This is a genomic window from Micromonospora sp. NPDC048040 (assembly GCF_055587185.1).
Genome location: NZ_JBVJGT010000029.1, coordinates 1 through 56,277, shown reverse-complemented (window position 1 = coordinate 56,277; position 56,277 = coordinate 1). Strand labels below are relative to the sequence as shown.

Sequence of the window (56,277 nt, the reverse complement as noted above, 5' to 3'; positions counted from 1 at the left end):
ATCCGCATCGCCGCCGACGCCGAGGCCCCGGAGGTGTGGGACTGCCCGCGGTGCGGCCTCCCCGCCGGGCGGGACGCGCAGAACCCGCCGGGCCGGGCCCGGCCGGAGCCCTACAAGACCCACCTGGCGTACGTGAAGGAGCGGCGCAGCGCGGAGGAGGGGGAGGCCATCCTGGCCGAGGCCCTCGCCGACCTGCGCCGCCGCCGTACCGCCGCGCAGTGAGGAAGGGGCCCTCGCCGGCAGGGCCCCTTCCGCACCCGAGTCAGCGCAGGCTGCGCAGGCGGGCCGGCACGTCGGCCGCCGCCGCCCGGTCCAGCAGCCAGAGCGTACGACCCGTGCCCTGCACCCCGGCCGCCGGCAGTTGCACCGGCCCCGCCCCGGCCAGCGCCATGCCGACCGCCCGGGACTTGTCGGCGCCGCTGGCCACCAACCAGACCTCCTCGGCGGTGTTGATCGCCGGGAGGGTCAGGGTGGTACGCACCGGCGGGGGCTTCGGGCTGCCCCGGACGGCGCTGACCGGCCGGGTGTCGTGGTGCACCGGGTGCTCCGGGAACACCGACGCCACGTGCCCGTCCTCGCCGACGCCGAGCATCAGCACGTCGAAGTGGGGGAGCGCGGCGTGGCCGGGACGCGCCGCCCGGGCCAGCTCCTCGGCGTAGCGGGCGGCCGCCTCCTCCGGATCCGGCCCGGCCGGCCCGTCGGAGGCGGGCATCGGGTGGACCCGGGCCGGGTCCAGCGGCACCACGTCCAGCAGGGCCGCCCGGGCCTGCGTCTCGTTGCGCTCCGGGTCGCCGGCGGGCAGGAACCGCTCGTCGCCCCACCAGACGTCCACCCGGGACCAGTCCACGGCGTCGCGGGCCGGCAGCGCCGCCACCGCCCGGTGTACCGCCGCGGCTATCCGCCCGCCGGTCAGCACCACCGACGCCTGGCCCCGCTCGGCCTGCGCGTCGAGCAGCTTGACCAGCAGCCGGGCGGCCACCGCCTGGGCCAGCAGGTCGGCGTCGGCGTGGACGGCGACACTCGCCTCACTCATCTGATGTGCCTTCGTTTCTCCGGCCGTCGCGCGGTCGGTGTTCCTCGTGCGCCCGGCAGTCGGGCGCTCAGTGCTGGGCGCTCGTTCCCGCGTGCGCGGTCACCCCCGCCTCGGCCCGCTGCGCGGTGGCCGGGTCCTTCCAGACGTGCACCCGCTGCGCCGGGCGCTGATCCAGGCCGGTCAGGCCGGCCGTGGTGCCCAGCGCTTCCGCGTACACCTGGTCGGCGTCGAGCCGGCGCAGCTCCTCGGCCAGCTCGTCGCCGAGCGGCCGGCGGACGAGCGGCAGGTGCCGGTCCTCCTGACCGGTACGCCGGAACGTCGCCACGCTGTCCTCCCGGGTCAGCGTCAGCTCGTCGCCGTTGGCGCAGCGCAGCTGCACCTCCCGCATGCGGGGGAACTCGTCGGTGCGCTGCCACACCGGGTCGATGCCGAGCCGGGCGGCCAGCCAGCCCCGCATCAGCGCGGCGGTGGGGTCGGAGGCCGGGGCGACCACGGTCGCCTCGGTCACCCGTGCCTGGGTGGTGTCGAACGCCCCGGCCACCAGCGTGCGCCACGGGGTGATCCGGGTCCACGCCAGGTCGGTGTCGCCCGGCGCGTAGTCCCGGGCCCGCTGGCGCAGCGCCTCGACCGGGTCGGCGGCCTGCGCCGCGTCGGTGATCCGCCGGTCGGCCACGACGCCGAGGAAGTCGGTGGCGATCTCGGCCGGCGGCTCGCCGTGCCACCACGTCACCACCGGCACGTCCGGCACCAGCAGCGGCATCACCACCGACTCGGCGTGCAGGGCGAGCCGCCCGTACATCCGGGTGACCACCGCCTCGCAGGGGCCGAGCCGACCGCCGACGACGATCTCCGCGTCGAGGCGGTTACGCTCCCGCTCGACGTCGGAGCGGACCACCACCACCAGCCGGCAGGGGTGGGCGGCGGCCGCTATCGTGGCCGCCGCCTCCGCCTCGCGTACCCGCTTCTCGTCCACCACCACGATCAGGGTGAGCGCCATGCCGCTGGCCACCCCGCCGGCACTGCGCCGTTCGGCGGCGAGCGCCTTGACCACCTCGTTGCCGGTGGTGTCCCACAGGCCGATCACTGGAGCCTCCTGGTTGACTCGCTGGGCTTGCTCACGCTCTGCGCCAGGCCCGGCCCTCGCGGGCCAGCATCTCGTCGGCGGCGCGGGGCCCCCACTCACCGGCCCGGTACGGCTCCGGCTTCGTGCCCGCCCACGCGTGCTCCAGCGGGTCCACCACCTGCCAGCTCTGCTCGACCTCGGCGGCGTCCGGGAAGAGGGTGCGGTCACCGATGAGCACGTCCAGCACCAGCCGCTCGTACGCCTCGGGGCTGGACTCGGTGAACGCCTCGCCGTACTGGAAGTCCATCGCGATGTCGCGGACCTCCATCGTGGTGCCGGGCACCTTCGAGCCGAACTTGAGCACCACGCCCTCGTCGGGCTGCACCCGGATGACGAGCTGGTTGTTGCCCAGCGACTCCATGTCGGCGGCGTTGAACGGCAGGTGCGGCGCCTTCTTGAACATGATGGCGACCTCGGTGACGCGGCGCGGCAGCCGCTTGCCGGCCCGGATGTAGAACGGCACCTCCGCCCAGCGGCGGTTCTGGATGCCGAGCCGGACCGCCACGTACGTCTCGGTGGTCGAGTCCTCCGGGACGCCCTTCTCCTCCAGGTAGCCGACCGCGCGCTGGCCGCCCACCCAGCCGGGCAGGTACTGGCCGCGGACGGTGCCCTCCGCGATGTCCTTCGGCAGGGTGATCGCCCGCAGCACCTTGAGCTTCTCGGTGCGGATCTCGTCCGCGTCGAAGCTCGTCGGCTCCTCCATCGCCACCAGCGCCAGCAGCTGGAGCAGGTGGTTCTGGAGCACGTCCCGGGCCGCGCCGGCCGAATCGTAGAAGCCGGCGCGGGTGCCGATGCCGACGTCCTCGGCCATGGTGATCTGCACCGAGTCGACGTACTTGGAGTTCCACAGCGGCTCGAACAGGTTGTTGGCGAACCGCAGGGCGAGGATGTTCTGGACGGTCTCCTTGCCCAGGTAGTGGTCGATGCGGAAGACGTCCTTGCGGGTGAAGACGTCGTCGACCAGGTCGTTGAGCGCCTTCGCCGAGGGCAGGTCGTGCCCGAACGGCTTCTCCACCACCACCCGGCGCCAGCCGCCGGACTTGGCGTTGTCAGCCATCCCCGTGCGGGCCAGCTGCTTGAGCACCACGGGGAACGCCGCCGGGGGGATGGAGAAGTAGAAGGCGGCGTTGCCCGGGATGCCGTGCGTCTGGCGCAGCTCGTCGAGGGTGGCGGCGAGGTGGTCGAACGCGGCGTCGTCGTCGAACGAGCCGCCCACGAACTTGATGTTGCCGACCAGCCGTGCCCACACCTCCTCCCGCCAGGGGGTGCGGGCGTGCTTCTTGGCGGCCTCGTGGGCCAGCGACTCGAAGTCGCCGTCGCCCCAGTCGCGACGGGCGAAACCCAGGACGACGAAGCCCGGGGGCAGCAGCCCCCGGTTCGCCAGGTCGTACACCGCCGGCAGGAGTTTCTTGCGGGCCAGGTCGCCGGTGACGCCGAAGATCACCAGGGCGCACGGCTCCGGGATCCTCGGCAGCCGGCGGTCCTGCGGGTCGCGTAGCGGGTTCACGCCGCCTCCTCGCTCCGCATCGTCCATGGTCCTCATCGTCACGCCCGCAGCGCCCCGACCGCATCGAGCAGCTGGGCCACGCCCGCGGACCGGTCGGTCAGGTGCAGCCGCACCAGGGGGCGCTCCCGCCCGGCCAGGGCCTGCCGGTCGCCGGCGGCCTGCGCCGCCTGCAGCTCCCCGAAGGTGTACGGCTTGCCGGGCACCGGCAGGTCGTCGGCGACCGCGCCGGTGAGCTGGAGGTAGCTGCCGACCTGCGGGCCGCCCTTGTGGTACTGGCCGGTGGAGTGCAGGAACCGCGGCCCCCAGCCGAAGGTGACCGGCCGCCCGGAGGCCCCGGCCAGCAGCGGCCGCAGCCGGGCCGCGTCGGCGTCGGCGAACCGGTCGAGGTACGCCATCACCGCGAGGTAACCGTCGCCGCCCAGCCCGTCGACCAGCCAGCGGAGCACGCCGGCCAGGTCGCCCGGGGCGCCCTGCGGCGCGTACACCTCGATCGCGCCCGAGGTGAACGAAGGGCTCTCCGCCGGCGGACCCGAGGCGAGGATCTTGTTGGTGTTGTCCTTGGACTCGGTGACGTTGGGCTGGTTGAACGGGTCGATGCCGAGCACCACACCGGCGATCGCGGTGGCGTACTCCCAGGCCAGGAACTGCGCGCCGAGCGGGCCGTTGACCGCCACGTCCGGGCCGGTGCCGCCGCCCGGGACGGCGCCGGTGGCCAGCGCGCCGCCGTAGGTCACGGTGAGCACGTCGGCGCCGCCGGCGCCGGGGCTCTCCGGGGACTCCACGACGACCGGGAGGATGCCGATGCCGGACTTGCCGGTGGACTCGGCGATCAGCTGCTCCGCCCAGTCGCCGAGGCCGTCGATGCCGGTGCCGTCGGAGATCAGGGCGACCTTGTCCCGGCCCATGGTGGCCGCCGCCCCGAGGGCGGCGCCCAGGGCCAGGCCCGGGTTGTCCCGGTCGCCGCCCAGCGACCGGGACAGCGCGTCCGCCTCGTCGAGCAGTTCGGCCACCTCGACGCCGGCCAGCGCCGACGGGACCAGCCCGAACGCGGTCAGCGCCGAGTAGCGGCCGCCCACGTTCGGGTCGGCCAGCACGGTGAAGGCGCCCATCTCGGCGGCGGTGGCCTCCAGCGGCGAACCGGGGTCGGTGACGATGACGAAGTGCCGGCCGGCCTCCGCCTCGGTCATCCCGGCGTCCAGGAACGCCTGCCAGTAGGCCCGGCGGTGGCTGTCGGTCTCCACCGTCGAGCCCGACTTGCTGGCCACCACGACCACGGTGCGCTCCAGCCGGTCGGCCAGCGCCGCCCGGACCTGCCCCGGGTCGGTGGTGTCGAGCACGGTCAGCTGCTTGCCGAGGGTGCGCGCGATGACCTCCGGGGCCAGCGACGAGCCGCCCATGCCGGCGAGCACCACGTGGTCCAGGTCGGCCAGCTCCGCCTTCAGCTCGGCGAGCTGGGGGAGCAGCTCGCGGCTGCGCCGGTGGGTGTCCACCCAGCCGAGGCGGATCTTCGCCTCGGCCTCGGCGTCCGGGCCCCACAGGGTCGGGTCCTTCTCCGCCAGCCTGCCCGGCACGCCGGCCTTGACCAGCGCGTCCCGAGTCGAGGCCGGGGCCGACTTGTCCACCGTGTCGGCCCCGTGCACGGCGAGCCCGGCGGCCGTCTCGACCGGCCCGGCGAGCAGGTCGCTCACGCCGCCACCTCGCTCCGCTCGGCGGCGGCGCGCGGCGCCACGCTGCGGTGCCTGATGGTCTGCTCGCTCACGCGTTGCCTCCCGCCTGCTGCGCGGCCCGCGCGTTGCCCTTCGCGGCGTCGCCCGGGTGGCTGGTGCCCTTGCCCGCGGCGGCCAGCGACTTGCGTACGCCGTCGAGCAGCTCCAGCCAGCTGGCCTCGAACTTCTCCACGCCCTCGCGCTCGAGGGTGGCGATCACGTCGGCCATGTCGACCCCGACCGACGCCAGGTCGGCGAAGACCTTGCGGGCCTCGTCGTACGAGCCGGTGATGGTGTCGGGGTGGGTCTCGCCGTGGTCGGCGTACGCGTGGATGACCGGTTCCGGCATGGTGTTGACGGTGCCGGGCGCGATCAGCTCCTCCACGTAGATGACGTCCCGGTAGTCCGGGTTCTTGGTGGAGGTGGACGCCCACAGCGGCCGCTGCGGGTGTGCGCCGGCGTCGGCGAGGGCCTGCCAGCGGTCGGAGGAGAAGACCGTGCCGTAGCGCTCGTACGCCAGCTTGGCGTTGGCGATGGCGGCCTTGCCGCGCAGCGCCTTGGCCTCGGCGGAGCCGATCTTCTCCAGCCGCTTGTCGACCTCGGTGTCGACGCGGGAGACGAAGAACGACGCCACGGACCCGATCTTGGACAGGTCGTGGCCGTTCGCCTTCGCCTGCTCCAGGCCGGCCAGGAACGCGTCCATCACCTGGGAGTAGCGGTCCAGCCCGAAGATCAGCGTGACGTTGACGCTGATCCCCTGGGCCAGGGTGGCGGTGATCGCCGGCAGGCCCGCCTCGGTGGCCGGGATCTTGATGAAGAGGTTGGGGCGGTCGATCAGCCACCACAGCGCCCCGGCCTCGGCGACGGTCTTCTCGGTCTCGTGGGCCAGCCGCGGGTCCACCTCGATGGAGACCCGGCCGTCCACCCCCGCGGTCGCGTCGTACGCCGGCCGCATCACGTCACAGGCCCACCGCACGTCGTACGTGGTGAGCATGCGGACGGCCTCCTCGACGTCCACCCCACGGATGGCGAGGTCCTTCAGTTGCCAGTCGTACTCGTCCGCGTCGCTCAGCGCCTTCGCGAAGATGGTCGGGTTGGAGGTCACCCCGACCAGGTGCTTCTCGCGGCGCAACTGGTCCAGCCCGCCGGAGCTGAGTCGCGTCCGGGAGAGATCGTCGAGCCAGATCGCCACACCCGCGGCGCTGAGCTCGCCCAGCCTGTCCTTCGTCATGCCGTCCACGCTCCCCTCAGTTGCCGGTCGTGAAACCGGTGATGTCGCCCACCCGGGTGAGCGCCGCGTGCGCGGCGGCCACGATCCGGTCGGGGGTGAACCCGAACTGCTCGAAGAGCATGGAGTGCGGGGCGCTGGCGCCGTAGTGCTCCAGGCTGACGCTCTCGCCGCAGTCGCCGACGAGGTGCCGCCAGGACATGGCGATGCCCGCCTCCACGCTCACCCGTGCCTTTACCCCGCGTGGCAGCACCGACTCCCGGTACGCCTCGTCCTGCTCGGCGAACCACTCCTGGCAGGGCATCGAGACGACCCGGGTGGGGGTGCCGTCGGCCTCCAGCCGCTCCCGCGCGGTCAGGCAGAGCTGCACCTCGGAACCGGTGCCGACGAGGATCACCTGCGGCTTGCCGGTGGACGCCTCGGCGAGTACGTAGCCGCCCTTCGCCACGCCCTCGGCGCCGGCCAGCGTCGACCGGTCGAAGGTCGGCAGCGCCTGGCGGCTGAGCGCCAGCGCGGTCGGCCGGTCGGTGTGCTCCAGCGCGCACCGCCAGGCCCAGGCGGTCTCGTTGGCGTCGGCCGGGCGGACCACGTCCAGGCCGGGGATGGCGCGCAGCGCGGTCAGGTGCTCGACCGGCTGGTGGGTGGGGCCGTCCTCGCCGAGGCCGATCGAGTCGTGCGTCCAGACGTAGACCACCGGCAGCTTCATCAGCGCGGCGAGCCGCACGGAGGGGCGCATGTAGTCGCTGAACACCAGGAAGGTGCCGCCGTACGGGCGGGTGCCGCCGTGCAGGGCGATGCCGTTGAGGATCGCGCCCATGGCGTGCTCGCGGATGCCGAAGTGCAGCGTGCGGCCGTACTCGTGGCCCGGGAACTCCTTGGTGGCCCAGGCGGCCGGGATGAAGGACGGCTCGCCCTTCATGGTGGTGTTGTTGCTCTCGGCCAGGTCGGCCGAGCCGCCCCACAGCTCGGGCAGCACCGGGGCGAGCGCCGCCAGGACCTTGCCGGAGGCGGCCCGGGTGGCGATGCCCTTGGCGTCGGCCGGGAACTCGGGCAGGGCCTCGGCCCAGCCGTCCGGCAGCGCCCGGCCGGCCATCCGGTCGTAGAGCGCCCGGCGCTCCGGGTTGGCCTTCGACCAGCCGTCGAACGCCGCGGTCCACTCCTGCTGGGCGCGGGCGCCCCGCTCCATCACCAGGCGGGCGTGCGCGAGCACCTTCTCGTCGACCTCGAAGGACTGCGCCGGGTCGAAGCCGAGGATCTGCTTGGTGGCGGCCACCTCGTCGCCGCCGAGCGCGGAGCCGTGGATCTTGCCGGTGTTCTTCTTGTTGGGCGCGGGCCAGCCGATGATGGTGCGCAGCGCGATGAAGGAGGGGCGGCCGGTCTCGGCCTTCGCCGCCAGCAGCGCCCGGTGCAGGGCCTCCACGTCCTCGTGGTAGTCGCCCTGGTCGGCGTCGCCGGTGCGCCAGTCGACCGTCTGCACGTGCCAGCCGTACGCCTCGTAGCGGGCCGCGACGTCCTCGCTCATGGCGATCCGGGTGTCGTCCTCGATCGAGATCTCGTTGTCGTCGTAGATCACCGTGAGGTTGCCGAGCTGCTGGTGCCCGGCGAGCGCGCTGGCCTCGTGGCTGATGCCCTCCTCGATGTCGCCGTCGGAGGCGATGCACCAGATGTCGTGGTCGAAGACCGAGGCGCCCGGCTCGCCCTCCGGGTCGAACAGGCCACGCTCGCGGCGGGCCGCCATCGCCATGCCGACCGCGTTGCCGAGGCCCTGGCCGAGCGGGCCGGTGGTGGTCTCGACGCCCGGGGTGTGGCCGTGCTCGGGGTGGCCCGGGGTGAGCGAGCCCCACTGCCGCAGCGACTTGAGGTCGTCGAGGCTGAGCGGGTAGCCGGCGAGGAAGAGCTGGATGTAGAGGGTGAGGCTGGAGTGGCCCGCCGAGAGCACGAAGCGGTCCCGGCCGGGCCAGTTCGGGTCGGCCGGGTTGTGCCGCATGACCCGGTTGAAGAGCAGGTAGGCAGCGGGCGCGAGGCTCATCGCGGTGCCCGGGTGGCCGTTGCCGGATTTCTCCACGGCGTCCATGGCCAGCACGCGGACGGTGTCGACGGCCCGGCGGTCGAGGTCGGACCAGTTCAGTGCGGGGTGCTCGGGTCGGTTGGCAGCCACGATGGTTGTGCTCCTCGGCAGATGGGCGGAACCCTCAGCGATGACCCTATCGAGCGGTCCTAAACGTCCGCCCGGGGATCTCTGCATGCAGGTCCGTGCGCGTCCGGGAGGATCGGTGGTTCGATCGGCGGTGTGACGGCCCGCACCGTTGTCGGGTCGCCCGGGCAGCCAAAACGACAGCGCGTAGTCTGTGGTGCGGTGTGTGGCCCGAGCCGGGTCCGACCGATCCGACCCCCCCTGCCGACGCCGGAAGGTGGCAATCCGTGAGCATGATCACCGAGCGCCCCGTCAGCAACTCTGCCGGGCAGCCGCCGGTGCGCGCGGCGGCGGAGGCCCCGGCGGCCGGTCGCCGCGACGTCCGCGCGGTGCTCTCGGCGTACGTGACGCTGACCAAGCCGCGGATCGTGGAGCTGCTCCTGGTCACCACCGTGCCGGCGATGATGCTCGCGGACGGCGGCATGCCGTCGCTCTGGCTGATGGCCGTGGTGCTGGTCGGCGGCTCGCTCGCCGCGGGCGCGGCCAGCGTCATCAACTGCTACATCGACCGGGACATCGACGAGTTGATGCGGCGCACCAAGCGCCGCCCGCTGCCGGCGCACACCGTGTCGCCGCGCAACGCGCTGATCTTCGGGCTGGTGCTGGCGGTGGTGTCGGTCGCGCTGATGGCGGCGTTCACCAACCTGCTGGCGGCCGGCCTCACCCTGGCCGCGATCGCCTACTACGACCTCGTCTACACCCTCTGGCTCAAGCGCACCACGACGGCGAACACGTTCTGGGGCGGCGCCTGCGGGGCGGCGCCGGTGCTGATCGGCTGGGCGGCGGTGACCGGGTCGCTGGCGCCCGCCGCGTGGGCGCTGTTCGCGGTGGTCTTCTTCTGGCAGATGCCGCACTTCTACCCGCTGGCGATGAAGTACAAGGACGACTACGCCCGGGCCGGCATCCCGATGCTGCCGGTGGTGGCCTCCGCCCGTCGGGTCAACGCCGAGATCATCATTTTCGCGTGGCTCACCGTGGCCTCCTCGCTGGCGGTGTGGCCGCTGGGGATGAGCGCGATCTACGGCGTGCCCACCCTGGTGGTCGGCGGCATCTTCCTGGTGGAGGCGCACCGGCTGGCCCGGTCGGTCTCGCGGGGCCAGGCCGTCAAGCCGATGCGGCTGTTCCACTGGTCGACGACCTACCTGACGATCCTCTTCGCCGCCGTCGCGCTCGACGCGCTGATCTGACCCCGGGCGGTCACCGCGCGCCCCGACCGGCGAGTGCGTGCGCTGGCGGCGCGCCGGGTGCGGGGAGCACCGTGCGGGAAAATCAGCATCGTGTATGCCTTGTCCGGGTTTCTTGTTACATCCGTGACAGCGTGGGCATCGTCCGAACGGTTCGGCATGCCCCAGGCAGGCCCGATTTGCGGCGGAGCTTTGCGGTGGTAAGTCCGGATAAAATCGGGCGATTCACCTGTGGTCTTCCTTAAACCTCGTGGTAATTGGCATCACAAAAGCTTCATGGTTCTCGCCCGGCCGGATGGAAGTCTGCTTACGCTTCGCGTCATGGCAGATGGTTCCGATACGACGCTGACGGCCGATCAGACCGCCGAACAGGCCCCCCAGGGCCTGGTCGCGGGCATCAAGTCGTTCGCCGCCGGACACGGCGGGGCGAAGGCGGTCATCGAGTACGTCGGCAAGCGCGGCGCACGCATCGTCCTCGTGGGCGAGGACGGGGTGTGGGGCGACCAGTTCGCGGACGACACCGTCGTCGCGCGGCAGGCCTGCGCGAAGGCGGGCGTCACCGTCGAGAACGCCTGGGAGCGTGAACTCATGGACCAGATGCGCCCGAGCAACGACCTCTGGCGGTCGATGGCCCGGCGCTCGATGGCCCGTTGACATAAATTGACCACCCACCACCAGTCGACCCGGGGGGAACCCCGGGTCGCTCTCATCACCTGTGCCGAACTGCCCACCCTCGAGGCCGACGACCGGCTGGTGCTCGACCCGCTCGCGCGCCGCGGCGTGACCGCCGAACCGGTGGTCTGGGACGACCCCACCGCCGACTGGGCCGGCTACGACCTGGCCGTGCTCCGCTCGCCGTGGGACTACATGCCCCGCCGCGACGAGTTCGTCGCCTGGGCGGCCGCCGTCCCCGCCCTGGCCAACCCGGCCGACGTGGTCCGCTGGAACACCGACAAGCGGTACCTCGCCGAGCTCTCCGCCGCGGGCGTGCCGACCGTCCCCACGACCTGGGTGGAGCCGGGAGAGAGCTGGCAGCCGCCCGCCGACTCCGGCGAGTACGTGCTCAAACCGTCGATCAGCGCGGGCAGCCAGGACACCGGCCGGTACGACCTGGCCGATCCGGAGCACCGGGAACTGGCCGTCGCGCACGTGCGGCGGCTCGCGGCGGCCGGCCGCGTGACCATGGTCCAGCCGTACCTGGCCGCCGTCGACACCGCCGGTGAGACGGCGCTGCTTTTCCTGGCCGGCCCGGACGGCCTGGCGTACAGTCACGCGATCCGCAAGGGCCCCATGCTCACCGGGCCGGACCTGGGCGTGGAGGGGCTCTACAAGCCCGAGGAGATCACGCCACGGACGGCCACCCCGGAGCAGCTGGCGGTGGCGGAACAAGCCCTCGCGGCGGTGCCCGGCGGGCCGGAGCGGCTGCTCTACGCCCGGGTCGACCTGATCCCCGGCCCGGACGGCGCCTCGATCCTGGTCGAGTTGGAGCTCACCGAGCCGTCGCTGTTCCTCGGGTACGCCGAGGGCGCCGCCGACCGCCTGGCCGGCGCGATCCTGACCCACCTGGGCCGCCCGCCACGCTGACCCGACGCCGGGCGGTCGCCACCGTGCGGACCGCCCGGTGCCCGGGCCGCCAGGGTCCGCACCGTGCGGCTCGTCCCGCCCGCCGTCGGCGGACGTCGCCGTCGGTCGCCGCCTGACGCCCGTCAGGCGGCGACGGGGACGGCGTCCTCGGCGGGGGAGGGGTCCGGGGCCGGCGCGACGGGACGGCGTTCGCGGGTGGCCCACTGGACCGAGAGGGTGGCCAGCAGCACCAGGCAGGAGCCGAGCATGTGCGCGCCGACCAGCAGCGCAGGCAGGTTGGTGAAGTACTGCACGAAGCCGATCAGGCCCTGACCCAGCTCCACCGCGACCAGCACCAGGGCGGCCCGTGCGGCCCGTGCCGCGCCGACCGCGCGGAACGCGAAGACCAGCGCCACGGAGAGGCCGATCAGCAGGAAGACGCTGTCGGCGTGCACCTGGGAGATCGCCTCCGGGTCGAGGCCGTTGCGGGCCGCGCCGTGGTCGCCCGCGTGCGGGCCGCTGCCGGTCACCCAGGTGCCGATCACCAGCACCGCCGCGCTGGCCACGGTGGTGATCACCGCCAGGGTCCGCAGCGGCGCCGGCACCACGGCCACCGCCGGGCCGGCCGGGTCCTTGATCCGCCGCCACAGCGCGTACGCGGCCGCGATCACGAGCATCGAGGCGAGGAAGTGCAGGCCCACCACCCACGGGTTGAGGTCGGTGAGCACGGTGATGCCGCCGACGACCGCCTGGGCCGGGATGCCGAAGAGCACGGCGACCGCGAGGGGGAGCAGTTCGCGGCGGCGGGGGCGTTGCAGCAGCACGGCCACCAGCACCGCCAGCGCGATGACGCCGACCGCGAAGGTGAGCAGGCGGTTGCCGAACTCGATCGCCCCGTTGATGCCCATCTCGGCGGTTGCCACGTACGACTCGTCCGTGCACCGGGGCCAGGTGGGGCAGCCGAGGCCGGACTGGGTGAGCCGGACCGCCCCGCCGGTGACGACGATGCCCACGTTCGCGATGATCGAGGCGAGCGCGAGGCGGCGCAGCAGGGCGGTGGAGACCGGGAACCGGACGGATGGAGTCACGGCGCAAATCCTACGCACCGTAGTGATCGAGGTTCGTGCGGCTCCGCCGGCGCGGTGGTTCGGATCACCGGGACCCGGGTTTGCGGCCCCCCGACGAATTACGTAACGTGGGCGTTGTGAAAAACGCGGCGGCGCTCTCCGGGCACCAGCCGGCGGCCGCCCCGGCCGCCGGTCAGCCCGTGTCCGCCAGCGACCTTTCCACCCGGGACCGGGTCACCCACCTGTTGCTGGAGCGGGGGGCGACCACCGCCGCGCAGCTCGGCTCGGCGCTCGGGCTCAGCCCGGCCGCGATCCGGCGGCACCTCGACGCGATGCTCGCCGACGGTGACGTGGTCGCCCGCGACCAGACGGTCCGCGGTCACCGGGGCCGGGGCCGCCCGGCGAAGGTGTTCCTGCTGACCGACGCGGCCCGGGGCCGCTGCGGCACCCACCACTACGACAACATGGCCACCGCCGCGCTGCGCTGGATCGCGCGCAACGGCGGCGCCGAGGCGGTCGAGGCGTTCGCCGCCGACCAGGTCGCCGCCCTGGAGGCCCGCTGCCGGGCCGCCATGGAGGACGCCGGCGACGACCCCCTCGCGCGGGCCGAGGCGCTCGCCGGGGCCCTGACCGCCGAGGGCTACGCTGCCAACGCGTCCACGATCGCCTCCGGCGGCCAGCTCTGTCAGCACCACTGCCCGGTGGCGCACGTGGCCGCCGAGTTCCCCCAGCTGTGCGAGGCCGAGACCGCGGTGATCTCCCGCCTGGTCGGCACCCACGTGCAGCGCCTGGCCACCATCGCGCACGGCGACGGGGTGTGCACCACGCACATTCCCGCCCAGCCGGGGCGCGCCCAGTCCGGTAAGACCGTCACCACTGTGAGGACAGATAGATGACCGAGCAGATCGTCCAGCCCCTGACCCAGGAAGAGCAGCTCGCCGCCCTGGGTCGATACGAGTACGGCTGGGCCGACCCCGACGTCGCCGGGGCGGTCGCCCAGCGCGGCCTCAACGAGGCGGTGGTGCGGGACATCTCGGCCAAGAAGAACGAGCCGGCCTGGATGCTCGACCTGCGGCTGAAGGGCCTGCGGCTGTTCGACCGCAAGCCCATGCCGGCCTGGGGCGCCGACCTCACCGGGATCGACTTCGACAACATCAAGTACTTCGTCCGGTCCACCGAGAAGCAGGCCACCAGCTGGGAGGACCTGCCCGAGGACATCAAGAACACCTACGACAAGCTGGGCATCCCCGAGGCGGAGAAGCAGCGGCTGATCGCGGGCGTCGCGGCGCAGTACGAGTCCGAGGTCGTCTACCACAAGATCCGTGAGGACCTGGAGGAGCAGGGTGTCGTCTTCCTCGACACCGACACCGCCCTCAAAGAGCACGAGGACCTGTTCAAGGAGTACTTCGGCACGGTCATCCCGGTCGGCGACAACAAGTTCGCCGCGCTGAACACCTCCGTCTGGTCCGGCGGCTCGTTCATCTACGTGCCGAAGGGCGTGCACGTGGAGATCCCGCTGCAGGCCTACTTCCGGATCAACACGGAGAACATGGGCCAGTTCGAGCGGACGCTGATCATCGTCGACGAGGGTGCGTACGTGCACTACGTCGAGGGCTGCACCGCGCCGATCTACTCCTCGGACTCGCTGCACAGCGCCGTGGTGGAGATCATCGTCAAGAAGAACGCCCGGTGCCGCTACACGACCATCCAGAACTGGTCGAACAACGTCTACAACCTGGTCACCAAGCGCGCCGTGTGCCACGAGGGCGCGACCATGGAGTGGATCGACGGCAACATCGGCTCCAAGGTCACCATGAAGTACCCGGCGGTCTACATGACCGGCGAGCACGCCAAGGGCGAGGTGCTCTCGGTGGCCATGGCCGGCGAGGGCCAGCACCAGGACGCCGGCGCCAAGATGGTGCACGCCGCGCCGCACACCTCCTCCACCATCGTCTCCAAGTCGATCGCCCGGGGCGGCGGCCGCACCTCGTACCGCGGCCTGGTGCAGGTGCTGGAGGGCTCGACCAACAGCCGCAGCACGGTCAAGTGCGACGCGCTGCTCGTCGACACCATCTCCCGCTCCGACACCTACCCGTACGTCGACATTCGTGAGGACGACGTGTCGATGGGGCACGAGGCCACCGTCTCCAAGGTCAGCGAGGACCAGCTCTTCTACCTGATGAGCCGGGGCCTGAGCGAGGACGAGGCGATGGCGATGATCGTGCGCGGCTTCATCGAGCCGATCGCCAAGGAACTCCCGATGGAGTACGCCCTGGAGCTCAACCGCCTGATCGAGCTGCAGATGGAGGGCGCGGTCGGCTGACGCCGACCGGTGACCCGTCGGGATCGCGCGAAGCCCGACCCGCTGGCCGAGTCGCGCGAACCCGGGCCCACCCTCCGATCAATGACACCGTCGTCGCGAAACAGACCAAGGAAGAGATGACTACCCAGGCTTCCGCGCCGCCCAGCACCAAGTCGCAGGCGCTCCGCTCGTACGACGTCGCCGACTTCCCGGCCCTCACGGGCCTGGAGGAGGAGTGGCGCTTCACCCCGCTCAAGCGGCTGCGCGGGCTGGTGGGCGGGGCGCAGGCCGCCACCGGCACGGTCCGCCACGAGTACGGCGACCTGCCCGAGGGCGTGACCGTCGAGCGGATCGGCTCCGACGACCCCCGGGTGGGCAGCGTGCTCACCCCCGTCGACCGGGTCAGCGCGCTGGCCTACGGCGGGGCCGGGCAGGCGCTGCTGGTCCAGGTCGCCCGCGACGCCGTGGTCGCCGACCCGGTGACCCTGCGGGTGGTCGGCGACGGCGCCGAGGGTGTCGCCTTCGGGCACACCTTCGTCGAGGTCGGCCGGTTCGCCGAGGTGACCCTGGTGCTGGAGCACGCCGGTTCGGCGACGCTGGCCGACAACGTCGAGGTGGCGGTGGCCGACGGGGCGAAGCTGACCCTGGTCACCGTCGCCGACTGGGCCGACGACGCCGTCCAGGCCCAGCACCTGAAGGTGAAGCTGGGTCGGGACGCCAGGGTGGTCCACGTCCAGGTCTCCCTCGGTGGCGACCTGGTCCGGCAGTACACCTCGGTGGAGTACACCGACCGGGGCGGCGAGGCCGAGCTGTACGGCCTCTACTTCGCCGACTCCGGGCAGCACCTGGAGCACCGCCAGCTGGTCGACCACAGCGTGCCGGACTGCCGCAGCTACGTCGGCTACCGGGGCGCCCTGCAGGGCGAGAGCGCGCGTACCGTCTGGGTGGGCGACGTGCTGATCCGTGCCGAGGCGACCGGCACCGAAACGTACGAGATCAACCGGAACCTGCTGCTGACCGACGGCGCGCGGGCGGACTCCGTACCCAACCTGGAGATCGAGACCGGCGAGATCGCCGGCGCCGGCCACGCGAGCGCGACCGGCCGCTTCGACGACGAGCAGCTGTTCTACCTGATGGCCCGGGGCATCCCGGAGGCCGAGGCGCGGCGCCTGGTGGTCCGCGGCTTCTTCGCCGAGCTGATCAACAAGATCCCGGTCGAGGAGCTGCGCGAGCGGCTCGGCGACGCGATCGAGGCCCGGCTGAGCAAGGCCGGCGCCTGATGATCAAGATCTGCTCGACCGAGGACGTGCCGAAGGGCACCGCGATCGCCGCGGACGTCGACGGCACGCAGATCGCGATCGTGCACGGCGAGGACGACGCCTTCTACGCCGTCTACGACGAGTGCTCGCACGCCGCGGTCGCCCTCTCCGAGGGGGAGGTCTCCGGCTGCACGCTGGAATGTTGGCTGCACGGTTCCCGTTTCGACCTGAGGACCGGCGAGCCGACCGGGCTGCCCGCCACCGAACCCGTTCCCGTCTATCCCGTCGAAGTCCGCGACGGCGACATCTACGTCAGCCTCACGCCGAGCAATGGAGTGACCCGATAATGAGCACCCTGGAGATCCGCGACCTGAAGGTGTCGGTCAAGCTGCCCGAGGGTGAGCTCAAGCCGATCCTGGCCGGTGTCGACCTGACCGTCCGCTCGGGCGAGACCCACGCGATCATGGGGCCGAACGGCTCCGGCAAGTCCACCCTGGCCTACTCGATCGCCGGCCACCCCAAGTACGAGATCACCGGCGGCTCGGTGACCCTCGACGGCGAGGACGTGCTGGCCATGTCCGTCGACGAGCGGGCCCGCGCCGGCCTCTTCCTGGCCATGCAGTACCCGGTCGAGGTGCCCGGCGTCTCGGTGGCGAACTTCCTGCGTACCGCCAAGACCGCCATCGACGGCGAGGCGCCGAAGCTGCGCACCTGGGGCGGCGAGCTGCGCGGGGCCATGGAGCGCCTCCAGATGGACCCGGCGTTCGCCCAGCGCAACGTCAACGAGGGCTTCTCCGGCGGTGAGAAGAAGCGGCACGAGATCGTGCAGCTGGAGCTGCTCAAGCCGAAGATGGCCATCCTCGACGAGACCGACTCCGGCCTCGACGTCGACGCGCTGCGCGTGGTCAGCGAGGGCGTGAACCGGGTCCGCGACACCGGCGACACCGGCCTGCTGCTGATCACCCACTACACCCGGATCCTGCGCTACATCAAGCCGGACTTCGTGCACGTGTTCGTGGCCGGCCGGATCGTCGAGCAGGGCGGCCCGGAGCTGGCCGACAAGCTCGAGGAAGAGGGCTACGAGCGGTACGTCGCCGGGGCCGGTTCGGCGCGGGCCTGATTCCTCTCGGAGAATGGGTGGGCCGGTCGACATGACTACCATCGCGATCCCGCCGGGGATGCCGCAGTACGACGACGTGCCGCGTTACGACGTGGCGAAGGTGCGCGCCGACTTCCCGATCCTCGACCGGGAGGTCAACGGGCACCGGCTGGTCTATCTCGACAGCGCCAACACCTCGCACAAGCCGCGGCAGGTGCTCGACGTGCTCGCCGAGCACTACGCGATGCACAACGCCAACGTCTCCCGCTCGGTGCACACGCTGGGCACGGAGGCCACCGAGGCGTACGAGGGCGCCCGGGCGAAGGTCGCCGCGTTCGTCAACGCGCCGAGCCCGGACGAGGTGGTGTTCACCAAGAACTCCACCGAGGCGATCAACATCGTCGCGTACGCCTTCTCCAACGCCTCGCTGCGGCCCGACGCCGACCCGCGGTTCCGGCTCGGCCCCGGTGACGAGGTGGTGATCTCCGAGATGGAGCACCACTCGAACATCGTCCCGTGGCAGCTGCTCTGCGAGCGGACCGGCGCGACGCTGCGCTGGTTCCCGGTCACCGACCAGGGGCGCCTGGACGAGTCGGGGCTGGCGGACCTGGTCACCGAGCGGACGAAGATCGTCTCGCTGGTGCACATGTCCAACATCCTCGGCACCGTCAACGCCACCGCGCGGATCACCGAGCGGGTCCGCGAGGTGGGGGCGCTGCTGCTGCTCGACTGCTCCCAGTCGGTGCCGCACATGCCGATGGACGTGGTCGACTACGACGCCGACTTCGTCGTGTTCACCGGGCACAAGATGTGCGGCCCGACCGGCATCGGGGTGCTCTGGGGCCGGGCCGAGCTGCTGGCGGCGATGCCGCCGGTGCTCGGCGGAGGGTCGATGATCGAGACGGTGTCGATGGCGCGCTCGACGTTCGCGGCGCCGCCGGCCCGGTTCGAGGCGGGCACCCCGCCGATCGCCGAGGCGGTCGCGCTCGGCGCTGCCGTCGACTACCTCACGGGCATCGGGATGCGGGCCATCCAGTGGCACGAGAAGGAGCTGACGGCGTACGCGCTGGACGCCCTCGCCACGGTGCGCGGCCTGCGGATCTTCGGGCCGACCGTGCCGGTGGGCCGGGGCGGCACCATCTCGTTCGCCCTCGGCGACATCCACCCGCACGACGTCGGGCAGGTGCTCGACTCGCTCGGCGTGCAGGTGCGGGTGGGCCACCACTGTGCCCGGCCGGTGTGCACCCGGTTCGGCGTGCCGGCCATGACGCGGGCGTCGTTCTACCTCTACACCACCACCGAGGAGATCGACGCCCTGGTGGCGGGCCTGGAGCAGGCGCGGAAGGTGTTCGAGTGAGCGGCGACGCAGGAGCCCGCGGATCGACGGGAGTTCAGCCTGATGCAGCTTGAATCTCTTTACCAGGAGATCATCCTGGACCACTACAAGCACCCGCACGGCCGTGGCCTGCGCGACGCGGGCGACCCGGGCGCCCGGGTCGCCGAGGCGCACCACGTCAACCCGACCTGCGGCGACGAGGTCACGGTCCGGGTGGCGACCGACGGCGACGTGCTGCACGACGTCTCGTACGACGGCATGGGCTGCTCGATCAGCCAGGCGTCGGCGAGCGTGTTGCACGAGCTGCTGGTCGGGCGGGGCGCGGGTGAGGCGTTCCAGGTGCACGAGGCGTTCGTGGAGTTGATGTCCGGCCGTGGTCAGGTCACGCCGGACGAGGACGTGCTCGGTGACGGGGTCGCGTTCGCGGGCGTCGCCCGCTACCCCGCCCGGGTGAAGTGCGCGCTGTTGCCATGGATGGCGTTCAAGGACGCCGCGGCACGCGCCGGCGTGGGCGTGAGCCCTTCGGAGGTTAAGGCATGAGTAGCGAGGACACCGCCACCGCGGCGACGCCGGCGGCCGAGGGCACGGCGGCGCCGGCCGCGGACGCCACCGCGCCGGCCGCGGGTGACGGCGGCAAGGCCGCGGGTGCCCGGGCCGCCGTCGCCGACATCGAGGAGGCGATGAAGGACGTCGTCGACCCCGAGCTGGGCATCAACGTGGTCGACCTCGGCCTGGTGTACGGGGTGCACGTCGGCGACGACAACGTCGCCACGCTGGACATGACGCTGACGTCGGCGGCCTGCCCGCTGACCGACGTGATCGAGGACCAGGCCCGCCAGGCGCTGACCACCGGCCCCGGCGGCGGCCTGGTCGACGACATCCGGATCAACTGGGTGTGGCTCCCGCCGTGGGGCCCCGACAAGATCACCGACGAGGGGCGCGACCAGCTCCGCTCCCTCGGCTTCAACGTCTGACCCGGCCCAGCGTCGGTCCCCGTCGAGCGCGCCGCCCCTCCCGGGCGGCGCGCTCGACGCGTTCCTGTCGACGGACGACGGCAGCCAGCCCGCCGACGACGGCGAGGGCGTCGCCCAGCCGCGGACGGCCCCGGGCGTGCGGGGACGCATTCTCTTCCACCCTGCCGCGTTCGGGCGGAGCCGACACCACGGTGCGATCCGCGTGCCATCCTCTATCGATAGTTGTCACCATCTATCTGAAGGAGACGGCACATGCGATCTCGGTTGCTCTCCATCGCGTCCGCGCTGGCGCTCGTCACGGGTGGCTCGGCGTTGGCGTTGCTGCCCGCCAGCCCGGCCAGCGCGCACTGCAGCGGGCACGGCACCCACCCGGATCTGTACAGCGGGGGCGCCATCTCGTTCGGGAACGGGACCAACATCCGGGCCTATCCACACATCGACTGCGGCAGTCGCGGGCTCGGCTACCCGAGTCAGGGGATCGACGTCCACTGCGCCACCTACACCAACGCGCTCTGGATCTACCTCCGTAACACCACCACCGGAGTCAACGGGTGGTCCCGGTTGGACGCCCTCAACGTCTCGGAGCCCACCACCATCGCCGACTGCTCGAACACGGTCGCGGCGCACCGGCTGGCCTGACGCCCACGGCCGGCGTTCGTCGCAGCCGGCCACGCGCCGGGAAATGGGTGGCGGCGGGTGGGGTGGGTAAGCAGGATCGGGGCGTGATCGAGACGTACCCGGTGCTGAGCCTCCCCGTTGCCGCGGCCACCGCCGGGCGGCGACAGCGGACGGTGCCCGGTCGCGTCTCGGCCCGCCGCCCGCCGTCGTGACCGGCGCGTTCCTGGCCGGTCTGATCGCCGGCTACGGCGTCGCCGTCCCGGTCGGTGCGATCGCGATCCTCATCCTCGGGCTCAGCGCCCGCACGTCGTTCCGGGTCGGCGCCGCCGCAGCGCTCGGAGTGGCCGCCGCGGACGGGCTCTACGCCGCCGCGGCGGCCCTCGGCGGGGCCGCGGTCGCCGGCCTGCTCGCCCCGGTCGCCGGGCCAATGCGGCTGGTCGCCGCGGTCGTGCTGCTCGCCCTCGCCGGCCACGGCGCCTGGCGTGCCCTGCGCCCCCGCACCGCGCCGGCGGTCCCCGCCGAGGCCCGCCGGGGCCTGGACACCCCGGCCCGGGCCTTCGCCGGCGTGCTCGCGCTGACCCTGTTCAATCCGGCGACGGTGGTCTACTTCGCCGCCCTCGTCCTCGGGCGGCAGGGTGGCGCGGACCCGGGCGCGGCCGAGGCGCTGCTCTTCGTGGCGGGGGCCTTCGTCGCCTCGGCCAGCTGGCAGTTGCTGATCGCCGGTGGGGGCACCCTCGTCGGCCGGGCGTTGGCCGGGCCACGCGGTCGGCGCGTCACGGCGTTGGTCTCCAGCGTCCTCATCGCGGCCCTGGCGATCGCCATGGTGCTGCCCCGATGAAGGCCGCGGACGACGGCGCCCCGGGTCAGGCGGCGTAGCCGGGGGACATGGCCGCCGCCAGGCGCAGGTGGACGGCGGCGCGCCGGGCGTCCCCCTGTCGCTGCAGGGTGCGCCCGAGCAGCAACTGCACGTACGAGTCGTCCGGCGCCGCCGCCGCGAGCGGCTCCAGCATCCGCAGGGCCCGGGTGAGCTGGGCGGAGTGGAAGTATGCCCGGGCGGCGAGCAGCCTGGTGCCGCGGTCGTCGCCGTAAGCGTCGAGCAGGGGCTGGAGCAGGGTGAGGGCACCCAGGGGATCGCCCAGGTCCAGCAGCGCCTCGGCGTGGCGGAGGCGTTCGACCTCCTCGGGGAGTTGTCGGGGGCTGACCCGTGCGGCCCCGGACAGGAAGTCGTGGATCACCTCCGGGGGCTGAGCGCCCCGCAGTGCCATCCCGTTCGCGACGAACGTCGGTGACGTCGCCACGCCCGCGGCCCTGCCCCGCAGGACCAGCTCCCGGACGACGGCCTCGCCGCCGCCGTCGGCCAGCAGCGCGCCTCCCTCGGGGAAGCCCGCCGTCCGGGCCACCTCGGCCAGCACCTCCGGGCGGCTGATGTCCCGCGCCTCGACGAAGTGCGCGCGCATCACCTCTTCCGCCACCGCGTCCTGCAGTCGCGCGCCGGCGGAGTGGGCGAGGGCGATCAGGCGGTGGGCGTCGTGGCTGTTGGCCCGCCAGCCGGCGCCCCAGCGCGGACCGATCCCCTCGGCCTGCGCGAGCTGGGAGACGCGTTCCCGGTTCTCGCCGGGCGTCAGGTCCGGTGCGCACCGCTGGAGTGCGGCGTCCACCATCGGGTCACGCAGCACGTCCGCCAGCGGCTCGGCCGGGACGGGGGCGGAGGGGTCGATCCGGAACGGCCGCCAGACGACCTCGACCGGTTCGCCCTCCCAGGACGCCAGCGCCCGTTCCAGGCGCCGCTTGGCGATGTACGCCCACGCGCAGACGACGTCTGCCCACACCTCGATCCGCATACCCCGCACGCTACACGACACGTGTCGCGTAAGCGACGGCTGTCGTATAGTGACCCGATGAACTCCTCCGACCCGCGGGCGCGACGGACACGAGCCCGACTCCGGGCCGCCGTCCTGGAACTGGCCGCCGAGCGGGAGCTGGGCGACATCACGATCGCCGAGGTCGCCAAGCGGGCCGGGGTCAACCGCGCGACCACGTACCTCCACTTTCCCGACCTGGACGCGCTCGTCACAGACGCGATGGAGGAGGCGATCGCCCAGGTGGCGCGCGCCGCGGCGCTCTGCCCGCTGGACGCTCCGCGCGACGAGGCGCCGCAGCCGCTGCGCGACCTCTTCGACACCGTCGCCGCCAACGCGGTCCTCTACCGTCGGATGCTGTCCCCGCACGGCAGCGCCCGCTTCGCTGCGGGCCTGCGGGACCGGCTGGCCGCGGAACTGCGGAGGAGTTTCGAGGTGCGGGCGCGTCCCCCCGGCGTCAACGACGTGCCGGTGGACGTCCACGCCGCCTACCTCGCCGGCGCCCTCACGGGCGTCATCGCAGACTGGACCACGGCGCGGGCCCCGGCCGGAGCGGCCGAGACCGCGCTGGCCACGTGGCGGCTGCTCCGTGGCTGAACCCATCCGCGTCTCGACGCGACCAGCACAGGGGAGGTTGCCGTGGTCGGCAGGCCGGCAGTAGGTGGCGGTCGGTGGGTCGAGGTGGCCCCGGGCCGCGTCGCCCGCTGGGTCGAGGGCTTCGCCGACCGGCACGGCGCGCCCACCACCACCGTCCAGCCGCACGGCTTGCTGCTCGCCGCCCCGGACGGCGCGACCGCCGAGCTGCACAACCCGCCCGGCGCGCCGGCCACCCCGGACGTGCCCGGTTTCGTGGCCGCCGCGGCCACGCCTCGCCGGATCGGCCTGCTGCTGGTCCGCAAGGGCGCGGTGGCGGTGGGCGTCGCGGCGGGCGAGGAGCTGACGGTGTCGAAGGTGGACACCCGGTACGTGCAGGGCCGCACCGCCGCCGGGGGGTGGTCCCAGCAGCGCTTCGCCCGGCGGCGCGACAACCAGGCGAAGGCGGCGCTGGGCGACGCGACCGAGCTGGCCGTACGGCTGCTGTTGCCGGAGGCGTCGTCGCTGAGCGCGCTGGTCTGCGGCGGCGACCGGCGGGCGGTGGACACCGTGCTGGCCGACCGGCGGCTCGCCCCGCTGGCGGCGCTGCGCGCGGAGCGGCTGCTGGACGTGCCCGAGCCCCGGCACGCCGTGCTGGTCGGCGCGATCGCGGCGGCCCGCGCGGTCCGGATCCTGGTCCGCGACCGTCTCGGAGAATCTCTGTGATCCCGCTTTCCGCTTCGTAGGTCCGTGCCCCCGCCGAGCCGGGGTCTCCCGGGTGGACGGCTGGCGCCGGTGCGGACCTGTCCCATATCGGTCGGCGTCGAGCAATGGTGGACGCACTAGGCTGGGCGCGATGGTCGGGAAGGAGCCGGGATGGCGGAGACGGCCGCGGCCGACGTCGTCGTGGTCGGTGGCGGGGGCGGTGCTCCCGGCGACGAACTGGTCGTGGAGAGCCTGGGCCACCGGATCCGGCGGCTGCGCGTCGCCCAGGGCCTGACCCAGCAACAGGTCGTCGGCTCCCGTTACACCCGCGCGTTCCTGGGCGCCGTGGAGTCGGGCGTCCGGGTGCCCAGCCCCGAGGCGCTGGCCTACTTCGCGGACCGGCTCGGGCTGCCGGTGGACGACCTGCGGTACGGCCGGCCGGCCGACGCCGCCACCCGGCTCGCCGCCGAGCAGGCGTCGGCCCGGCGGGACCTCTCCGCCGGCCGGTTGGACGCCGCCGAGCGGGCGCTGACCGGGATCCGCCGTCGGGCGGACCACTACCGACTGCCCGAACTGGCTGGCTGGGCCGCGTACCACCTGGCGGAGGCGCAACTGCACCGCGGGTCGACCGAGGACGCCGCCGCCCGGTACGACGAGTTGGCGGCGACGCTCCCCGACGGGTGCCCGGCGCTGCGCGCGGCGGTGCTGGCCCGGCAGGCGTACTGCCTGCTGGTCACGGGGGACGCGCCGCGGGCGGTGGCGATCCTGGAGGGCGGCCTGCGGGCCCTGCGGGCGGCGCCGCCGGTGGACGCCGACGCCGAGCTGCGGTTGACCAACGCCCTGATGTACACGTTCCTCGAACTGAGCTGGCGGGACCGGGCGCGGCGGCTGGAGCGGGAGGCGGCTGCCCTGCTCGACCGGGTGACCAACCAGGAGTGGGTGGCGCAGTTCCACGCCGTCGCCGGGCAGCTGCGCCGCGACGGCGAGCTGGACGAGGCGGACCGGCACCTGCGGGAGGCCGGCCGCCGTTACGCCGAGCTGGGGCTCACCCGGGAGATCGCCCTGTGTCACTGGGCCCGTGGCTACGTGTTGCTGCGGGCCGGGCGGCCGGGGGAGGCGGGGCCGGAGTTGCGGCGGGCCCGGGAGATGCTGGGCGGCGTCGGCGCGGTGCTCGACCACGCCGGGGCGACGCTGGAGCTGGCCGAGGCGCGCCGCCGGGAGGGCGTCCTGGACGAGGCGGGTGCGCTGGCCGAGGAGGCCGCCCGTACGGCGGCGGCCTGCGACCACCGGGAGATCATGGCCGAGGCCGACCGGGTGCGTGGGCTGGTGCGGGCCGCGCAGGGCGACCACGACCAGGCGCGGCGGCTGCTGCTGCGGGCCGTCGACCGGTACGAGCGGGCCGGCCTGATGGGGGACGTGGTGATCACCTGCCGCCATCTCGCCGAGCTGTTGCTGGCCGGGGCGGAGCGCGACGCGGCGACCGCGGTGCTGCGTCGTGGCCTGCGTGCGGCGGAGCGCCTGTCGTGAGCCCGCCGGAGCCTGTCGTGGCGGGCGACCCGGTGGGGGAGCTGGGCGCACGTCTCCAGCGGCTGCGGACGGCACGAGGGCTCACCCAGCGTGCCCTGGCCGAGCCCCGGTACACCGCGGCCTACGTGTCCGCCGTGGAGGGTGGTCGCCGGATGCCCTCCGCCGATGCCGTCGCCCACTTCGCCGAGCGGCTCGGGGTGACTCCGGCGGACCTGGCCACCGGCCGCTCGCCGGCCGAGGTGGTGCGCCTGCGGCTCCGGCTGGTCGGGGCGGACCTGGCCGGGTCCACCGACGAGAGGGCTGCCGTCTGCCGGGAGGTGGCGGCGGTCGCCGCCGACCTGGACGAGCCGGTGCTGGCCGCCCGGGCCCGGCTCGGTCTGGCCGGCGTCGCGCTGTTCCGCGACGATCCCGACGCCGCGTCGGCCGAGGTGGACCGGGCGGAGGCGCTGCTGGCGGGGGCGCCGCCGCACGTCCGGGCCGAGGCGGCGGCCAGGCGCGCCGCGGTGCTGCGCCACACCGGTGATCCCCGGTACGCCGGCTTCCTGCTCGCCGAGGCGCGGGACGCGCTGGTGCGGGACGGGTGGCCGGATCCGTCGACCCTGCTGACCCTGTACGCGGAACTGGTGCTCTGCCACGTGGCACTGGGCGACGAGGAGGCGGCGGCGGAGGCCGCCGGACAGGCCCTGGCCCTGGCGGTGCTGCCCGCGCCGGCGCGGGTCGCGGGGATGCACCTGACGGTCGCGGACGCGTTGCTCGCCTCGGGACGGACGGCGGAGGCCGACGTCGCCGCGGAGCAGGCCCGCCAGGCGGCCCGGCAGGTCGCCATGGGGGTGCAGTTGGCGTGCTGCCACCGGGCCCGGGGGCAGGGGCGCCGGGCGGCCGGCGACCTGGCGGCTGCCCTCGCCGACCTGGCGACCGCGCACACGGCGTTGACGGTCGCCGGGCAGCGGGCGCTGGCCCGGGAGGTCGGGGTGGAGTTGGCCGAGGTCCACCACGCGCTGGGCCAGCCGGAGCGCGCGGCGGCGCTGCTGTGCGACGCCGTCGATCCGGCCGGCGACGCGGTGGTGGCGGCGCGCGCCGACCGGGTGCGCGGCCTGCTGCGGGCCGATGCCGGGGAGCAGGTTGACGCCGAGCGGCACCTGCGGGCGGCGGCCGCCGGCTATCGGGCGGCCGGGCGGCGCCGGGAGTTGGCCGCGGTGGTTCTGCTGCTGGCGGACCTGCTGGAGCAGTGGGGGCGGCCCGGGGACGCCCTCGACCTGCTCCGCGACGGGCTGCACCAGGTGGAGCAGCTCGGTGAGCGGGTGGCCGCGTTCCGCGCCACGGCCTGATCCTCGGCGACGACCAGTGTGGCGGGCCGCGCCTGTGGGCCGGTTCGCCGGGCGTCGGCCCGCGCCCTGGTGTCGGACCGGGGCGCGGGCCGGTTCGCCGGGGCCGCCGGCTCGTGCCCGGGGCGCCGGCCCGGGGCGGCCGGCCGCCCACCCCGGTCCACGAGCGGCCGGGCCGCCGGTGCGTCCGCGGTCCCGCGTCAGTCCCGGGCCCAGAGCGCCGGGGTGTGCGGCGGCTCCCAGCCGGGCTGGGCGGTGTGTGCCTGGAGGCAGCGGTACGCGATGCCGCCGTAGGTCACCCGGGCGCCGGCCGGGTACGCGGTGCCGGGTGCCCAGGTCCCGCCGGGTGCGCTGCCGGTCGGGGTGGGGGTGGGGGCCGAGGTCACGTTGAGGACGAAGTCGAAGCTGGCCTCGCGGCCGCCGTCCACCGTCCGCACCGTCATCAGCAGGGCGGGGTCGAAGATCGGGTCGGTGTTGTTGCGGGGGTCGCCGGGGAAGTACAGCTGGGTGGTGAGCACCGGCCGGTTCGGCGCCTGCGCCTTGACGTGGATGTGCCGGGTCCGTCCCGGATAGAGCCCCGGCAGGATCGTGCTGAGGCGGTACGCGCCCGAGGCGTCGGTGAACTGGTGCCCGCGCAGCCGGTATCCGGTGTTGTCGTAGCCGCCGTTGGCGTCCGCCTGCCAGAAGTCCAGCAGCACGTCGGGAACCGGCCGGCAGTCCAGCCCGAAGACGTGGCCGGTGACGGTGAGCCGGGTGCCGATCGTGCCGGCCTCGACGAGCGAGGTACGCCGTGGTGAGTTCGGCTTGAAGTAGGGGCCCTCCATCTGATCCGGCGTCAGGTCGTCGCCGTCGTCGCAGTAGGGCGTGAGGGGCGGCGCCGACCCCGTGGCGGCCGCCTCCGCGCCCACGGCCTGCGCGATTCCGGCGGCGAGGAACGGGGCGGGCAGGGCCAGTGCCGCCGCCCTCAACACGCTCTTGCGTGTCACACCGCTGCGGGGACGGGGGGCGCGTGGCTCTTTGTCGCTGGCTGCACTGTTCATCAGAGTTGCGGCGTGGAACCCGGCCGTTCAGGGCCGGGAGGAAACGCCGCTCCCTCCCCTCGATGATCGTGTAACTCTCCTCGCCGACGGTGGACTCGCGGATCGTCCAGGGGGTCGGCGGCTGTCGACCCGACGCTATTGACAGGTGTCAGGGTGCGTCGATGTGCGGGAGAGCGTGGTCGTGGTGTTTTCCGCCGTGCCGGCGGAACGCGCCGGGGGAGTCGCCGACCTCGCGGCGGAAGAACCGGCAGAAGTAGGCGGGGTCGGCGAAGCGGAGCCGGTCGGCGATCGCGGCCACGGTGAGGTCGGTCCGGGCGAGCAGTCGTTTCGCCTCCAGCACCCGGGCTCGGCGGATCAGCCGGGCGGGGGTGGTGCCGGTGGCCAGGGGCACCGCGTCGTTGAGGTGGCGCACCGACACCCCGATCCGGCGGGCGTATGCGCGGGGTGGCTCGCCGACGAGGTCCGGCTCGGCGAGCAGTTCCTCGAAGCGGCGGGCGATCGCGGCGGCCCGGCGGTTGCGGGTGGTGGGCTCGGGGAGCGGGTCGGGGGTCGGGCCCGTGGGGCGGGACCGGAGCACTTCGGTGAGCAGGAGGTGCAGGTAGGCCCGCAGGGTGCCACCGCGCTCCGGTCCGCCCCGGCGGTACTCGGCGGTCGCCCAGCGCAGCAGGGTGGCGATCCGCTGGGCCTGGGCGGCGTCGCGGGGGCGCCAGGAGCGGTGGCGCGAGCGGTGCAGCGCGGCGCGGTCTGCCGGGAAGGTGAGCAGGAACTCGGCCGCGCAGAGCAGCACGTGCCCGCGCAGGTCACGCTGGTCCTGCCAGTGGTGCACCTGGCCGGGCGTGACGACGAACAGGTGCGGCGGCCGGACGGGATGGGCGTCGAGGTCGATGACGTGCGAGGCACGGCCGTGGGTCACGTACACCAGCTCGTAGAAGGTGTGCCGGTGCGGAAAGTCGGCGCGGGACAGCGGCCCGATCTCGTCGAAGGTGCCGACGGCGAACGGCACGTCGTCCGGGGCGGGTGCCGCCAGGTCGTGCCGGGGCAGCGCCGACGGTGGACCGGCGGCGGCCGGTCGTGATCGGACGGACGGAGCCCGGCGGGCGGGCGGGTCGGGCGGGCGCGACGGGGACACAGGCAGCTCCCTGTGTTGACAAGGGTCGGATCTGATCGATCGACACCTGTATTGACGGCGTCGGATGTCTAACCTACGGTAATGGCAACAGAGTTAACAACAATTGTTGTCTCTCCAGTAGCGCACCGGCAGGGCGGCTGCCACGCGGCACTGCGTGCCTGCTCGCACCCGGTCGCTGCGACCCTCCACATCGTCCTGACCCCGAGGAGACCCCCATGCTCCGACGAACAGCCACCGTGGCGGCAACTACCCTGAGTGCCGTCGCGCTGGTGCTCACCGTGGCCCTGGCCGCCCAGGCCAGCGCCGATCCCGACCGCGTGCCCGCCGCCCCGGTCGACGCTCCCGACGGCGTGGCCCCCGAGATGTTCGCCGCCCTGCAACGGGACCTGCGGCTCACCCCGGCCCAGGCCCGTGCCCGTCTCGACGTCGACGACCGGGCCGCTCGGGTCCAGCAGGTGCTGCGCGCCACCCTCGGCGCCCGCTACGGCGGCACCTGGGTCACGGAGCCGGGCGCCACGGTGTCGGTCGGCGTCATCAGTGCCGCCGACGCCGACGCGGTCCGTGGCCTCGGCGCGGTCCCGGTCCCGGTGAGGCACACCGAGCGTGCCCTGGACGGGGCGGTCGACCGGCTCAACCGCAGGGCCACCGCCGCGCCGCCCGCCGTCGTCGGCTGGTACGCCGATCTTCCCGGCAACGCCGTCGTGGTGCTCGCCCGGGACGGCGCGGTGCCCGCGGCCCGGTCCTTCGCCGCCGCCGCCGGGGTGCCGGCCGGGGTGCTGCGGGTGCAGGCCAGCACGGAGGACCCGAAGCCGTACGCCGACGTGATCGGCGGCAACGCCTACTACACCGGCAGCAGCCGGTGCTCGATCGGGTTCTCGGTGAACGGAGGTTTCGTCACCGCCGGACACTGCGGCCGGGCCGGGGCCCGCACCTCGCAACCGGGCGGCACCGTGCGCGGCTCCACGTTCCCCGGCCGGGACTACGCCTGGGTGCAGGTGGACGCCGGGAACACCCCGCGCGGGCTGGTGAACGACTACCGGGGCGGGACGGTGGCGGTGGCGGGCAGCGTCGAGGCCGCCGTGGGGGCGGCGGTCTGCCGGTCCGGTTCCACCACCGGGTGGCGCTGCGGCACCATCCAGCAGAAGAACGCCTCGGTGACCTACCCGGAGGGCACGGTGACCGGGCTCACCCGGAGCAACGCCTGCGCCGAGCCGGGCGACTCCGGTGGTTCGTGGCTCTCCGGCAGCCAGGCCCAGGGAGTCACCTCGGGCGGCTCCGGCAACTGCAGCACCGGCGGGACGATGTACTTCCAGCCGGTCAACGCGATCCTGACGGCGTACGGGCTGACGCTGGTCACCACCGGCGGCCCCGAGCCGACCCCCACGCCCACCTCGACCGGCACCCCGCCCGGCGGGACGACCTGGCAGGCGGGCGCCGCGTACGCCGCCGGCGCGACGGTGAGCTACGCCGGGGTGTCCTACCGCTGCCTGCAGGGGCACACGGCGCAGCCGGGTTGGGAGCCGCCCAACGTGCCGGCGCTCTGGCAGCGGGTCTGAACACCGCTGCCACGCCGCACACGGTACGGGCCCGGTCTCCGCAACGACCGGGCCCGTACCACGCCTGTCCGGGGGAGGCGGTCGGCCGCCCCGCCCGCTGACCTCACACCGCCCCGCTGAAGGTGTCGCAGGACTTCGGGTCGCCGGTCTCGTAACCGCGGCTGAACCATTGCCTGCGCTGCTCGGACGAGCCGTGGGTGAACTCGTCGGGGTTCACCGGCCGGTTCGCCCGCTCGGAGATGGCGTCGTCGCCGATCTTCTCGGCGGTGTCGACGGCCTGCCGGATGTCCTGCTCGCTGATGCTGGTGAAGATCTTCTGGCCACTGGCGTCGGCGGTGCCGGTGGCGTTCTTCGCCCAGGCGCCGGCGTAGCAGTCGGCCTGCAGTTCCAGCCTGACCGAGAGCGCGTTGGCGTTGTCCGGGTCGCGCTGCTGCTGGCGGCGCATCTGGGCCTCGGTGCCGAGCAGGTCCTGCACGTGGTGGCCGTACTCGTGGGCGAGCACGTACGGCTGGGCGAATTCGCCGGAGGCCCCGAGCTGCTGGGCGAGCACCCGGTAGAAGGTGAGGTCGATGTAGACCAGGTCGTCGGCGGGGCAGTAGAACGGGCCGACGCCGGAGTCGGCCTGCCCGCAGGCGGTGTTGACGCCCTGGCTGAAGAACACCGTCCGGGACGGGCGGTACTGCTCGCCGAACGCCTCGGGCAGCGCCTTCTGCCAGTACGCCTGGATGGAGTTGACGTAGAGCGCGTTGCGGCAGTCGAGCTGCTGGAGCGCGTCGTCGGCCGAGCACTTCTGCTCCAGTGACGTGTTGTCGCCCTGCGGGTCCCCGCCGCCGTTGGTGGCGGCGTTCAGGCCGAAGCCGCCACCGACGAGGGCCACCAGCACGGCGATGACGAGGCCGACGATGCCGCCCCGGCCGCCGCCGATCGGGATGGGTATGCCGCCCAGCCCGCCGCCCCCGCCGGATCCTCGCCGGTCGTCCACCTGGCTGGTGTCGATCCGTGCGTTCTCGTTCAGCTCCATGTCTACCCCGATCACCGTTTTGGTCCGTTTTGGTGGTTGCGGTACCGGACCGGGTCCGGACGGCGTTTCGGTACCCGATGATCTTGGTCGGTAATCCGGCGGGGCGCTCGGGCGACGCCCGGTACACTTGCCACGTGCTGCTCTGCGAAGGCTGAACCGCCCCGCGCCGACGGGCCTCGTGCCCGCCGGCGCTTTCGCGTGCCCTGAGTCAGCCCTTCCAGACCCCGAGAGCGAGTCCTCCGACATGATCACTGCCACCGGCCTGGAGCTTCGTGCCGGCGCCCGGATCCTGCTGTCCGACACCACGCTGCGGGTGCAGCCGGGTGACCGGATCGGCCTGGTCGGCCGCAACGGCGCCGGCAAGACCACCACGCTCAAGGTGCTCGCCGGTGAGGGTCAGCCCTACGCCGGGCAGATCGAGCGGCGCAGCGCCATCGGCTACCTCCCGCAGGACCCGCGGACCGGCGACCTGGAGGTCACCGGCCGCGACCGGGTGCTCTCCGCCCGGGGCCTGGACGTGCTGATGGCCCAGATGAAGGAGATCGAGGCCAAGCTCGCCGACGGCGCCGACGACCGGCTGGTCCGCCGCTACGGCGCGCTGGAGGACCAGTTCGCCTCCCTCGGCGGGTACGCCGCCGAGGCCGAGGCCGCCCGGATCTGCGCCAACCTCGGGCTGCCGGACCGGGCGCTCGCCCAGACCATCGGCACCCTCTCCGGCGGCCAGCGCCGCCGCATCGAGCTGGCCCGGATCCTGTTCCGGGACGCCGGCGAGAACGGCGGCGGCATCCTGCTGCTCGACGAGCCGACCAACCACCTCGACGCCGACTCGATCACCTGGCTGCGCGGCTTCCTCGCCAACCACAAGGGCGGCCTGATCGTGATCTCCCACGACGGCTCGCTGCTGGAGTCGGTGGTCAACAAGGTCTGGTTCCTCGACGCCACCCGCTCCGTCGTCGACGTCTACAACCTCGGCTGGAAGGCGTACCTGGAGGCCCGCGAGACCGACGAGCGGCGCCGCCGCCGGGAGCGGGCCAACGCCGAGAAGAAGGCCGGCGCGCTGATGGCGCAGGCCGACAAGATGCGGGCCAAGGCCACCAAGACCGTCGCCGCGCAGAACATGGCCCGGCGGGCCGAGAAGCTGATCGCCGGCCTGGAGGAGGTACGCGTCGCCGACAAGGTGGCGAAGGTGCGCTTCCCGAGCCCGGCCCCGTGCGGCAAGACCCCGCTCACCGCGACCGGCCTGTCGAAGTCGTACGGCTCGCTGGAGATCTTCACCGACGTGAACGTGGCGGTGGACCGGGGCTCCCGGGTGGCCATCCTGGGCCTCAACGGCGCCGGCAAGACCACCCTGCTGCGGATGCTCGGCGGCCTGCTGGAGCCGGACACCGGCGAGGTGCACGCCGGCCACGGCCTGCGGCTCGGCTACTACGCGCAGGAGCACGAGACGCTCGACGTGGACCGCACGGTCCTGGAGCACATGCGCAGCGCCGCCATCGAGCAGACCGACACCGACCTGCGGAAGATCCTCGGCGCGTTCCTGTTCTCCGGCGACGACGTGGACAAGCCGGCCGGAGTGCTCTCCGGCGGCGAGAAGACCCGGCTGGCGCTGGCCACCCTGGTCTGCTCCGGGGCGAACGTGCTGCTGCTCGACGAGCCGACGAACAACCTCGACCCGGTCAGCCGCGAGCAGGTGCTCGACGCCATCGCCCGCTACCCGGGCGCGATCGTGCTGGTCACCCACGACCCCGGCGCGGTCATGGCGCTCAAGCCGGACCGCGCCATCCTGCTCCCCGACGGCGACGAGGACGCCTGGAGCGACGACCTGCTCGAACTCGTCGAGCTGGCTTGACCCGTCCGGCCCGGTCAGCGCACCAGGCCGAGCAGGTGGGGGAGCACGCCCGAGGTGGCCAGGATGACCACGCCGATGGCGACGAACACGGCCGGGACGAGCCAGTGGCCGGCGCGGCCGACGGCCCGCACCACCCGCGGGTGGCCCCCCAGCCAGGCTCCCGCCGCGCACCACAGCGCGACGAGCACCACGAAGACCAGCAGGAACACCACGCTGTCGGCCGGCCCGAGGGCGCGGAACACCGGCACGTAGACGGCGATGTTGTCCGCGCCGTTGGCGATCGTCACCGCGGCCACCCCCAGCGTGGAGCCCACCACCGTCGGGGCCTCGTCGGCTTCCCGGTCGAGCAGCGCGCGCACGCCGAGGGCGATCGGCAGCAGCCCGAGCAGCCCGGTCCACGGATCGGGCACCACCAGCAGCCCGGCCGCGACCACCGTGCTGGCCAGGGCGAGCGCGCCGATGCCCAGGTACTGCCCGGCCACGATCTGCCAGGTGCGGGGGCGGCCGGTGCCGCGGGCGGCGACGAAGAACAGCGTCAGGACGACGATGTCGTCGATGTTGGTGGCGGCGAAGACCACCGCCGCGCCGGCGGCAGTGTCGAGGAGGTCCGTCACGTCACGCAGGGTACGGAGTGAGTGCCGTCGGCGCCGCGCGGGCACGGTGCGGTCGACCCCGGCCCCGTCGGGAGGATCACTCTATCGGGAAGATGACAACGCATAGCGTGTCGGTTGGCGAAGAGTTGATATCTGGCGCATGATCGTTCGAGGCGGTCTAATAGGTGGGACCGTATCCGAACCGCACAGTCTGGGACGTGAGGACACAGCATGGCAGCCACTGGCACAGCCACCAGCACTGAGAAGGGTCGCCGGATCGTCGGAGCCGAGCGTCAGACGCTCGCCAAGGACCTGGTAAAGCGGTACACCTCGGGTGAGAGCATCCGCGCGCTCGCGGCCTCGACCGGCCGTTCCTACGGGTTCATCCACCGGGTGCTCACCGAGTCCGGGGTGCAGCTGCGGCAGCGCGGCGGCGCCCGGCGCCGCAAGAAGGCGTGACCCGCCCCCCAGCGTCGTCCACCAGCGCCGCGCCCCGGGTCGTCCGGTGACCGCCGAGGCGACCGGGGTTCGGCTGGAATACGAAGGGCCGGTCGCGACGGTCACGTTGTGTCGGCCCGACGTGCTCAACGCCCAGACCCCGGCGATGTGGCGCGCGATGAGCGACTTCGCGCGCGATCTGCCCGGCGACGTCCGCGTCGTGGTCGTCCGTGGCGAGGGGCGGGCGTTCTCCGCCGGCCTCGACCTGACGGTGGCCGGCGCCTCCGGGCCGGGCTCGTTCACCGAGCTCGCCACCCTGCCCGAGCAGGAGTGCGCGGACCGCATCGCGGAGTTGCAGGGCGGCTTCACCTGGTTGCACCGGCCCGACATCGTCTCCGTCGCCGCCGTGCAGGGCCACGCGATCGGCGCCGGCTTCCAGCTGGCGCTCGCCTGTGACCTGCGGGTGCTCGCCGAGGACGCGAAGTTCTCCATGGCCGAGGTGACGCTCGGCCTGGTGCCGGACCTCGCCGGCACCAAGCGCCTGGTCGACCTCGTCGGCTACTCCCGCGCGCTGGAGATCTGCGCCACCGGCCGGCGGATGGACGCCGCCGAGGCGGACCGGATCGGCCTGGCCACCCTGGTCGTGCCGAACGCCGACCTCGACGCCGCGGTGCGCGACCTGACCGCGGGTCTGCTGGCCAACAACCGGGACGCCGTGGTGGAGATCAAGGCGCTGCTGGCCGGCGCCGCCGGCCGGTCCGCCGCGGAGCAGCAGCGGGCCGAGCGCGAGGCGCAGACGCGTCGGCTGCGCGATCTCGCCGGGCGGGGAGAATAGTAAGGACCGTTCGGGAAGATCCGGGTTACGGCCGAGGTTGTCAGAGTCGTCGGGAGAATCGACCTGACGGTGCGGTCGACCCGACGACCCGGAGGTGAACGTGTCCAACCCGATGTCCGGCGGCGGCATGGCCGGTTGGAGCATGCTCCGGTCGATGCGCAGCCGCGACGAGATCTCCACGCACCGGCTCAAGCGCGGCGTGGCCAGCCGGATCGTGGCGTTCGCGCGGCCCTACCGCCGCGACATCGTCGTCTTCCTGGTGACCGTGGTGCTGGCCGCGATCATCGGGGTCGCCACCCCGGTGCTCGCCGGCGACGTGATCGACGCGATCAGCCGGGGCGGCTCGGGGGCCGGCGACCTGGTGGTGCGGCTGGCCCTGGTCATCGCCGCGCTCGCCGTGGCCGACGCGCTGCTCTCCCTGGCCCAGCGGTGGTATTCGGCCCGCATCGGCGAGGGCATCATCCTCGACCTGCGCACCCGGGTCTACGACCACGTCCAGCGGATGCCGCTGCAGTTCTTCACCCGCACCCAGACCGGCGCCCTGGTCAGCCGGCTCAACAACGACGTGCTCGGCGCCCAGCGGGCGTTCACGTCGACGCTGTCCGGCGTGGTCAGCAACGTCATCCAGCTGGTGCTCACCGCCGCCGTGATGTTCACCCTCTCCTGGCAGATCACCGTGCTGTCGCTGGTGCTGCTGCCGGTCTTCATCATCCCGGCCCGCCGGGTCGGCAAGCGGCTCGCCGAGATCACCCGGGAGTCCTACAACCTCGACGCGAAGATGAACGCGACGATGACCGAGCGCTTCGGCGTCTCGGGGGCGCTGCTGGTGAAGCTCTTCGGCCGGCCCGAGGTGGAGGCGCGCCGGTTCGCCGGGCGGGCCGAGCGGGTCCGCGACATCGGCATCCAGTCCGCGATGTACTCGCGGACGTTCTTCGTCGCGATGCTGCTCGTCGCCTCGTTGGCCCAGGCGCTCACCTACGGCCTCGGTGGCTGGCTCGCGGTCACCGGCAACGTCAGCGCCGGCACCGTGGTCACCCTCGCGTTGCTGCTCACCCGCCTCTACGGCCCGCTGACCGCGCTGTCCAACGTCCGGGTGGACGTGATGAGCGCGCTGGTCTCCTTCGACCGGGTCTTCGAGGTGCTCGACCTGAAGCCGGCCATCGAGGAGAAGCCCGACGCGGTCGCGGTGCCCCGGGGCAGCGGCCGGGTCGAGTTCCGCGACGTGCGGTTCCGCTACCCCAGCGCCGCGGAGATCTCGCTGGCCTCGCTGGAGGAGGTCGCCGCGCTGGACCGTACGGTCAACGAGCCGGTGCTCAAGGGCGTCTCGTTCGCCGTCGAGCCGGGGCAGATGGTGGCGCTGGTCGGGCCCTCCGGCGCCGGCAAGTCGACGCTGTCCATGCTGATCTCCCGGGTCTACGACGTCACCGACGGGCAGGTGCTGGTCGGCGGGGTCGACGTCCGCGACGCCACCTTCGGCTCGCTGCGCGACGAGATCGGCGTGGTGACCCAGGATTCGCACCTGTTCCACGAGACCATCGCCGAGAACCTGCGCTACGCCAAGCCGGACGCCACCGACGACGAGATCTGGGCGGCGCTGGCCGGCGCGCAGGTCGCCGACCTGGTGCGGTCCCTGCCGGACGGGCTGGACACCACCGTCGGCGAGCGCGGCTACCGCTTCTCCGGCGGCGAGAAGCAGCGCATCGCCATCGCCCGGCTGCTGCTCAAGGCTCCGTCGATCGTGATCCTCGACGAGGCGACCGCGCACCTCGACTCGGAGAGTGAGGCGGCGGTGCAGCGGGCGCTGTCGGTGGCGCTGACCGGGCGTACGGCGCTGGTGATCGCGCACCGGCTCTCCACCGTCCGCGACGCCGACCAGATCCTGGTCCTCGACGAGGGTCGGATCGTCGAGCGGGGCCGGCACGAGGAGTTGGTCGCCGTGGGTGGGCTCTACGCCGAGCTCTACCGCACCCAGTTCGCGGTCGCCGACTCGCCGACCCCGTACGTGGACGCGACCGGCCCCGAGCCGGTGAGTCTGCCGCTGCGGTCCTACGTCGCCGACGAGGCGATGCCGCCGGCCGCGGCCAACTGACGCCTCAGCCGGTGGCGACGACCGCCGCCCGTAGCTCGCCGAACGCCGCGCCGAGGGTCTCGGGGGTGAAGTGCGCGTTCAGGCCGCTGGGGTTGGGCAGCACCCAGAGCCGGGCGCCGGCGATCGGCTCCGGCTGCGGGCCGAACGTCGCCTTCGGCCGGGCGAACCCGATCCGGTACGCGGTCACCCCGACCACGGCGACCCACCGGGGGCCGTACCGCTCGACCTTGCCGGTGAGGATCTCCGCCCCCTCGACCAGTTCGGCGGCGGTCAGCTCGTCGGCCCGGGCGCTGGCCCGCGCGACGATGTTGGTGATGCCCAGCCCGAGGCCGGGCAGCTCGTCCTGCTCGGCGGGGTGCAGCAACCGGGGCGTGAAGCCGCCCCGGTGCAGCGCCGGCCAGAACCGGTTGCCGGGCCGCGCGAAGTGCCACCCGGTCGCGGCCGACCACAGGCCCGGGTTGATCCCGACGAAGAGCACGTCCAGCCCGGGCGTGACGAGGTCGGGGATGGTGCGGTCCGCCGCTGCGGCGAGTTCCTCCCGCGTGGGCCGCGGATACCGGTGCGCGGCGTCCCCGGGGGCGGGTGTCGGTTCGGGTCGGCCAGCCCGTCCGGTGCCCCCGGCCCCGACCGGTCCGCCGGGGGACGGAACCATTACAGGCTCCGCAGGGCGCCACCGTCGACCGGCACGGTGACCCCGGTGAGGTAGCTCGCGGCGGGGGAGAGCACGAACGCGGCCACCCGGCCGAACTCCGCCGGCGCGCCGATGCGGCGCAGCGGGATGCCCGCCTCGGCCTCCGCGCGGGCCCGCTCGGGGTCGCCCGTGGCGGCGAACAGTTCGACGTTGCGGTCCGTCATGATCCGCCCGGGCAGCAGGCCGACCATCCGTACGCCCCGGGGCCCGTACTCGTCGGCGACGTCCTTGGCCATCCCGACCAGGCCGGGCCGCAGGCCGTTGGAGATGCCCAGGCCGGGCACCGGCGAACGTGCCGAGGTCGACAGGACCAGCCCGATCGCGCCGCCGTCGCCCTCGCCCAGGGCGGCGGCGACCGTACGCACCGTGCGGACGGTGCCCAGGAAGACCGTTTCGAAGGATCGGCGCCACTGCTCGTCGGTGACCGACGCGGCGCTGCCCGGTGGCGGCCCGCCCACCGAGATCAGCGCCCCGTCGAGGCGCCCGAAGTGCTCGCGGGCCGCCCCCACCAGCCGCTGCGGTGTCTCCGGGTCGGCCAGGTCGGCGGTCAGGCCGACGGCCCGCTCCGGCCCGCCGAGGCGCTGGGCGGCGGCAGCCACCGCGTCGGCGTCCCGGGCGGAGAGCACCACGCGGGCGCCGTCGGCGACGAGGCACTCCGCGGTCGCGTAGCCCAGGCCGCGGGAGGCACCGGTCAGTACGTACACCCGGTCGGTCAGTCCGAGATCCATGCCGTCGATCCTGCCGTACCCGGGCGGATGCGCCAGCCGGGGGCGGTGGGCCGGGTCAGCGGCGGGCGGGGCGCAGCAGGCGTACCCGACCGGCGAGCTGGACCGCGACGGCTCCGCCGGCGCGCCCCCAGCCCGGCAGGCGGCGGGGCTGCGGCGGCCCGTGCCCGTCGTAGCGGTCGGTGGCCTCCCGGGCGGCCAACTCCTCCGCGCCCAGCGGCGGCAGCGAGCCCCGGTCGCGCAGGTCACGGGCCAGGTCCCAGCCGTCGCGCAGGGAGCCGGCGGTCGGCCGCCCCGCCGCCCACCGGGCGAAGGTCGCCGGCCAGTCCGTGCCGAGGCCGGCCGCGAGCAGCGGCCAGTGCCGGGCCACGTCCCCGGCCCGCTTGCGCAGCAGGGCGGCCCGGGCGGCGGCGAGCGCGGCCGGGTCGAAGCCGGGTGGGGGCGGGCCGTCGGCGACCAGCGCCGCCACCAGTTCCGCCTGCCGGGCGGCCAGGTCGCCGTTCACGTGACCGCCGGGAACCTGGAGGCGGCGGCGAGGGCGTCCAGCTCGGCGCGGAGCGTGGCCGCGGGCGGATAGTGGCCGTCGCGTTCCAGCAGCAGCGCCGGCGGCCGGTGCCGGGCGCACAGCTCGCGCAGCAGGTCGAGCACCGCCGGGGGCACCGGGTCGGTGTGGGTGTCGTGGTAGAAGCCGCCGTGGTCGGCGCCGCCCGCCACGTGCAGGTAGGCGATCCGGTCCAGCGGCAGCCGGTCGAGCAGCGCGACCGGGTCGCCGCCCCGGTTGCGGGCGTTGGCGTACACGTTGGCGACGTCGAGCAGCAGGAACGCGCCGGTGCGGTCCAGGATCTCGGTCAGGAAGTCGGCCTCGTCGAGCTCGTCGTCGGGCCAGTCGAACAGGGCGGCGATCGGCTCCAGCGCGATCGGCGCCGGCAGCTCGGCCTGCGCGCGGGCGACGTTGGCGCAGACCGCGTCGACCGCCTCCCGGCTGCGCGGCAGCGGCAGCAGGTGGCCGGCCTCTACGCCGCCGGCCCGGACGAACGCGATGTGCTCGCTGACCAGTGGCGCCTCGACCAGCTCCGCCACCGCGGCCAGGTGGGCGAGCCGGGCCGGGTCGACCGGCTCCGCGCCGCCGAGGGAGAGCCGGACGCCGTGCGGCACGACGGTCACGCCGCGTTCGCGCAGCTCGGCGAGCCCGGCGGGCAGCGGCCCGGTCGCGGTGACGCCCTCCGCGACCACCTCCACGAAGCGCAGCCCGGGCAGGTCGGCGACGAAACCGGCGATCTCCGGTCGCCAGCCGATGCCCACCCCGCGCGGGCCGGTCATCCCCCGCACCCGCCTCCGCAGCCGCCCCCGCAGCCGCCGCCCCCGCCGCCGCCGCACGAGCTGCCGCCACCGCAGCCGGAGGAGCCTCCACCGCCGCTCGCCGCCTGCCGCTGGATCTCGGCCTGCTCGGCGAAGCCGGGGTCCATCGCCCACAGTGACGCGGCGCCGAACAACGCCACCCCCATCGCGGCGCCCGCCGCGCCGTAGGTGGCGTAGGCGGGGGTGGACGCGGGCGCGAGGTAGGTGTGCTGCTGTCGCAGGCCGCGCAGCGCCCGGGTGGCGGCGCGGGTCCGCCACGGCACCCGGTGCAACAGGACGGACACCACGACCAGCGGGATCTGGCTCAGCACGAGCCAACCCACCGGACGGTCGTTCTGCAGGCCCGCGATGATCCGGAACACGCCGACCGCCAGCAGGAGGGTGAGCGGGAACGACCACAGGCGCAGCGCCGTCCGGCGCGCCTGCGTCAGCGCGAGCCCGCGCTGCTCCAGGCTGGTCCGGAGCTGGTCGAGCGCCCGGCGTACCCACTCGTCGCGGCGCAGCTCGCGGGTGGTCGCGTTCCGGCCGGCCGCGAGGTGGATCGCCTGGTCCAGCGGCGTGGTCCCGGCCGGCATGGGGCCGCCGGTGGTCAGCCGCCGGTCCGGTCGTACGCCGATCGCCCCGCTGCCCCGCAGCCCGCCGAGCGAGGCCCAGACCGCCAACTGCTCCCCGCCGTTGAGGTAGGCGACCTGTTGCGGGCCGAGCTGGCCGACGTCGCCGGCCGGCGGGCCGGCGAGGACGCGGACGCGGTGGACGATGGCGCCGACGACGACCACGGCGGCGGCGAGGAGGTAGACCCGGAGGAAGACGGGACCGGGAATGCCCCAGGTGTCACCCGGTGCGGCGAGGACAGACATCTGCTGCTCCTGTCGTGCGAGGGGATCGCGGCCCCATTGTGGGGCAGTCCCGCCACGGCGGATCGGCCGCGAGGGGCGAGTTACCGGACCGATACGTAAACAGTGGAGGCTCCGGACGCCGTGGGGGAGGCGAGCCGCGCGGGCGCCGGACGCCCCGGGAGGCGACCCCGCGCCAGCGCCGTGCCCGGGTGGCCGGTCAGCGGCGGCGGACCGCCTCCTCGACCAGGTCGAGCACCGGGTCGAGGTCGCCGGCGGGGCGTCCCATCGCGAGGTGCAGCACCAGGCCGTCGTAGGCCAGTTCGAGGAACTGGGCCAGCACGTCGATCGGCACGTCCTCGCGGAGCACGCCCGCCTCCCGCTGCCGGGACAGCCGTTCGCGGGTCGCCTCGGCAACCGCCGCCGATCGTTCCGCCCACCGCTTGGCGAACGCCGGGTCGGTCCGCAGCCGCCGGGAGACCTCCAGCTGGCTGCCGAGCCAGCCGGTGGTGTCGGGGGAGACCGCGCCGGCCAGCAGGTCGCGCATCACCTGGACCAGGCCGTTGCGGGCGACCGTCTCCACCATGGCGGCGGCGTCGTCCTCGGCGACCGCGAGGAAGAGCGAGTCCTTGTCGCGGAAGTGGTGGAAGATCGCACCCCGGGACAGCCGGGTGGCCTCTTCGAGTCGACGCACGGTGGCGCCCTCGTAGCCGTGCCGCGCGAAACACGCCCGCGCGGCGGCGAGGATCTCCTGCCGGCGAGCGTCGAGCTGGTCCTGACTTACCCTGGGCACGGGTCGATCGTGTCAGGTGACCCCAGGTAACGCAAACCGTACGTACGGCTTGTTGTGGCAGGCGAATGATCATCGGGCCTTCGGCGGCCCCACTAGGATCGGCGCGTGATGCCACTCCCCACCGCCGTCGCGGTCCCCGCCGCCCCGCTGACCGTCGCGGCCGTGCAGGCCGAACCCGTTCCCGGAGACGTGGCCGGCAACGCGGCCAGCGCCGCCCGCCTGGTGCGCCGGGCGACGGAGCGGGGCGCCCGGGTGACCGTGCTGCCGGAGCTCTTCCTGCCCGCGTACCACCCGCCGACGCTCGCGGCCGACCCGGCCGGCACCGACGTCGCGGCCGACGCCACGGCGACCGTCGCCGACCCCCGGCTGGACCCGCTGCGCGAGGCCGCCCGCGACGGCGGCGCCGCCGTGGTGGTCGGCGCCGCGGTCCGGCACCCGGACGGGCGGCGGACCATCTCGTCCCTGGTCGTCGACCGGGCCGGCGTGGTCCGCGTCGGGTACGACAAGCAGCAGCTCTGGAGCGGCGAACGCGAGCTGTTCAGCCCCGGTGACCGGGGCGCCACCCTGCTCGTCGACGACTGGCGGCTCGGGCTCGGCATCTGCTACGACGGCTGCTTCCCGGAGCACGGCCGCGCCGCCGCGGCCGACGGGGCGCACGGCTACCTGTGCCCGAGCGGCTACCTGGCCGGCTCCGAGCACCGCCGCGACCTCTACTACGCCGCCCGGGCGCTGGACAACACGATGTACGTGGTGTTCGCCAACGCCGTCGGCGGCGCGGACCCGTGGCGGTTCAACGGTGGCGCCGCGGTCTACGACCCGGAGGGCCGGCCGCTGGCGCGCGGCGCGGACACCGGCGAGGCCGTGCTGGTCGTCGCGCTGGCGCCGGAGGCTCTCGCCGCCACCCGGGCGGCCCACTCCATGCTGCTCGACCGCCTTCCCGACCAGGGACGCGCCCGTTCGTCGCTGCCGGTCTGACGGAGCGGGTCGGGACGGCTCGGGTAATTCGGTTGACCCGGCGCCGCCGGGCCGTGAACATGGTCGGCACATCGTGCACCCGGGCGTGCGCCCGGTCGAGGAGAGGGGGTCGGTCATGGCCGTCTTCGCAGGTCACATCCACCTGCCTCCATCAGCCTCGAGCAAGGGATCACCACCGCAGTGCGCGATCACGACCTTCCGGCGCGCGAGCGCCGTACCCGCGGCAAGCGCCGCTTCGACGACGACGAACCGCTCTTCCTGAAGCGTGGCCGGGCCCCCGAGCCCGCCCCCGCCGACCCCGACGACGAGCCGGATCCCGACACGGGGGAGCGCTGGTCCTCCTGGGACGCCGCCGTGCACGGCCCGCAGCCCCACCCGGACTGGCTGGTCACCGAACTGGCCGCGAAGGACACCGAGCTCGGTGTGCTCAAGACCGGCAAGGAGGCGGACGTCCACCTGGTGCGCCGGGCCGTGCCCGGCACCGACCGGTCCTGCCTGCTGGCCGTCAAGCGCTACCGGGACGCCCAGCACCGGCTCTTCCACCGCGACGCCGGCTATCTGGAGGGGCGTCGGGTCCGCCGGTCCCGGGAGAACCGGGCGATGGCCGGGCGGACCGCGTTCGGCCGGCAGATGATCGCCGGCCAGTGGGCGGCGGCCGAGTTCGACGCGCTGGCCCGGCTCTGGGAGATCGGCACCCGGTACGGCACGATCTCCGTCCCCTACCCGGTGCAGCTGCGCGGCACGGAGCTGATGCTGGAGTTCCTCGGGGACCCGGCCGAGGGGTTGGCCGCGCCCCGGCTGGCCCAGCTTCGGCCCGAGGCCGCTGAGCTGCGCGACCTGTGGAACCAGATGGTGGACGCCCTGGTGGTGCTCGCCCGCGCCGGCCTCGCGCACGGCGACCTGTCGCCGTACAACCTGCTGGTGCACGCGGGGCGGCTGGTGCTGATCGACCTGCCGCAGGTGGTCGACGTGGTGGCCAACCCGCAGGGGCCGGAGTTCCTGGCCCGCGACGTCCGGGTGGTGGCGACCTGGTTCGCGGCCCGGGGGCTGCCGGCGGGGGAGGCCGACCCGGCGGCGCTGACCGCGCTGCTGCTGCGGGAGGCGGGGATCCGCTGACCGGGTGCCCCGGGCGGCCGGCGCCGGCCGCCCGGGGCCCGCGTCACTGCAGGTAGCGCTCGACCTCGGGCTTGGGGCGCAGCCCCTGGGCGTCCGGGTCGCCGTGGGTCTGCCGGGCGGCCCGCCGCCGGCGCAGCAGGTCCCAGCACTGGTCGAGGGACTCCTCCAGCTCGCGCAGCCGGTTGCGGGCGTCGTCGTCGGTGCCCGACTCGTTGGCCTGCGCGTCGGCGCGCAGCCGGTGCTCCTCGTCGACCAGCTCGGAGATCCGGTTCAGGATGGTCTTGTCGTCCATGCCCTGAGCCTGGCACAGGCGGTGCGGGCGCGCCCGGATTCCACCGCCGGCCGCCCCCCGCCGCGCCGGCCGCTGCGGTAGGTTGCCCAGCCATGGTCCCTACCGTCCGGGCCGCCGGGGGGCGCGACGCGACGCCGGTGGCCGGCCTGCTCCGCGCCGCCGAACCCCACCTGGTCGTCACGCCCGCGTTGCTCGCCTGGCAGGCGACCGGCAAGCCGGCGGAGCGCTTCGGGATGCTGGTCGCCGAGACGGGCGACGGGATCGCCGGCGTCGCCCGGACGGGGCTGCTGCACGAGAGCGCCGAGCCCGGGCTCGGCTTCGTCAACCTGGTCGTGCGCCCCGAGCGGCGGGGGCGGGGCGTCGGGTCGGCGCTGCTCGCCGCCGCCGAGGAGCGGCTCGCCGGGCTCGGCGTGCGCCGGGCGTACGCGCGGGTGGCCGACGCGCCGGCGTCCCTCTCCTTCGCCGAGGGGCGCGGCTACCGGCCCGGCCGACGCAACCTGATCCTGCGCCTGGACCTGGCGGCGACGTTGCCGACGCCGCCCGCGCCGCCGCCCCGGGTGCGGCTGACCACGGCCGCCGACCTGCCCGATCCGCGCCCGCTCTACGAGGCGGACCTGGCCGCCGCCGCCGACGAGCCGGGCGACGTGGGGATGGACGAGATCAGCTACGCCGACTGGCGGGCCGCGTACTGGGACCGGCCGGACCTCGACCGGGGCCTCACCACGGTGGCCGTGGCGGACGGGGCGGTGGTGGCGTTCAGCGTCGCGCTGACCGACGGCGGCGACCGCTACCTGTCGGGGATGACGGGTACCCGGGCCGAGTGGCGGGGCCGGGGTCTGGCCCGGCTGGTCAAGCACGTGTCGCTGCGGTCGGCCCGGTCGGCCGGCTACCGGCGGGCGTTCACCGTCAACGACGCCGGCAACGACGCCATGCGCGCGGTGAACGAGTGGTTCGGCTACCGCCCGGTGGCCGCCGAGTGGCGTTACCTGCGCTCGCTCCAGGAGTGACACCCGACACGAATTCCTTCGTGGATCAGCATTCCCATGAGCAAAATTCTCGTACGGCTCTGGCGGGTCCGAACGGGTGATGGCATGCTCTCCGAATCGTGACGTAAGGCAGCCGTCCGGAGGACGGTCTGTCACAACGGAGCGTGACTGTGATCGGGGAGGAGCCGCAGGTGCAGGGGTGCCATGGCTGACCGGAGTGCCGACGGCCCGCACGGGCGGGCGGCGCGGACCGTACCACTGTGGAGGATGCTGCCGGGCCTGCTGCGCGATCCGCTGCGCGAACTCGTCGCGCTGGCGGACGCGGCGCAGGGCGAGGTCGTCCGGCTCAACGTCGGGACGGTCCGCCCGTACCTGGTGACCGAGCCGGCCCACGTGCAGCACATCCTGCGCGACAACGAGGCCAACTACACCCGTGGCGGGCAGAGCATGCTCTGGCGGCCGGTGCGGCGGCTCACCGGGGAGGGCATCCTGTCCGACGGGCCGAAGTGGCAGGCCAGCCGAGCGCGGATGCAGCCGCACTTCACGGCCAAGCGCATCGACTCCCTGGTGGACACCATGAGCCGCGCGGTCAGCGAGGCCGTGGACGAGTTCGAGGAGCCGGCCCGCACCGGCCGGTGGCTGGACGCCGGCGCGGAGCTGGGGCGGGTCATCTGCCGGGCGATCAGCAGCGTCTTCTTCGCCGACCGGGTCAGCCTCGCCGACCAGCTGCGGATCGTCGCCGCCCAGGACACGGTCGTGACGGCGCTGCGGGCGCGGCTGCTGCTGCCCTTCGTGCCCGACGCCGTGCCGGTGCCGGGGGACCGCGCGCTGCGCCGCGCGATCGGCGTCGTCGACGACATCATGCTGCCGCTGGTGCGGGCCGAACTCGCCGACCCGCGCGACGGCGACGACCTGCTCGCGGCCCTGACCCGTGCCCGCGACGCCGACGGCCGCCCGCTCGACGAACGGCAGGTCCGCGACGACGTGGTGGCCTCGTTCGCCACCGCGACCGAGACCACCTACGCCGTGCTGACCTGGCTGTGGCCGATCCTGGACGCCAACCCCGGGATCGCCGAACGGCTCTACGCGGAGCTGGACGAGGTGGTGGGCGCCGACCGGGTGATCAGCCGGGAGCAGTTGGGCGCCCTCACCTACACCCGGTCGGTCGTGGACGAGCTGCTGCGGATGTATCCCGCCGGCTGGTTGCTGCCGCGTACGGCGTTGGCGGACGACGTCATCGGCGGCACCCGGATCCCCGCCGGCAGCATCGTCGTCGTCAGCTCCTACGTCACCCAGCGGCTCGCCCGGTACTGGGACCGTCCGGACACCTTCGACCCCGACCGGTTCCGCGCCGACCAGCCGCGCCGGAGCCACCGGTACGCGTACTTCCCGTTCGGTGGCGGCCCGCACCAGTGTCTCGGCATGTACCTGTTCAACCTGGAGGCTCCGCTGGTGGTGGCCACGATCCTCAGCCGCTACCGCTTCCGGCTGCGCGAACCCGGGATGCCGCCCAGGCAGTTGGCGGCGGCCCTGCGTCCGGGCAAGCCGGTGGTCATGGCGCTGACACCGGTCCGCGAGCAGAGGCCGGCGTGATCCCGGCGACGACGCACGGCGGCAGCCGGATCGGGACGGAGCCGACCCACGGCGGCCGCCCCGGGACGGGACCAGCCGGTGGCGGGCGGGACGAGCTGCGTGACGCGCAGGAGCAGGGGCGCATCTGCGGCCTGGCGGTCCGCGGGCAACGGGACCTCCAGGCGTCCGCCGCCGCGCACCCGGAGCTGTTCCCCGCCGAACCGTTCGACACGATGCTGTTCGCCAACATCTCGCTGGCCATCGCGTTCGGCGCCCCGTGGTGCACGCCGGAGCAGCTGCGGGCCGCCAACCGGACCGTGCTGTGGGGCTTCGCCCTCGACTGGCTGATCGACCACCGGGCGCAGTCCCGGGATGAGGTCGACCGGCTCGTCGCGCGCTGCCGCTCGGTGGCCGCCGGCGAGCCGCCCGCCACCGACGACCACCTCGGCGCCTACCTGGCCGCGCTCCAGGACGAACTCGCGGCGGCCCCGGCCTTCGCCGTGCACCGTCCGCTGTGGCGGGACCGCCTGGACGCGACGGTGCGGGCGATGGCCCAGGAGTGGGCGTGGAAGGCGGCCTGGCGCTCCGGCGACCGGGCGGCCCTGCCGAGCCTCGACGCGTACCTCGCCAACGCCGACAACCACGCCTGCACGATCGTCAACGTCGCGCACTGGATCCACACCGGGGACGAAGCCACGCTCGCCGGGATGGACGACCTGGTCGCGGTCAGCGACGAGGTGCAGCGCGCACTGCGTCTCGTCAACGACCTCGGCACGTACGAGCGGGACCTGCGCTGGGGCGACCTCAACGCCCTCCTGCTGGTCGAGGACCGCGCCGAGGTGGAGCAGCGGCTCGCCGCCCTGGTGGACGACTGCCGGCGGATGCTCGTCCCGCTCCGGTCGGCCTGCCCACGCGAGGCGGACTACCTGGCCCGGCAGGTCGGCTTCAGCAGCGGCTTCTACCAGCTGGCCGATTTCTGGGGGATGTCGTGACCGCCGCCCCGGTCGCCGTGGCGGGGGTCGGCGGGCCGGGGCTCGCCGGCGCCGGACGGGCGCTCGTGGCGGCGATGGCCACCAGCCCCGCCGGCACGGTCTCGCCCTCCGTGTACGAGACGGCGCGACTGGTCAGCGACGCGCCCTGGCTGCCGGGGCAGGCCGGGCGCCTGCGCTACCTGGTCGCCGCCCAGCGGGCCGACGGCGCCTGGGGGGCGCCGGGCGCGTACGGCCTGGTGCCGACCCTGAGCGCGGTGGAGGCGTTGCTGAGGTCCGTGCCCACCGTGGGGCGCGCCGACCGGCCGGAGGCGGCGCACCTGCCGCCGTCCGTGCTGGACCGCGGCGTCGGGGCGCTGCGGCGGCTGCTGGCCGCCGACGAACCGGTGCCGGACATGCCGGGCGTGGACCTGATCGTGCCCGCGCTGCTCGACCGGATCGACGCGCTGCTGCGCCCGGCCGGTGGCGCCGAGCCGTCGCGGTGGGCGCACGCGCTGCCGTTGCCGATGCCGCACGGCATGACGCGGCACCGGTCCGAGGCGGTCGGTCGGCTGCTCGCCGGCGGCCGGCCCGTGCCGGAGAAGCTGTTGCACGCCTTCGAGGTGCTGGACGAGCGGACGCGGGTGCGGCTGCCCGTCCGGCCCGTCTCCGGCGCCGTGGGCGCCTCGCCCGCCGCCACCGCCGCCTGGCTGGGCGACCCCTCCCGCCCCGACGTTGACCGGGCGGTGCTGGGCTACCTGACGAACGCCGTCGGCCCGGGGGGCGGGCCCGTGCCGTGCACGACGCCCATCGCCGTGTTCGAGCGCTCGTGGGTGCTCAGCAGTTTCGCCCGGGTCGGCGCGGCCGTGGACGTCCCCGGCCGGATGGTCGCCGACCTGGCCGCCGCGGTCGGCCCGGCCGGCGCGGCGACCTCGCCCGGGCTGCCGACGGACGCCGACACCACCGCCGTCACCCTCTTCGCGTTGGCCCGCCTCGGCCGCCCGGTCGCCCCCGACAGCCTGCTCGGGTACGACACCGGGGCGCACTTCTGCACCTGGCAGGGCGAGGACGGCGCGTCGGTCACCACCAACGCGCACGTGCTGGAGGCGCTGGGCTGGCACGCCCGGCACTCACCGGGGCGACCGCACGCCGACGTGGCGCGCCGGGTGGCCGGCTGGCTGATCGACGGCCAGCTCCCCGACGGCCGGTGGACGGACCGCTGGCACGCCTCGCCGTACTACGCCACCTCGGCCGTTGCCGCCGCGCTGGCCGAGTACGCGCCCGAGGCTGCCGCCGCGGCGCTCGACCGGGCGGTCGACTGGGTGCGGGACACCCAGCGGGCCGACGGCTCGTGGGGGCTGTGGGGCGGCACCGCGGAGGAGACCGCGTACGCCCTGCAGGTGCTGCTCGGCGCCGGACGGCCGACGCCGCCCGGTCTCGGCGCCGCCGTGCGGCGCGCGCTGGTCTTCCTCGACGACCACGACGGTGGCACCGGGCACGGGGTTCCACTGTGGCATGACAAGGATCTCTACCATCCGGTGCTGATCGTGCGGGCCGCCGTGCTGGCGGCGCGGCACCTGGCGCGGCTGGGCGGCCACATAGGACGCTGATCGCCTGGGCCGCGGTCCACCGCGCAGCGTCATGATCAGCACTGCTTGAGCGATCGTCCTGACACTGCTACCGTGCGCCGGGTCGGTCGAAGCGACATGCGCTACCACCGATCGGATGAATCAGGCTCCCCGCCAGGGATGGTTTCAAATGGGTTCCCGCAGCTCGAATCTGCGCCGGAAAGTCGTGGCTATGTTGGCCTCGCTCGTTGCGCTGTGGGCTTTCGCCGCCTGGGTGACCCTGCGGGAGGGCGTCACCCTCCTCTGGGTGCAGACGCTCGACAGCCAGGTCGCCCAGCCGGGTGAGCCGCTCGTGCTGGAGCTGCAGGCGGAGCGCCGGGCCTCCGCGGCGTACCTGGGCGGGGCAGGCGAGGCCGAGCGGGCCCAGCTCGACGCGCAGTGGCAGCGGACCCAGGCCGTCGTCGACGACTTCCGCGAGTCCGTCAGCGGCTGGCGGGTGGACCTGGCGGCGAGCGACGACAGCAAGCGGCAGATCGACGCGGTCGTCGCCGGGCTGGACCGGCTGGGCAGCGTGCGCGAGTCGATCCGCAGCCGCCAGGTGGACCGGGCCGCCGCCGCCGAGGCGTACACCGGGCTCATCGACTCGACGCTGCGGATGTACGGGTCGCTGGGCAACCTGGACGACGAGCAGTTCGCGCAGGAGACCCGCGCGCTGATCCAGCTCGTCCGGGTCCGGGAACTCATGTCCCAGGAGGACGCGCTGGTCACCGGGGCGCTCGCCGCCGGCCGGATGACCCCGGAGGAGTCCGCCGCCTTCGCCCGCACCGTCGGCGCCCAGCGCTTCCTGGACAGCCAGACCCGCTCCGACCTGGCCGGCGCCGACCTCACGCGGTACGAGGCGCTGCTCGGCAGCGAGGCGTACACCTCGTTCCGGGCCCTGGAGGACCGGGTGGTCCTCGCGGGACGGACCTCCGGCGCGCCGACCATCACGGCGGCCCAGTGGCGCGCGGCGGCGGACGTCGTGGTCGAGGAGCAGCAGCGGTTCATCATCGAGGCCGGTGACGCGCTCGTGGACCGGTCCACGCCGATCGCCGCCGGCGTCATCGTCCGGCTGGTGCTGGCCGCCGGCCTGGGCCTGCTCGCCGTCATCGCCTCCATTGCCATGTCGGTCACCACCGCCCGGGCCCTGGTGCGGCAGCTGGAGCGGCTGCGCGACGCGGCGTTCGGGCTGGCCAACGAGCGGCTGCCCGGTGTGGTCGAGCGGCTCGGCCACGGCGAGGAGGTCGACGTCGCCAAGGAGGCGCCCCCGCTGGAGTTCGGCGACGACGAGATCGGCCAGGTGGGCAAGGCGTTCAACGCCGTGCAGGAGACCGCCATCCGCACCGCCGTCGAGCAGGCCGAGCTGCGCCGCAACGTCCGGGACGTCTTCCTCAGCCTGGCCCGGCGCACCCAGGCGCTGGTGCACCGCCAGCTCACCCTGCTCGACGCGATGGAACGCCGCGAGCACGACGCCGAGGAGCTGGAGGACCTGTTCCGGGTCGACCACCTGGCCACCCGGATGCGGCGCAACGCGGAGAACCTGATCGTGCTCTCCGGCTCCACGCCGGGCCGGGCGTGGCGGCGCAACGTGCCAATGGTCGACGTGGTCCGGGGCGCGGTCGCCGAGGTCGAGGACTACACCCGGGTCAACGTGCTGCCCCTGGGCCCGGTCTCGCTGACCGGGCGGGCGGTCGGTGACGTCATCCACCTGCTCGCCGAGCTGATCGAGAACGGGCTGTCGTTCTCCCCGCCGCACACCACCGTCGAGGTACGTGGGCAGATGGTGGCCAACGGCTTCGCCATCGAGATCGAGGACCGCGGCCTGGGCATGAGCGAGGAGGACCTGGCCGCCGCGAACCACCGGATCGTCGACCAGTCCGAGCTGAACCTGGCCAACGCCTCCCGCCTGGGGCTCTACGTGGTGAGCCGGCTGACCGAGCGGCACGGCGTGCGGGTGCAGCTCAAGGAGTCGGCGTACGGCGGCACCACCGCGGTCGTGCTGATCCCGGCCGAGCTGGTCACCGCCGACGACGCCGACCCGAGCACCTCCGGCGGCTTCCCGGCCGGGGTGCCGGCCACCACGCCGGTGCCGGGCGCGTCCGCCCCCGCCACCGAGCAGCCCACCACGGTGGCGCTGGCCGAGCCGCCGGCCGCGCCGAGGCCGCGGTCGGCCCCGGAGTCCGAGGCCCCTGCCGGGGACTCCGACGGGGGTGCCCTGCCCACCCGGTCGCGCGGTCGGAGCCTGTCGACCAACCCGACGGAGGAGCGGCTGCCCACCCGGTCGCGCGGCGCGTCGATGCAGCCGGCCCTGGACGGCCCGACCTTCCCGACCGGCCTGCCGGTGGCCGCGGCCCGGCCTGCCGTGGCCGCTCCGCAGACGTTCGCGCCGACGGAGGACGGCCCTGCGGGGGCCGCCCCGGCGGAGACGGGCACCGGGACCCCGGCGGCCGCCGGCCCGGCGCGGGTGCCCTGCCCCGAGCAGGTGCGTACCGACTCCGGGCTGCCGGTCCGGGTCCGGCAGGCCAGCATCGTGCCGGAACTGCGCGACGAGCCCGCCGCGGGGGACGACGACCCGGACACGGTACGCCCGCCGGAGCAGGTGCGCCGGATGATGAGCTCCTACCAGAGCGGCACCCGGCGCGGCCGTACGGACGCCGCCCGGCTGCTCGGCGGGGCCGGCGGCGGCCGGTCCGAGACAGGCGAGGGAGCCGGGGCCGGCGAGGGACCCGACGTCGGCGATCAGCAGACGACCTGACCGGCACCGCCCGCACTGCGGGGTGACCCCGCGGCGTGGCGGTCAGCCCAGACGAGCACGGCGACAACAGCCGGGGGAGAAGAGGACGACGAGTGGCGCAGAAGACGGCTTCGAGTGCCGACCTGACGTGGTTGCTGGATGATCTGGTCGGCCGGGTGAAGCAGGCCGACCACGCGGTCGCGCTCTCGACGGACGGCCTGTTGATGGCCGCCTCGCGAGGGCTCAGCCGGGACGACGGAGAGCACCTGGCGGCGATGGCGGCCGGCATCCAGAGCCTGGCCCGGGGCGCGGGCAAACGCTTCGGCGGCGGGCAGGTGCAGCAGACCATCATCGAGATGCAGTCGTCGTTCCTGTTCGTCACGGCGGCCGGACGCAACGCCTGCCTGGCCGTCCTCGCCAGCGAGGACGCCGACGTCGGGCTGATCGCCTACGAGATGGCGATGCTGGTCACCCGCGTCGGCAAGTACGTCGCGTCGCCGTCGCGGACCGAGCAGCCGGCCGACGAGAAGTAACCGCGATGACGGTGCAGGGGGAGTCCGCCGAGCACCAGTGGGTCGACGACCACGCCGGCCCGGTGGTGCGCCCCTACGCGGTGACCCGTGGCCGGGCCCGGCCGGTCACCGGCACGTTCGACCTGATCTCGCTGGTGACGGCGACCCGCGCGGACGTGACCCCGGAGATCGGACTGGGTCCGGAGCACCTGGCGATCGTCGGGCTCTGCCAGCGGATCCAGTCCGTAGCCGAGATCGCCGCCCACATGGACCTGCCGGTGGGCACCATCCGGGTCCTGCTCGGCGATCTGGTGGCCCGCAGCCTGGTGCAGGTGCGCGAGCCGCGCACCACAGCCGGCCTTCCCGACAACAGCGTTTTCGAGGCGGTAATCAATGGACTACGGGCACTCTGAGCGGCCGGCGGGAGCGCCGCCACTGCCCACCGCGATCAAGATCCTTGTCGCGGGTGGTTTCGGCGTGGGCAAGACCACCATGGTCGGCGCGGTCAGCGAGACGCGCCCCCTGCGCACGGAGGAGGTGCTGACCGAGAGCGGGGTCGGCATCGACGACCTCTCCGGGGTGGAGAGCAAGAAGACCACCACGGTGGCGATGGACTTCGGTCGCATCACCATCAGCGACGACCTGGTGCTCTACCTCTTCGGCACCCCGGGGCAGGACCGCTTCTGGTTCGTCTGGGACGAGCTGGCGCTCGGCGCGATCGGCGCCGTGGTGCTGGCGGACACCCGACGACTGGCGGACTGCTTCCCCTCCATCGACTACTTCGAGGGGCGCGGCACGCCGTTCGTGGTGGCGGTGAACTGCTTCGAGGGCGCCCGGCAGTACCAGCTCGACGAGGTGCAGTCGGCGCTGAACCTCGACCCGGGGGTGCCGGTGCTGCTCTGCGACGCCCGGCAGCGGGAGTCGAGCAAGGAGGTGCTCATCACGCTGCTGGAGCACGCCATGAAGACCCGGGACGCTCGCCGCCGGTCCGAGTGACCCCACCGCGGGGTCGGCGCGCGGGCAGGTGAGCCGCGACGCCGCCCCGCCCGGAGAGCGCCGAGCCGGTACGCGACAGGGCCCCTCCCGCGAGCGCGGGAGGGGCCCTGTTCGATGGTGCGTCAGCTGGCGATCATGCGGCGCAGCACGTACTGCAGGATGCCGCCGTGCCGGTAGTAGTCCGCCTCACCCGGCGTGTCGATCCGGACCACCGCGTCGAACTCGACGCCGGTGTCCGTGCTGACCTTGACCGTGCGCGGGGTCTCCCCGTCGTTCAGCGCGGTCACCCCGGTGATGGTGAACGTCTCCGTGCCGGCGAGGCCCAGCGAACCGGCGGTCTCGCCGGCCGGGAACTGCAGCGGGAGCACGCCCATGCCGATCAGGTTGGAGCGGTGGATCCGCTCGTACGACTCGGCGATGACCGCCCTGACGCCGAGCAGCATGGTGCCCTTGGCCGCCCAGTCCCGCGACGACCCGGAGCCGTACTCCTTGCCGGCCAGGACGACCAGCGGGACGCCCGCCTCCTGGTAGGCCACGGAGGCGTCGTAGATCGAGGTCTGCTCGCCGGTCAGGTGGTTGACCGTGAAGCCGCCCTCGACACCCGGGACAAGCTGGTTGCGCAGGCGGATGTTGGCGAAGGTGCCCCGGATCATGACCTCGTGGTTGCCCCGGCGGGAGCCGTACGAGTTGAACTCGTGCCGCGGCACGCCGTGCTCGGCGAGGTACTTCCCGGCGGGGGAGTCGGCCTTGATGGAACCGGCCGGGGAGATGTGGTCGGTGGTCACCGAGTCGCCCAGCTTGGCCAGCACCCGGGCGCCGGTGATGTCGACGACCGCCTTCGGCTCCCGCTCCATGCCCTCGAAGTACGGGGGCTTGCGGACGTAGGTCGAGTCGCCGGCCCAGGCGAAGGTGTCGCCGGTCGGGGTGGGCAGCGACTGCCAGCGCTCGTCGCCGGCGAAGACGTCCGCGTACGCCGAGCTGAAGCCGGTGGCGCCGATCGCCGAGGCGATGACGTCCTGGATCTCGGCGGTGTTCGGCCAGATGTCGCGCAGGAACACCGGGTTGCCCTGGCTGTCCTCGCCGATCGGCTCGTTGGCCAGGTCGATGTCCATCGTGCCGGCCAGCGCGTACGCGACCACCAGCGGCGGGGACGCCAGGTAGTTCATCTTGACGTCCGGGTTGATCCGGCCCTCGAAGTTCCGGTTGCCCGACAGCACCGAGACGACCGCCAGGTCGGCCTCGTTGACGGCGGCGGAGATCTCCTCCGGCAGCGGGCCGGAGTTGCCGATGCAGGTGGTGCAGCCGTAGCCGACCAGGTGGAAGCCGAGCTTCTCCAGGTAGGGCGTGAGGCCGGCCCGCTCGTAGTAGTCCATGACGACCTTGGAGCCCGGCGCCAGGGTGGTCTTCACCCACGGCTTGCGGGTCAGGCCCTTCTCCACCGCGTTGCGGGCCAGCAGCGCCGCACCGATCATGACCTGCGGGTTGGAGGTGTTGGTGCAGGAGGTGATCGCGGCGATCACCACGGCGCCGTGGTCCAGCTCGAACTCGGTGCCGTCGTCGCCGGTGACCCGGATCGGGTTGCTGGCCCGCCCGCCGGCGCCGACCGCGGCCGTCTCCAGGTCGCGCGGGGCGTCGGCCGGGTCGCTGACGCCGTTGGCGGGGGAGTCGCTGGCCGGGAAGGACTCGGCGCTGGCCTCGTCGGCGTGGCCCACGACCCCGAACGGCTTCTCCTGCTGCGGTACGCCAGCGACGCGACCCCGGTCGCCACCGGTCTCGTCGGCGGCCACGTAGTCGGTCAGCGCCGAGCGGAACAGCGTCTTGGCGCTGCCCAGCGGCACCCGGTCCTGCGGGCGCTTCGGGCCGGCCAGCGACGGCTCGATGGTGCTCAGGTCGAGCTCCAGGCGCTCCGAGTACTCCGGCTCGGCGTCCGGGTCGTGCCAGAGGCCCTGCTCCTTGGCGTACGCCTCGACCAGCGCGACCTGCTGCGGGTCGCGGCCGGTCAGCTCCAGGTAGCGGACGGTCTCGCCGTCGATCGGGAAGATCGCCACGGTGGAGCCGTACTCCGGCGACATGTTGCCGATGGTGGCCCGGTTGGCCAGCGGCACGGCGCTCACGCCCGGGCCGTAGAACTCGACGAACTTGCCGACCACGCCGTGCTTGCGCAGCATCTCGGTGATGGTGAGCACCAGGTCGGTGGCGGTGGTGCCGGCCGGCATCTCGCCGGAGAGCTTGAAGCCCACCACGCGCGGGATCAGCATGCTGACCGGCTGGCCGAGCATGGCGGCCTCGGCCTCGATGCCGCCGACGCCCCAGCCGAGCACGCCCAGGCCGTTGACCATCGTGGTGTGCGAGTCGGTGCCGACCACGGTGTCCGGGTACGCCTGGCCGTTGCGCTCCATGATCGTACGGGCCAGGTACTCGATGTTGACCTGGTGCACGATGCCGGTGCCCGGCGGGACGACCTTGAACTCGTTGAACGCGGTCTGGCCCCAGCGCAGGAACTGGTAGCGCTCCTTGTTGCGCTCGTACTCGAGCTCGACGTTGCGCTGGAAGGCGTCCTCGCGGCCGAACAGGTCGGCGATGACCGAGTGGTCGATGACCAGTTCGGCCGGGGCGAGCGGGTTGACCTTGGTGGCGTCGCCGCCGAGGTCGCGGACGGCCTCGCGCATGGTGGCCAGGTCGACCACGCAGGGCACGCCGGTGAAGTCCTGCATGAGTACCCGCGCCGGGGTGAACTGGATCTCCACGCTCGGGTCGGCGGTGGGGTCCCAGCCGCCGAGCTGCCGGATGTGGTCGGCGGTGATGTTCGCGCCGTCCTCGGTCCGGAGCAGGTTCTCCAGCAGGATCTTCAGGCTGTAGGGGAGCCGTTCGTGCCCCTCCACCTTGCTGATCTTGAAAATCTCGTAGCTCGCGTCTCCGACGCGTAGCTGGGTCTTCGCACCGAAGGTGTCGAGGCTCGCCACGTCGTACTCCTTCACACCAGCGACCGTGAGTAGTCCTGAGCAGTCTGTCGCACCGGCCGGGGTGCCGCCGTGGTTAGGGGACACTTACCGCCGATTCTCGTCGTCAACAAAACCGTACGTCCGTCTTGCTAGCTGCGCAACCTCGTGCCATCGTTCGGGACGAGGAGGTGCCACCATGATCCATCACGTCCAGCTCGCCGGCCCACGCGGCTCCGAGGACGCGTCCCGTGCCTTCTACGTGGGGGTGGTCGGCATGACGGAGAAGCCCAAGCCCCCGGCGCTGGCGGCCCGTGGTGGCTGCTGGTTCACCCGGGGACTGCCCGCTGCGGGCATGACGAAAGGGCCGGCCCCGTTCGGGGCCGGCCCTTGTCGTTGGTGGTGTGTGGATCAGGCGGCGTAGCCGCGGGTGGCGATCCAGTCGGC

At 73.8% G+C, this 56,277-nt stretch carries 53 protein-coding genes and 1 pseudogene (1 of these 54 only partly in view); 34 read left to right on the top strand and 20 right to left on the bottom strand.

All coding sequences use genetic code 11. From position 1 onward, the window contains the following. Positions 1–222, top strand: partial view of an RNA polymerase-binding protein RbpA gene (locus ACZ6O2_RS23970; protein ID WP_350709152.1) — the 3' portion only. 126 nt of this gene lie to the left of the window's left edge; only the last 222 of its 348 coding nucleotides appear in the window; the start codon falls outside the window, past its left edge; the stop codon is at positions 220–222. A 40-nt stretch (positions 223–262) separates the two neighbouring features. Here ACZ6O2_RS23970 and pgl read toward each other — a convergent pair whose 3' ends face one another. The 6 genes from pgl to tkt all read right to left on the bottom strand — a co-directional run bounded on the left by pgl (position 263) and on the right by tkt (position 8,755). Next, positions 263–1,033 carry a 6-phosphogluconolactonase gene (pgl, locus tag ACZ6O2_RS23965; RefSeq protein WP_466024346.1) on the bottom strand — a complete coding sequence of 257 codons (771 nt, stop codon included), beginning with the start codon at positions 1,031–1,033 and terminating at the stop codon, positions 263–265. A gap of 67 nt (positions 1,034–1,100) precedes the next feature. Beyond that, on the bottom strand, positions 1,101–2,117 hold the full coding sequence (locus ACZ6O2_RS23960; RefSeq protein WP_350709148.1) for a glucose-6-phosphate dehydrogenase assembly protein OpcA: 1,017 nt from the start codon (positions 2,115–2,117) through the stop codon (positions 1,101–1,103). Between the two features lie 31 nt (positions 2,118–2,148). Continuing rightward, the gene (zwf, locus tag ACZ6O2_RS23955; protein WP_466024345.1) at positions 2,149–3,690 is read right to left on the bottom strand and encodes a glucose-6-phosphate dehydrogenase; all 1,542 of its coding nucleotides are present in this window, start codon (positions 3,688–3,690) and stop codon (positions 2,149–2,151) included. Positions 3,691–3,701: 11 nt separating this feature from the next. Next, positions 3,702–5,351, bottom strand: coding sequence for a glucose-6-phosphate isomerase (locus ACZ6O2_RS23950; protein WP_466024344.1), 1,650 nt, complete (start codon positions 5,349–5,351; stop codon positions 3,702–3,704). A gap of 67 nt (positions 5,352–5,418) precedes the next feature. Then, positions 5,419–6,600, bottom strand: a complete 1,182-nt coding sequence (gene tal, locus ACZ6O2_RS23945) for a transaldolase (protein WP_350709145.1) — start codon at positions 6,598–6,600, stop codon at positions 5,419–5,421. 16 nt (positions 6,601–6,616) lie between these two features. After that, positions 6,617–8,755, bottom strand: a complete 2,139-nt coding sequence (gene tkt / locus ACZ6O2_RS23940; protein WP_466024343.1) for a transketolase — start codon at positions 8,753–8,755, stop codon at positions 6,617–6,619. Between the two features lie 263 nt (positions 8,756–9,018). Here tkt and ACZ6O2_RS23935 point away from each other — a divergent pair, with 263 nt between their 5' ends. From ACZ6O2_RS23935 to ACZ6O2_RS23925, 3 genes are all read left to right on the top strand, one after another. Further along, positions 9,019–9,978 (top strand): heme o synthase, encoded by a 960-nt coding sequence (locus ACZ6O2_RS23935; RefSeq protein ID WP_350709141.1) that lies wholly within the window; start codon positions 9,019–9,021, stop codon positions 9,976–9,978. A gap of 318 nt (positions 9,979–10,296) precedes the next feature. Further along, positions 10,297–10,629, top strand: coding sequence for a hypothetical protein (locus ACZ6O2_RS23930; protein ID WP_466024342.1), 333 nt, complete (start codon positions 10,297–10,299; stop codon positions 10,627–10,629). A 6-nt stretch (positions 10,630–10,635) separates the two neighbouring features. Beyond that, on the top strand, positions 10,636–11,559 hold the full coding sequence (locus ACZ6O2_RS23925; RefSeq protein WP_466024341.1) for an ATP-grasp domain-containing protein: 924 nt from the start codon (positions 10,636–10,638) through the stop codon (positions 11,557–11,559). 122 nt (positions 11,560–11,681) lie between these two features. On the opposite strand, the gene ACZ6O2_RS23920 is transcribed toward ACZ6O2_RS23925, so the two are convergent. Further along, positions 11,682–12,644, bottom strand: a complete 963-nt coding sequence (locus ACZ6O2_RS23920; protein ID WP_466024340.1) for a COX15/CtaA family protein — start codon at positions 12,642–12,644, stop codon at positions 11,682–11,684. A gap of 98 nt (positions 12,645–12,742) precedes the next feature. Between ACZ6O2_RS23920 and ACZ6O2_RS23915 the strand changes: the two genes are divergently transcribed. The 10 genes from ACZ6O2_RS23915 to ACZ6O2_RS23870 all read left to right on the top strand — a co-directional run bounded on the left by ACZ6O2_RS23915 (position 12,743) and on the right by ACZ6O2_RS23870 (position 21,031). Further along, positions 12,743–13,501, top strand: a complete 759-nt coding sequence (locus ACZ6O2_RS23915) for a helix-turn-helix transcriptional regulator (protein WP_350709133.1) — start codon at positions 12,743–12,745, stop codon at positions 13,499–13,501. Further along, positions 13,498–14,928 carry a Fe-S cluster assembly protein SufB gene (gene sufB, locus ACZ6O2_RS23910; RefSeq protein ID WP_091105216.1) on the top strand — a complete coding sequence of 477 codons (1,431 nt, stop codon included), beginning with the start codon at positions 13,498–13,500 and terminating at the stop codon, positions 14,926–14,928. The genes ACZ6O2_RS23915 and sufB overlap by 4 nt, the downstream gene beginning before the upstream one ends. A gap of 116 nt (positions 14,929–15,044) precedes the next feature. Beyond that, positions 15,045–16,187, top strand: coding sequence for a Fe-S cluster assembly protein SufD (sufD, locus tag ACZ6O2_RS23905; protein WP_350709131.1), 1,143 nt, complete (start codon positions 15,045–15,047; stop codon positions 16,185–16,187). Then, a complete protein-coding gene (locus tag ACZ6O2_RS23900) occupies positions 16,187–16,513 on the top strand; it encodes a non-heme iron oxygenase ferredoxin subunit (protein ID WP_350686402.1) in 327 nt (108 codons plus the stop codon). Before sufD ends, ACZ6O2_RS23900 begins: the two co-directional genes overlap by 1 nt. Next, positions 16,513–17,286: a Fe-S cluster assembly ATPase SufC gene (gene sufC / locus ACZ6O2_RS23895; protein WP_350686401.1), complete on the top strand. Its 774-nt coding sequence runs from the start codon at positions 16,513–16,515 to the stop codon at positions 17,284–17,286. Before ACZ6O2_RS23900 ends, sufC begins: the two co-directional genes overlap by 1 nt. A 31-nt stretch (positions 17,287–17,317) precedes the next feature. After that, complete coding sequence (locus ACZ6O2_RS23890; protein WP_466024339.1) at positions 17,318–18,622, top strand: cysteine desulfurase; 1,305 nt, start codon at positions 17,318–17,320, stop codon at positions 18,620–18,622. A gap of 42 nt (positions 18,623–18,664) precedes the next feature. Then, positions 18,665–19,141: a Fe-S cluster assembly sulfur transfer protein SufU gene (sufU, locus tag ACZ6O2_RS23885; protein ID WP_350709127.1), complete on the top strand. Its 477-nt coding sequence runs from the start codon at positions 18,665–18,667 to the stop codon at positions 19,139–19,141. Beyond that, positions 19,138–19,575: a metal-sulfur cluster assembly factor gene (locus tag ACZ6O2_RS23880; RefSeq protein WP_466024338.1), complete on the top strand. Its 438-nt coding sequence runs from the start codon at positions 19,138–19,140 to the stop codon at positions 19,573–19,575. Before sufU ends, ACZ6O2_RS23880 begins: the two co-directional genes overlap by 4 nt. A 252-nt stretch (positions 19,576–19,827) precedes the next feature. Next, positions 19,828–20,214: a hypothetical protein gene (locus tag ACZ6O2_RS23875; RefSeq protein ID WP_357464325.1), complete on the top strand. Its 387-nt coding sequence runs from the start codon at positions 19,828–19,830 to the stop codon at positions 20,212–20,214. Between the two features lie 187 nt (positions 20,215–20,401). After that, a complete protein-coding gene (locus ACZ6O2_RS23870) occupies positions 20,402–21,031 on the top strand; it encodes a LysE family transporter (protein ID WP_466024337.1) in 630 nt (209 codons plus the stop codon). A 25-nt stretch (positions 21,032–21,056) separates the two neighbouring features. Here the strand turns inward: ACZ6O2_RS23870 and ACZ6O2_RS23865 are convergent, their stop codons facing one another. Further along, complete coding sequence (locus ACZ6O2_RS23865; RefSeq protein ID WP_466024336.1) at positions 21,057–22,034, bottom strand: DsbA family protein; 978 nt, start codon at positions 22,032–22,034, stop codon at positions 21,057–21,059. Positions 22,035–22,091: 57 nt separating this feature from the next. Between ACZ6O2_RS23865 and ACZ6O2_RS23860 the strand changes: the two genes are divergently transcribed. The 4 genes from ACZ6O2_RS23860 (at position 22,092) to ACZ6O2_RS23845 (ending at position 26,185) form a co-directional block, all read left to right on the top strand. After that, entirely contained in the window at positions 22,092–22,649 is a 558-nt protein-coding gene (locus ACZ6O2_RS23860) for a TetR/AcrR family transcriptional regulator (RefSeq protein WP_466024335.1), read from the top strand. A 42-nt stretch (positions 22,650–22,691) separates the two neighbouring features. Next, complete coding sequence (locus ACZ6O2_RS23855) at positions 22,692–23,351, top strand: acVLRF1 family peptidyl-tRNA hydrolase (RefSeq protein ID WP_466024334.1); 660 nt, start codon at positions 22,692–22,694, stop codon at positions 23,349–23,351. Positions 23,352–23,501: 150 nt separating this feature from the next. Next, positions 23,502–24,857: a helix-turn-helix domain-containing protein gene (locus ACZ6O2_RS23850; RefSeq protein ID WP_466024333.1), complete on the top strand. Its 1,356-nt coding sequence runs from the start codon at positions 23,502–23,504 to the stop codon at positions 24,855–24,857. Next, positions 24,854–26,185, top strand: a complete 1,332-nt coding sequence (locus ACZ6O2_RS23845; protein ID WP_466024332.1) for a helix-turn-helix domain-containing protein — start codon at positions 24,854–24,856, stop codon at positions 26,183–26,185. The genes ACZ6O2_RS23850 and ACZ6O2_RS23845 overlap by 4 nt, the downstream gene beginning before the upstream one ends. Before the next feature lie 197 nt (positions 26,186–26,382). On the opposite strand, the gene ACZ6O2_RS23840 is transcribed toward ACZ6O2_RS23845, so the two are convergent. Continuing rightward, positions 26,383–27,168: a dioxygenase family protein gene (locus tag ACZ6O2_RS23840; protein WP_466024331.1), complete on the bottom strand. Its 786-nt coding sequence runs from the start codon at positions 27,166–27,168 to the stop codon at positions 26,383–26,385. 202 nt (positions 27,169–27,370) lie between these two features. Continuing rightward, on the bottom strand, positions 27,371–28,351 hold the full coding sequence (locus ACZ6O2_RS23835; protein ID WP_466024330.1) for a helix-turn-helix domain-containing protein: 981 nt from the start codon (positions 28,349–28,351) through the stop codon (positions 27,371–27,373). Positions 28,352–28,566: 215 nt separating this feature from the next. Here ACZ6O2_RS23835 and ACZ6O2_RS23830 point away from each other — a divergent pair, with 215 nt between their 5' ends. After that, positions 28,567–29,907 (top strand): carbohydrate-binding protein, encoded by a 1,341-nt coding sequence (locus ACZ6O2_RS23830; protein WP_466024329.1) that lies wholly within the window; start codon positions 28,567–28,569, stop codon positions 29,905–29,907. 103 nt (positions 29,908–30,010) lie between these two features. Here ACZ6O2_RS23830 and ypfJ read toward each other — a convergent pair whose 3' ends face one another. Beyond that, positions 30,011–30,928 (bottom strand): KPN_02809 family neutral zinc metallopeptidase, encoded by a 918-nt coding sequence (ypfJ, locus tag ACZ6O2_RS23825; RefSeq protein ID WP_350709105.1) that lies wholly within the window; start codon positions 30,926–30,928, stop codon positions 30,011–30,013. Positions 30,929–31,172: 244 nt separating this feature from the next. Between ypfJ and ACZ6O2_RS23820 the strand changes: the two genes are divergently transcribed. Continuing rightward, positions 31,173–32,777: an ABC-F family ATP-binding cassette domain-containing protein gene (locus tag ACZ6O2_RS23820; RefSeq protein ID WP_350709103.1), complete on the top strand. Its 1,605-nt coding sequence runs from the start codon at positions 31,173–31,175 to the stop codon at positions 32,775–32,777. Between the two features lie 14 nt (positions 32,778–32,791). Here the strand turns inward: ACZ6O2_RS23820 and ACZ6O2_RS23815 are convergent, their stop codons facing one another. Then, positions 32,792–33,391 (bottom strand): cadmium resistance transporter, encoded by a 600-nt coding sequence (locus tag ACZ6O2_RS23815; RefSeq protein ID WP_350709101.1) that lies wholly within the window; start codon positions 33,389–33,391, stop codon positions 32,792–32,794. A gap of 210 nt (positions 33,392–33,601) precedes the next feature. Here ACZ6O2_RS23815 and ACZ6O2_RS23810 point away from each other — a divergent pair, with 210 nt between their 5' ends. The 3 genes from ACZ6O2_RS23810 (at position 33,602) to ACZ6O2_RS23800 (ending at position 36,732) form a co-directional block, all read left to right on the top strand. Next, positions 33,602–33,829: a helix-turn-helix domain-containing protein gene (locus ACZ6O2_RS23810; protein ID WP_007462679.1), complete on the top strand. Its 228-nt coding sequence runs from the start codon at positions 33,602–33,604 to the stop codon at positions 33,827–33,829. Positions 33,830–33,875: 46 nt separating this feature from the next. Beyond that, positions 33,876–34,643 carry an enoyl-CoA hydratase/isomerase family protein gene (locus tag ACZ6O2_RS23805; RefSeq protein WP_466024328.1) on the top strand — a complete coding sequence of 256 codons (768 nt, stop codon included), beginning with the start codon at positions 33,876–33,878 and terminating at the stop codon, positions 34,641–34,643. Positions 34,644–34,755: 112 nt separating this feature from the next. Continuing rightward, entirely contained in the window at positions 34,756–36,732 is a 1,977-nt protein-coding gene (locus ACZ6O2_RS23800; protein WP_466024356.1) for an ABC transporter ATP-binding protein, read from the top strand. A 4-nt stretch (positions 36,733–36,736) separates the two neighbouring features. On the opposite strand, the gene mug is transcribed toward ACZ6O2_RS23800, so the two are convergent. From mug to ACZ6O2_RS23770, 6 genes are all read right to left on the bottom strand, one after another. Continuing rightward, a complete protein-coding gene (mug, locus tag ACZ6O2_RS23795) occupies positions 36,737–37,384 on the bottom strand; it encodes a G/U mismatch-specific DNA glycosylase (RefSeq protein ID WP_466024327.1) in 648 nt (215 codons plus the stop codon). Next, entirely contained in the window at positions 37,384–38,151 is a 768-nt protein-coding gene (locus ACZ6O2_RS23790; protein WP_466024326.1) for an SDR family oxidoreductase, read from the bottom strand. Before ACZ6O2_RS23790 ends, mug begins: the two co-directional genes overlap by 1 nt. 55 nt (positions 38,152–38,206) lie before the next feature. Beyond that, positions 38,207–38,653: an SCO6045 C-terminal-like domain-containing protein gene (locus ACZ6O2_RS23785; protein WP_466024325.1), complete on the bottom strand. Its 447-nt coding sequence runs from the start codon at positions 38,651–38,653 to the stop codon at positions 38,207–38,209. Next, complete coding sequence (locus tag ACZ6O2_RS23780) at positions 38,650–39,468, bottom strand: MbnB/TglH/ChrH family RiPP precursor modification enzyme (RefSeq protein ID WP_466024324.1); 819 nt, start codon at positions 39,466–39,468, stop codon at positions 38,650–38,652. Before ACZ6O2_RS23780 ends, ACZ6O2_RS23785 begins: the two co-directional genes overlap by 4 nt. Continuing rightward, a complete protein-coding gene (locus ACZ6O2_RS23775) occupies positions 39,465–40,364 on the bottom strand; it encodes a TIGR04222 domain-containing membrane protein (protein ID WP_466024323.1) in 900 nt (299 codons plus the stop codon). Before ACZ6O2_RS23775 ends, ACZ6O2_RS23780 begins: the two co-directional genes overlap by 4 nt. A 196-nt stretch (positions 40,365–40,560) precedes the next feature. Further along, positions 40,561–41,133 carry a TetR/AcrR family transcriptional regulator gene (locus ACZ6O2_RS23770; protein WP_350709088.1) on the bottom strand — a complete coding sequence of 191 codons (573 nt, stop codon included), beginning with the start codon at positions 41,131–41,133 and terminating at the stop codon, positions 40,561–40,563. A 108-nt stretch (positions 41,134–41,241) separates the two neighbouring features. On the opposite strand from ACZ6O2_RS23770, the gene ACZ6O2_RS23765 reads away from it, so the two are divergent. Together ACZ6O2_RS23765 and ACZ6O2_RS23760 are read left to right on the top strand one after the other, a co-directional pair. Beyond that, the gene (locus ACZ6O2_RS23765) at positions 41,242–42,108 is read left to right on the top strand and encodes a carbon-nitrogen hydrolase family protein (protein WP_466024355.1); all 867 of its coding nucleotides are present in this window, start codon (positions 41,242–41,244) and stop codon (positions 42,106–42,108) included. A gap of 180 nt (positions 42,109–42,288) precedes the next feature. After that, positions 42,289–43,224, top strand: coding sequence for a serine protein kinase RIO (locus ACZ6O2_RS23760; RefSeq protein WP_466024322.1), 936 nt, complete (start codon positions 42,289–42,291; stop codon positions 43,222–43,224). A 43-nt stretch (positions 43,225–43,267) separates the two neighbouring features. Here ACZ6O2_RS23760 and ACZ6O2_RS23755 read toward each other — a convergent pair whose 3' ends face one another. Then, positions 43,268–43,516, bottom strand: coding sequence for a DUF2630 family protein (locus tag ACZ6O2_RS23755; protein ID WP_350709085.1), 249 nt, complete (start codon positions 43,514–43,516; stop codon positions 43,268–43,270). A gap of 92 nt (positions 43,517–43,608) precedes the next feature. Between ACZ6O2_RS23755 and ACZ6O2_RS23750 the strand changes: the two genes are divergently transcribed. From ACZ6O2_RS23750 to ACZ6O2_RS23715, 8 genes are all read left to right on the top strand, one after another. After that, positions 43,609–44,523, top strand: a complete 915-nt coding sequence (locus ACZ6O2_RS23750; RefSeq protein WP_466024321.1) for a GNAT family N-acetyltransferase — start codon at positions 43,609–43,611, stop codon at positions 44,521–44,523. 183 nt (positions 44,524–44,706) lie between these two features. Beyond that, positions 44,707–46,095, top strand: a complete 1,389-nt coding sequence (locus ACZ6O2_RS23745) for a cytochrome P450 (RefSeq protein ID WP_466024320.1) — start codon at positions 44,707–44,709, stop codon at positions 46,093–46,095. A gap of 95 nt (positions 46,096–46,190) precedes the next feature. Then, positions 46,191–47,066: a terpene synthase family protein gene (locus ACZ6O2_RS23740; protein ID WP_466024354.1), complete on the top strand. Its 876-nt coding sequence runs from the start codon at positions 46,191–46,193 to the stop codon at positions 47,064–47,066. Beyond that, the gene (locus tag ACZ6O2_RS23735) at positions 47,063–48,652 is read left to right on the top strand and encodes a prenyltransferase/squalene oxidase repeat-containing protein (protein WP_466024319.1); all 1,590 of its coding nucleotides are present in this window, start codon (positions 47,063–47,065) and stop codon (positions 48,650–48,652) included. Before ACZ6O2_RS23740 ends, ACZ6O2_RS23735 begins: the two co-directional genes overlap by 4 nt. A gap of 190 nt (positions 48,653–48,842) precedes the next feature. Continuing rightward, a complete protein-coding gene (locus tag ACZ6O2_RS23730) occupies positions 48,843–51,404 on the top strand; it encodes a nitrate- and nitrite sensing domain-containing protein (RefSeq protein WP_466024318.1) in 2,562 nt (853 codons plus the stop codon). A gap of 92 nt (positions 51,405–51,496) precedes the next feature. Beyond that, entirely contained in the window at positions 51,497–51,916 is a 420-nt protein-coding gene (locus ACZ6O2_RS23725; RefSeq protein ID WP_350686945.1) for a roadblock/LC7 domain-containing protein, read from the top strand. 5 nt (positions 51,917–51,921) lie between these two features. Continuing rightward, the gene (locus ACZ6O2_RS23720) at positions 51,922–52,308 is read left to right on the top strand and encodes a DUF742 domain-containing protein (protein WP_350709077.1); all 387 of its coding nucleotides are present in this window, start codon (positions 51,922–51,924) and stop codon (positions 52,306–52,308) included. Beyond that, entirely contained in the window at positions 52,289–52,891 is a 603-nt protein-coding gene (locus ACZ6O2_RS23715; protein WP_350709075.1) for a GTP-binding protein, read from the top strand. Before ACZ6O2_RS23720 ends, ACZ6O2_RS23715 begins: the two co-directional genes overlap by 20 nt. Before the next feature lie 122 nt (positions 52,892–53,013). On the opposite strand, the gene ACZ6O2_RS23710 is transcribed toward ACZ6O2_RS23715, so the two are convergent. Then, entirely contained in the window at positions 53,014–55,869 is a 2,856-nt protein-coding gene (locus ACZ6O2_RS23710) for an aconitate hydratase (protein WP_466024317.1), read from the bottom strand. 160 nt (positions 55,870–56,029) lie between these two features. Here ACZ6O2_RS23710 and ACZ6O2_RS23705 point away from each other — a divergent pair. Beyond that, a pseudogene (locus ACZ6O2_RS23705) lies at positions 56,030–56,164 on the top strand (glyoxalase); the annotation flags it as partial. Positions 56,165–56,277: the final 113 nt, after the last annotated feature.

Bases quoted from the DNA above. Each gene is read 5' to 3' on its own strand.
- ACZ6O2_RS23830 (WP_466024329.1), top strand. From the start codon at position 28,567: ATGCTCCGACGAACAGCCACCGTGGCGGCAACTACCCTGAGTGCCGTC.
- zwf (WP_466024345.1), bottom strand. From the start codon at position 3,690: ATGGACGATGCGGAGCGAGGAGGCGGCGTGAACCCGCTACGCGACCCG.
- ACZ6O2_RS23745 (WP_466024320.1), top strand. From the start codon at position 44,707: ATGGCTGACCGGAGTGCCGACGGCCCGCACGGGCGGGCGGCGCGGACC.
- ACZ6O2_RS23800 (WP_466024356.1), top strand. From the start codon at position 34,756: ATGTCCGGCGGCGGCATGGCCGGTTGGAGCATGCTCCGGTCGATGCGC.
- ACZ6O2_RS23765 (WP_466024355.1), top strand. From the start codon at position 41,242: ATGCCACTCCCCACCGCCGTCGCGGTCCCCGCCGCCCCGCTGACCGTC.
- ACZ6O2_RS23875 (WP_357464325.1), top strand. From the start codon at position 19,828: ATGCGATCTCGGTTGCTCTCCATCGCGTCCGCGCTGGCGCTCGTCACG.
- ACZ6O2_RS23780 (WP_466024324.1), bottom strand. From the start codon at position 39,468: ATGACCGGCCCGCGCGGGGTGGGCATCGGCTGGCGACCGGAGATCGCC.
- ACZ6O2_RS23890 (WP_466024339.1), top strand. From the start codon at position 17,318: ATGACTACCATCGCGATCCCGCCGGGGATGCCGCAGTACGACGACGTG.
- ACZ6O2_RS23720 (WP_350709077.1), top strand. From the start codon at position 51,922: ATGACGGTGCAGGGGGAGTCCGCCGAGCACCAGTGGGTCGACGACCAC.
- tal (WP_350709145.1), bottom strand. From the start codon at position 6,600: ATGACGAAGGACAGGCTGGGCGAGCTCAGCGCCGCGGGTGTGGCGATC.
- ACZ6O2_RS23900 (WP_350686402.1), top strand. From the start codon at position 16,187: ATGATCAAGATCTGCTCGACCGAGGACGTGCCGAAGGGCACCGCGATC.
- sufC (WP_350686401.1), top strand. From the start codon at position 16,513: ATGAGCACCCTGGAGATCCGCGACCTGAAGGTGTCGGTCAAGCTGCCC.
- pgl (WP_466024346.1), bottom strand. From the start codon at position 1,033: ATGAGTGAGGCGAGTGTCGCCGTCCACGCCGACGCCGACCTGCTGGCC.
- ACZ6O2_RS23820 (WP_350709103.1), top strand. From the start codon at position 31,173: ATGATCACTGCCACCGGCCTGGAGCTTCGTGCCGGCGCCCGGATCCTG.
- ACZ6O2_RS23930 (WP_466024342.1), top strand. From the start codon at position 10,297: ATGGCAGATGGTTCCGATACGACGCTGACGGCCGATCAGACCGCCGAA.
- ACZ6O2_RS23790 (WP_466024326.1), bottom strand. From the start codon at position 38,151: ATGGATCTCGGACTGACCGACCGGGTGTACGTACTGACCGGTGCCTCC.
- ACZ6O2_RS23865 (WP_466024336.1), bottom strand. From the start codon at position 22,034: ATGCGGATCGAGGTGTGGGCAGACGTCGTCTGCGCGTGGGCGTACATC.
- sufU (WP_350709127.1), top strand. From the start codon at position 18,665: ATGCAGCTTGAATCTCTTTACCAGGAGATCATCCTGGACCACTACAAG.
- ACZ6O2_RS23730 (WP_466024318.1), top strand. From the start codon at position 48,843: ATGTTGGCCTCGCTCGTTGCGCTGTGGGCTTTCGCCGCCTGGGTGACC.
- ACZ6O2_RS23750 (WP_466024321.1), top strand. From the start codon at position 43,609: ATGGTCCCTACCGTCCGGGCCGCCGGGGGGCGCGACGCGACGCCGGTG.
- ACZ6O2_RS23860 (WP_466024335.1), top strand. From the start codon at position 22,092: ATGAACTCCTCCGACCCGCGGGCGCGACGGACACGAGCCCGACTCCGG.
- sufD (WP_350709131.1), top strand. From the start codon at position 15,045: ATGACTACCCAGGCTTCCGCGCCGCCCAGCACCAAGTCGCAGGCGCTC.
- ACZ6O2_RS23850 (WP_466024333.1), top strand. From the start codon at position 23,502: ATGGCGGAGACGGCCGCGGCCGACGTCGTCGTGGTCGGTGGCGGGGGC.
- sufB (WP_091105216.1), top strand. From the start codon at position 13,498: ATGACCGAGCAGATCGTCCAGCCCCTGACCCAGGAAGAGCAGCTCGCC.
- ACZ6O2_RS23755 (WP_350709085.1), bottom strand. From the start codon at position 43,516: ATGGACGACAAGACCATCCTGAACCGGATCTCCGAGCTGGTCGACGAG.
- ypfJ (WP_350709105.1), bottom strand. From the start codon at position 30,928: ATGGAGCTGAACGAGAACGCACGGATCGACACCAGCCAGGTGGACGAC.
- ACZ6O2_RS23810 (WP_007462679.1), top strand. From the start codon at position 33,602: ATGGCAGCCACTGGCACAGCCACCAGCACTGAGAAGGGTCGCCGGATC.
- ACZ6O2_RS23775 (WP_466024323.1), bottom strand. From the start codon at position 40,364: ATGTCTGTCCTCGCCGCACCGGGTGACACCTGGGGCATTCCCGGTCCC.
- ACZ6O2_RS23880 (WP_466024338.1), top strand. From the start codon at position 19,138: ATGAGTAGCGAGGACACCGCCACCGCGGCGACGCCGGCGGCCGAGGGC.
- mug (WP_466024327.1), bottom strand. From the start codon at position 37,384: ATGGTTCCGTCCCCCGGCGGACCGGTCGGGGCCGGGGGCACCGGACGG.
- ACZ6O2_RS23715 (WP_350709075.1), top strand. From the start codon at position 52,289: ATGGACTACGGGCACTCTGAGCGGCCGGCGGGAGCGCCGCCACTGCCC.